Source organism: Pseudomonas sp. PDM15 (assembly GCF_014851565.1).
Taxonomy (GTDB): domain Bacteria; phylum Pseudomonadota; class Gammaproteobacteria; order Pseudomonadales; family Pseudomonadaceae; genus Aquipseudomonas.
Window position 1 is genome coordinate 56,146 of the sequence record NZ_JACVAA010000005.1, and the last position, 57,671, is coordinate 113,816.

Consider the following 57,671-nt stretch of genomic DNA (forward strand, 5'->3'; position numbering starts at 1 on the left):
CCGGCCGTTGCCGCCGGTTTTCATGGCCGGGTGATAGGGATATCCGCAGTTCCGGTGCCCGCCTGGGCGCCGGGGGCAGTCACCCCGAAGAGGCGTATCCCCATGTTCCTGCAGAAATCCCTGCGCGCGCAGATCCTCGCGCTGCTCGGCGGCAGCCTGGCGCTGATCCTGATCACCGCCCTGGCCTGCTTCAGCTTCCTCTCCAACGGCATGCATGACTACCGCGGCCTGCTCGACGGCCCGCTGCAGGCTGCCCGTCTGATCGACTCGGCCAACGTCGAGTTCAAGATCCAGGTGCAGGAATGGAAGAACGTCCTGCTGCGCGGCCAGAGCAGCGAGAACCTGAACAAGTACTGGGGCCAGTTCGAGGCCCAGGAGCGCAAGGTTCAGGACATCCTTGGCGAACTGTCCCAGGAGGCCAGGGACGATGCCGCGCTGAAAGGCCAGGTGGACCGCCTGCGCAGCGAGCACCAGACCCTCGGCGCCAACTACCGCAAGGGGCGCGACGCCTTCGTCGCCGCCGGCGGCGACGCCAAGGCCGGTGATGCGGCGGTCAAGGGCATCGACCGTGCCGCCAGCGAGCAGATGACCGCCCTGGTCGACCAGCTGCGCGAACAGAGCATCCAGCAGGCTGAGCAGATCAACGCCAGCGCCGACCGCACCATCACCCTAGGCACCCTGGTCATGCTCGCCGCCAGCGTGGTGATCGCCCTGTTCAGCCTGTGGCTGGTCAACCGCCACCTGATCATCCCGATCCGCCACCTGATCACCCATGTCGACCAGCTCAGCCATGGCCGCTTCGGGCAGAAGGTGGAAGTGCAGCGCAAGGATGAGCTGGGCATGCTGGCCAGGGCGGCCAACACCCTGCGCGACTTCCTCGCCAGCACCACCGAGAGCCTGCGCCTGAGCAGCGGCAACCTGGACACCGCCAGCGGCGAGCTGAACCAGATCGCCTCGCGCATGACCCTGGGCATCAACGAACAGTTCGAGCGCACCGACCAGGTCGCTACCGCCATGCACGAGATGTCCGCCACCGCCCAGGAAGTGGCGCGCCACGCAGCCGAGGCCGCGCACGCCGCAGACGATGCCGACAGCTCGGCACGCCAGGGCGGCCGGGTGATGGAGTCAACCATCCAGACCATCACCGGCATGCGCGGCGAGATCGCCAACACCGCCGAGGTGATCCGCCGCCTGGAGAGCGACAGCGGGCGCATCGGCAAGGTGCTGGAAGTGATCCGCGGCATCGCCGAGCAGACCAACCTGCTCGCCCTAAATGCCGCCATCGAGGCCGCGCGCGCCGGCGAGCAGGGCCGCGGCTTCGCCGTGGTAGCCGACGAAGTACGTACCCTGGCCCAGCGCACGGCCGAGTCCACCGCCGAGATCAACCAGATCATCGATACCGTACAGACCGGCGCACTCAACGCCGTGCGCGCCATCGAGAGTGGGCAAAGCCGCAGCGAGGAAGGCGTGACCCAGGTGACCGAGGCCGGCGCCATGCTGCAGCGCATCACCGGTGCGGTGGAGGCGATCCGCGACATGAACCGGCAGATCGCCACCGCCGCCGAGGAGCAGACCTCGGTGGCCGAGGACATCTCGCGCAACCTCACCGAGATCACCGCCATCGCCAGCTCCAACCAGGAGAACGTCGAGCGCACCCAGGCCGCCAGCCATACCCTGCGCAGCCTGTCCGGCGAGCTCAGTGAAGTGACCCAGCGCCTAGGCGCCTGAGGCGCGAATCGGTACAGGGACGTACCGATTTCTCGGCCATCTGTGCGGTTTGCGCGACGCCGTGTTGCGCGACAATAGCGGCGCAATCTTTTGCAAACGCCAAGCTTTTGACTTGATGGTCAAGTAGCACTAAGGTGCCACCTTCGCCATTCCAGGCCCTCCCCGCCTCGCCAAGGATTCGGAATATGTTGCTCCGCCGCATGCTCATCATGCTGGGCGTAGTACTCGTCGTGGTGCTCGCCCTCGCCGCCTACAAAGGCTTCTCCATCTACCAGCAGATCCAGATGTTCTCCGGCCCACAGCCGGCCATCAGCGTGTCCGCCGCCGTCTCCGAGGAACGGCCCTGGCAGAGCCGCCTGCCGGCCATCGGCACGCTCAAGGCATTCCAGGGCGTGGACCTGACTTCCGAGGTGCAGGGCACGGTCAAGGAAGTGCTGTTCCAGTCCGGCGAGAAGGTCACGGTCGGCCAGCCGTTGCTGCAGCTGGACAGCGAAGTGGAGCGCGCCATCCTGGCCACCGCCGAAGCGGTGCGCGCCCTGGCTCGCGTCGAGTACGAGCGCGGCAAGAAAATCGCCGGCAAACAGGCTATCTCCAAGAGCGAATTCGACCGCCTCAACGCCGAGCTGCTCAAGGCCGAGGCCAGCGTCTCCCAGCTCAAGGCCGAGCTGGACAAGAAGCGCATCCTCGCGCCGTTCGCCGGCACCATAGGCATTCGCCAGGTGGACACCGGCGCCTACCTGAGCCCGGGCACCCACTTCGCCACCCTGCAGGACCTGTCCAGGCTCTACGTCGACTTCTTCCTGCCCGAGCAGAACTACCCGCAGCTGGCCATCGGCCAACGCGCGCGCCTGTCGGTCGCGGCCTACCCCGGCGAAGTCTTCACAGGCGAAATCAGCGCCCTCAACCCCAAGGTCGAGGAAAACACCCGCAACGTGCAAATCCGCGCCACGCTGCCGAACCCGGACAACAAGCTGCTGCCGGGCATGTTCGCCAACCTCGAGGTGCTGCTGCCGGGCGAGAAGCCCCAGGTAGTGGTGCCGGAAACCGCCATCACCTACACCCTGTACGGCAACTCGGTGTACGTGATCGGCGAGAAGAAGGACGACAAGGGTGCCGTGGAGAAAGACGACAAGGGCCAGGCCCAGCTGGTGGTCGAGCGCCGCTTCGTCGAGACAGGCGAGCGCCGCGATGGCGTGGTGCTGGTGCTCAAGGGCCTGAAGGCCGGCGAGCGCGTGGTCACCGCCGGCCAGCTCAAGCTGGACAACGGCGCCCATGTAACCGTCGTCGATGATCAGTCCCTGACCAAGGACAACCAAGCCAGCGTCGAGAAGTAAGGCTCGACGCCAAGGAAACCGCTATGGCTTTCACAGATCCCTTCATCCGGCGCCCGGTCCTGGCGACCGTGGTCAGCCTGCTGATCATCCTGCTGGGCTTCCAGGCCTTCAGCAAACTGGTGATCCGCCAGTACCCGCAGATGGAAAACGCGCTGATCACGGTGTCCACCGCCTACCCCGGCGCCAATGCCGAGACCATCCAGGGCTACATCACCCAGCCGCTGCAGCAGAGCCTGGCCAGTGCCGAAGGCATCGACTACATGACGTCGTCGAGCCAGCAGAACGTTTCCACCATCTCCATCTACGCCCGTATCGGCGCGGACACCGACCGCCTGTTCACCGAGCTGCTGGCCAAGGCCAACGAGGTCAAGAACCAGCTGCCGCAGGATGCCGAAGACCCGGTGCTGTCCAAGGAAGCGGCCGACGCCTCGGCGCTGATGTACGTCAGCTTCTACAGCGACGAGCTGTCCAACCCGCAGATCACCGACTACCTCTCAAGGGTGATCCAGCCCAAGCTGGCCACCCTGCCGGGCATGGCCGAGGCCGAGATCCTCGGCAACCAGGTGTTCGCCATGCGCCTGTGGCTGGACCCAGTGAAGATGGCCGCCTACGGCATCACCGCGACCGATGTCACCAGTGCCGTGCAGCGTTACAACTTCCTCGCCGCCGCTGGCCAGGTGAAGGGCCAGTACGTGGTCACCAGCATCAACGCCACCACCGACCTGAAGTCGGCCGAGGCCTTCGGCGCCATTCCGGTGAAGACTTCCGGTGACAGCCGCGTGCTGGTACGCGACATCGCCCGGGTGGAGATGGGCGCGGAAAACTACGACTCGATCAGCTCGTTCGACGGCATTCCGTCCGTCTACATTGCCATCAAGGGCACGCCCAGCGCCAACCCGCTGGATGTGATCAAGCACGTGCGTGCCGCCCTGCCGGAGCTGGAGGCGCAGCTGCCGCCGAACCTCAAGGTCTCCATCGCCTACGACGCCACCGAGTTCATCCGTGCCTCCATCTACGAGGTGGTCAAGACCCTGGCCGAGGCGGTGCTGATCGTCGTGGTCGTGGTGTTCCTGTTCCTCGGCGCATTCCGCTCGGTGCTGATCCCGGTGATCACCATCCCGCTGTCGATGATCGGCGTGCTGTTCTTCATGCAGCTGATGGGCTACTCGATCAACCTGCTGACCCTGCTGGCGATGGTCCTGGCCATCGGCCTGGTGGTGGACGATGCCATCGTGGTGGTGGAGAACATCCATCGCCATATAGAGGAGGGCAAGACGCCGTTCGACGCCGCCATCGAGGGTGCCCGCGAGATCGCCGTGCCGGTGATCTCGATGACCATCACCCTGGCCGCGGTGTACGCCCCCATCGGCTTCCTCGAGGGCCTGACCGGCGCCCTATTCAAGGAGTTCGCTCTGACCCTGGCCGGTGCGGTGATCATCTCCGGCGTGGTCGCCCTGACCCTGTCGCCGATGATGTGCTCCAGGCTGCTGCGCCACGAGGAGAACCCCACGGGCCTGGCGCACAAGCTGGACATGGCCTTCGACAAGCTCAAGCGCCGCTACCAGAGGGCTCTGCACGGCACACTCAACACCCGCCCGGTGGTGGTTGTATTCGGCATCATCGTCATGTGCCTGATTCCGGTGCTGCTCAGCTTCAGCAAGAGCGAGCTGGCGCCCGAGGAAGACCAGGGCATCGTGTTCCTGTTCGCCAACGCGCCGCAGCCGACCAACCTGAACTACATGAACGCCTACACCGACCAGTTCGTGAAGATCTTCAAGGAGTTCCCCGAGTACTACTCGTCCTTCCAGATCAACGGCTTCGACGGCGTGCAGTCGGGTATCGGCGGCTTCCTGTTGACCCCCTGGGGCGAGCGCGATCGTACCCAGATGGAGTTGCTGCCGATTGTCCAGGGCCGTCTCAACGACATCCCCGGCCTGCAGATCTTCGGCTTCAACCTGCCGTCCCTGCCCGGTACCGGCGAAGGCCTGCCGTTCCAGTTCGTGATCAACACGCCGAACGACTACGAGTCGTTGCTGCAGGTGGCCGAGAAGGTCAAGCAGGAGGCCATGGCTTCCGGCAAGTTCGCCTTCCTCAACGTCGACCTGGCGTTCGACAAGCCCGAGGTGGTAGTCGATATCGATCGTGCCAAAGCGGCGCAGATGGGCGTGTCCATGCAGGACCTGGGCGCCACCCTGGCCATCCTGCTCGGCGAGGGCGAGGTCAACCGCTTCACCATCGACGGACGCAGCTACAAGGTGATCGCCCAGGTCGAGCGGGCGTACCGCGACAATCCGAGCTGGCTGAGCAACTACCACGTGAAGAGCGAGAGCGGGCAGATGGTGCCGCTGGCCACCCTGATCAAGGTCAGCGACCGTGCGCGGCCGACCAAGCTCAAGCAGTTCCAGCAGCTCAACGCGGCGATCATCGAGGGCGTGCCGATCGTCAGCATGGGCGAGGCGGTGGACACCGTGGCGCAGATCGCGCAGAAGGAGGCGCCGCGCGGCTACACCTTCGACTACGCTGGCGCCTCGCGCCAGTACATCCAGGAAGGCAGCGCGTTGTTCGTCACTTTCGCCCTGGCCCTGGCCATCATCTTCCTGGTGCTGGCGGCGCAGTTCGAGAGCTTCCGCGACCCGCTGGTGATCCTGGTCACCGTGCCGCTGTCGATCTGCGGCGCGCTGATCCCGATCTTCCTCGGTTTCTCGAGTATGAACATCTACACCCAGGTGGGACTGGTGACGCTGATCGGCCTGATTAGCAAGCACGGCATCCTGATCGTCGAGTTCGCCAACCAGTTGCGTCGCGACAACGGCCTGTCGGTGCGCGAGGCGATCGAGGAAGCCGCGTCGATCCGCCTGCGCCCGGTGCTGATGACCACCGCGGCGATGGTGTTCGGCATGGTGCCGCTGATCCTCGCCACCGGCGCCGGTGCGGTGAGCCGCTTCGACATCGGCTTGGTGATCGCCACCGGCATGTCCATCGGCACCCTGTTCACCCTGTTCGTGCTGCCCTGCGTCTACACCCTGCTGGCCAGTCCGGACAAGATGCCGACTGCATCGACCGCGGCGGCTCACTGAGCCACCGCCGGTAAACGAAAAGCCCCGCCTAGGCGGGGCTTTTTTCTGGGCCATCCGAGGCCGCAGCGGGCGAAAGACTTATTGCTCGCCCTTCATCGCATGCGACAGGCCGTACACCAGCAACAGCAGATTGTCGCTATCGGCCTGGACCGCCGCGGACTCTCGATGCCGGGCCGACACCACCGGGCACACCTGATCGGCACAGTTCGCCAGATCGATTACCTGCGGCGCCGGCTCCTGCCAGGCAGCCGCAGCGAAGGCCGTGACGCTCAGGGCACCGACGAGGAACAATCCTCTAGCAATCTCTAATTTCATCTCGATAACCCCTTGATGGCGCTGCCAAACGCCTGAAATCAAAACTAGTTCAGGCCAGTCCTTGGCAACGTCCCAACCGACGAGTGGTTTCTCGGTCTGGGCTATGGCGCCCTTCAGAGCGCCCTGCAGAAGCGAAGTTCCTTCACCCCAGCGGCAACGCCCTGCCCCACTGGCGGCGATAGCCCGACAGGAGCTGCTGCCATTCCGCGTCGCTCCATGACGAATGCCGCCGCAACTGCCGCAGGTCATGCAGCGCTGCGCGCTTGCGACTCAGGCGACGCCGGCTCTTCTCCAGATCGAGCAGCGCCACTTCCACGCCTTCCGCCGTCACCTTGACGAACACATGCTTGGCGTACAGGCAGCCATGCTGCCAGCGGCCGAGGTGCATGCGCGCCAGGGTCGCACCTATTTGTTGCAGCAATACGTCATGCTGCTCGCCGGCACGCTCGCGGCCGCCGGCGGCGTACCAGCTGTCGATGTCGCTGAAGCCATCCAGCGCCTCGCTAACCAGCAGACCGCGCCAGCCCTGCTCTTCCTGATAACTCGCATCACAGTAGATCAGGCGTGGCACGCGCACACCGAGGCGGCTAAGCCCCAGCAGCGCATCACGTTCGCGCAGCACGGTGGGCCGGCCGAACGGGTGGCTCAGGCTACGGCACAGATGCCCCACCTGACGCTTGGCATACAGCAGCTGCCCGTTAGCATCATGCAGGCGCTGCACTCCGCTCTCGCCGCCCCTGCGTCGGTTGGGCTCTTCGACCCATTCTCCCTGCAGCTGCCACCAGTGCTCGAACTGATCGGCGGTGGCGACTGCACATCCGGACACGAACTCGGAAACCATCGACTCTCCAAAAAAACTGCGCGGTTCTTCGACCATAGGTATGCCGAGGTAACAGCGGGTAACGAATCTGCCTCGAATGACCCCATAACGGTAGCCATTTCCGATCTACGGCAAGCGATCGGACGGATATTGCAAAGGGCATACCCATCTGACCAAACCTTCAAGTTGCGCTAGTTCCCAAGCGGACCTGGAACCGACAGCCACTGGGCTCGGCGTCGGACAGCTCGACGCTCCAGCCCTGGCTCTCGCAGATGCGCTGCACCAGCGACAATCCCAGACCGAGCCCCTCGCCCCGCGCCGCTCCGCCACGCACGAAGGGCTGGAACATGGCCTCTCGCTCGGCGGCGGGAATGCCCACGCCGCTGTCCTCGACCAGAAAGCCCTGCTCGCCCAGGCTCAGACCGATGCGCCCCTGCTCGGTGTAGTGCAGCGCATTGCGCAGCAGGTTACCCAGCACCGAACGCAGCAGCGGCGCGTTGTAGCGCTGCTCGCAGACCTGCTCGGCGCAGTAGTCGAACACCAGGCCCTTGGCCTCGATGGCAGGTCGCCACTGGGCGACCAGATCATCGGCCACCTCGCGCAGGGTGGCCTGAGGTATGCCACTGACTTCCTGACGCGAGCGGGCCAGCATCAGGAAGGTCTGCACCAGGCCACGCATCTCCTCGCAGGCGTTGGCGATGCGCCGTACCTGAGCCTTGCCGCGGGCATCCAGGCTCGGGCTCTCCAGCAACAGCTCGCAGGAGCTGGCCAGCACCATCAACGGTGTACGCAGCTCGTGGCTGACGTCGCTGGTGAACAGGCGCTCGCGCATCAGCGCGCGGCGCAGCAGGCCCAGGGTGGTGTCGAAAGAGGCCGCCAGCTGGCCGACCTCGTCGTTGGCGTAGTCGCGCGCCAGCCGCGGCGCCTCGTCCAGCAACTGGTCCGGCGCGCGCACTTGGCGCGACAGGCGCACCACCGGCTCGATCACCTTGCGCGCCAGCAGCCAGCCGAGCAGGCCGGACAATCCCAGACTGATCAGGAAGCCCACCAGCACCACGGCGAATAGCAGCTGCTCGCGCTCCTCGAAGCCGCTCTGGTCCTGGAGCAGCACATAGCGCCGACCATCCACCAGCTGCACGAAGCCGTGGTAGGACGTGCCGTCGCGGTATACCTCGTGAAAGCCGGGCGCCAGGTCCTGCAGCTCTTCCGGCAGGACGAACTCGCCGTGCCCATCACTGAAGAAGAACAGCTGTCCGGGCTCAGGGCGATGACGCCATTCGTCGATGCTTTCCATCTTCAGGAAGCGCCCGAGGTCGCCGCCCAGTTCGCTGGAGATCAGCCGCTCCTCGACCTGGTGCACGGTCTCGACGATGCCGACGGCGAAAGTACCGCCGACCAGCGCCGTCATCAGCACGAAGGCGATGACGATACGGCGTGACAGGCTCTGCCTGAACAGTCCATCCCTAAACGCCATCGCCTGGCTCCGCCAGTCGATATCCGACCCCGTGCACGGTGTGCAGCAGCGCCTTGTCGAAGGGTTTGTCGATCACCTGGCGCAACTGGTGCACGTGGCTGCGCAGGCTGTCGCTGTCCGGGCAGTCGTCGCCCCACAGCGCCTCCTCCAGCACCTCGCGGCGTACCACGTGCGGGCTCTTCTGCATCAGCAAGGCGAGCAGCTTGAGGCCGACCGGGTTGAGCCTGAGTGGCTTGCCGGCGCGGGCGATCTCCAGGGTATCGAGGTCGTAGCTGAGCTCGCCGACCTGTAAAAGGCGCTTGCCGCCACCGAGGCTGCGACGCAGCACCGCCTCGATGCGCGCAGCCAGTTCGGACAGCGCGAAGGGTTTGACCAGGTAATCGTCGGCACCGGCCTGGAAGCCTTGCAGGCGATCGTCCAGCTGGTCGCGGGCGGTCAGCATGATCACCGGCGTGTCGCGCCGCGCCTCCTCGCGCAGGCGACGGCACAGGGTGTAGCCATCAATGCCGGGTAGCATGATGTCCAGCACCAGCAGGTCGTAATGCTCGCTGCTGGCCAGGCGCAGGCCGGACAGCCCGTCCTGGGCGCAGTCCACCGTGTAACCCTTGATCTGCAGGTAGTCGGCCATGTTGGCCAGGATGTCGCGGTTGTCCTCGACCAGGAGGATACGCATGGAAAGAACCCTATTCGTCGCAATGCCGGCAAAGATACCGCGGAACGCTCCGGCGTCCGCCGTCTTTGACGGATTTTTCACCGGCAAGAAAAAGCCCCGCACGGGGCGGGGCTTCTTCGTTGCAGCTCAGGGTGCCGGTCGGCTTACATCATGCCGCCCATGCCACCCATGCCACCCATGTCCGGCATGGCCGGAGCAGCCTTGTCTTCCGGAATGTCGGCGACCATGGCTTCGGTGGTGATCATCAGGCTGCCGATGGAAGCAGCGGCCTGCAGGGCGGAACGGGTGACTTTGGCCGGATCGAGAATACCCATCTCGATCATGTCGCCGTACACGCCGGTAGCAGCGTTGTAGCCGTAGTTGCCGGAACCTTGCTTGACCTTGTCGACCACTACGCTCGGCTCGTCGCCGGCGTTGGCCACGATCTGGCGCAGCGGGGCTTCAACGGCGCGACGCAGCAGGGCGATACCGACGTTCTGGTCGTCGTTGTCGCCTTTCAGGCCTTCGATGGCCAGCAGGGCACGGACCAGGGCCACGCCGCCGCCAGGTACCACGCCTTCTTCGACGGCTGCGCGGGTAGCGTGCAGGGCATCTTCAACGCGGGCCTTCTTCTCTTTCATCTCGACTTCGGTACCGGCACCGACCTTGATCACGGCAACACCGCCGGCCAGCTTGGCCAGACGCTCTTGCAGCTTCTCCTTGTCGTAGTCGGACGTGGTGTCTTCGACCTGCTTGCGGATCTGCGCAACGCGGGCTTCGATGTCAGCCTGCTGGCCGGCACCGTCGATGATGGTGGTGTTTTCCTTGCTCAGCTGAACGCGCTTGGCGTTACCCAGGTGCTCCAGGGTGGCGCTTTCCAGGCTCAGGCCGACTTCTTCGGAAATCACGGTACCACCGGTCAGGATGGCGATGTCCTGCAGCATGGCCTTGCGACGGTCGCCGAAGCCCGGAGCCTTGACGGCTGCGACTTTGACGATGCCACGCATGTTGTTGACGACCAGAGTAGCCAGGGCTTCGCCTTCAACGTCTTCAGCCACGATCAGCAGCGGACGGCCGGACTTGGCAACGGCTTCCAGCACCGGCAGCAGTTCGCGGATGTTGGAGATCTTCTTGTCGACCAGCAGCAGCAGCGGGCCGTCGAGCTCGGCCACCATGGTGTCCGGCTTGTTGATGAAGTACGGGGACAGGTAGCCGCGGTCGAACTGCATGCCTTCTACGACGGACAGTTCGTTTTCCAGGCCGGAGCCTTCTTCAACGGTGATCACGCCTTCTTTACCGACCTTCTCCATGGCTTCGGCAATGATGTTGCCGATGGAGTCGTCGGAGTTGGCGGAGATGGTGCCGACCTGGGCGATGGCCTTGGTGTCGGTGCACGGCTTGGACAGGCTCTTCAGCTCGTTGACGATGGCGATGGTCGCCTTGTCGATACCGCGCTTCAGGTCCATCGGGTTCATGCCGGCGGCAACGGCCTTCAGGCCTTCGCTGACGATGGCCTGGGCCAGAACGGTGGCGGTGGTGGTGCCGTCACCGGCAGCGTCGTTGGCCTTGGAGGCCACGTCTTTCACCAGCTGGGCGCCCATGTTCTCGAACTTGTCCTTCAGCTCGATCTCTTTGGCAACGGACACGCCGTCCTTGGTGATCAGCGGAGCGCCGAAGCTGCGGTCGAGGACCACGTTGCGGCCTTTCGGGCCGAGGGTGGCTTTGACGGCGTCAGCCAGGACGTTGACGCCAACCAGCATTTTCTTGCGAGCGGAATCGCCGAATTTGACTTCTTTAGCAGCCATTTTGCTTGTTCCTCAATTCTGTAGGTTTAGACGGAGAACGTGTCGAATCAGGCTTCGATGACGGCGAGGATTTCGTGCTCACCCATCACCAGCAGGTCTTCGCCATCGACCTTGACGGTGTTGCTGCCGCTGTACGGGCCGAACACCACCTTGTCACCGACCTTGACGGCCAGCGCGCGGACTTCGCCATTGTCCAGAACCTTGCCGGCGCCAACAGCGACGATCACGCCCTGGTTCGGCTTCTCGGCGGCCGAGCCCGGCAGCACGATGCCGCCAGCGGTCTTGGTTTCTTCTTCGCTGCGACGGATGACGACGCGGTCATGCAGAGGACGAAGCTTCATTGTCGATCTCTCCTATTAGTTGTTTTCACTGGCCGGCGACTGCGCCGGCGGGTTTAGGCAAATCCGGCTTGGGGCCGGGCGCGGCACGCCAAAGGCAAGTCGCGGAAGACTGTTCCACCGAAACGGTGGAAACCTTGCGGTGATCGCTAGATAGGGGCGGCGGCAGGCATTTCAAGGGCGACTGTGAATTTTTTTACACAGCCGCCTGCGGTCCGGCGTCAGTCGCGGCGCTGGTATTCGCCTTCGATCACCTGCGGGTGGGTCTGGCCGCTGCGAGCCCGGGCGTCGTCGAAGAACGCGCGCTGGCGCAGTGCCTGCTCCTGGGCGCGACGCTGCAGCTTGCCGATCATCAGGCGGCGGGTGAAGGGAATCAGGCACAGCAGGCCGAACACATCGCTGATGAAGCCCGGCAGCAACAGCAGACCGCCACCGACGGCGATCAGCAGGCCCTCGAACATCTCCTGCTCCGGCATCTCGCCACGCGCCAGCTTCTCGCGGGCCCGCCAGGCGGTAGCCACGCCGGCCACGCGCAGCAGAACGCTGCCAAGCACCGCGGTGCCGATCACCAGCAACAGAGTGGGCAGCACACCGATGGCACTGCCAACCTGGATCAGCACGGCCAGCTCGACGATGGGGAACAGCAGGAACAGAAACAGAAAAGCGCGCATTGCGAATGTCCTTGGCGGAAGAACGGCTTCCGATACCGATGAAGTATGGGGCCTGGCGCTTAATTCAAGCTGAAGCCTGCCGGGCGGTCGGCCAGCTCTCGGCGCGAGCCAGCAGTACCAGGGCCTGGCGCACCGCGCCGGGGTTGTTACAGGATGTTGGAAATGCCAGCCAGTGCAGGCCCTTGCCGATGCGCAGGTGGAAACCTTCGCTGTCGATACCGGCCAGCTGCGCCGTCTCGTGATCCGGCAGGTTGGCCAGCTGCACGTAGTGAGCGATCGCCGAGGCATGGTCGTCGTTCATATGCTCGACCATGCTGCGCTCGGGCTCGCCGGCATGCGGGTTGGCCAGGTTGACTCCCTGCAGCCAGTGGATGGCACCGAAGCCACCGATGAAGCGCCAGCGCACGGGCTCGAGCACCCAGAAGTCGAAGTCGTGGGCGCTGTGATAGTCGCGTGAATCGGGGAAGTAGCGGTAGTAACGCTCGGCGGCGGCCTCGATGGCTGCGGGCTCCTCCAGCTGGCGGGCTTCGGCCAGCAAGGTCAGGCGCCCGGCTGCCTGCACGTCTTCGGCGCCGCGCTCACCGATCAGCAGCGAGCACTTGGCATCCTTCTGCAGATTGTGGGTGTGCTGGGCGATGCGGCTGATCAGAATCAGCGGCCGGCCCTGCTCGTCCAGGCAGTAAGGCACCACCGATCCGAAAGGGAAGCCCGGCATGCTCTTGGAGTGGGTGGAAAGCACCCCGCGGTATTCCTTGAGCAACAATTCTCGGGCATGCTTCTCGGCTGTCATGCTCAATTTATGACTCCTCGCTAAGAATTCGTCGAAAACAAAACGAACAGGCGCCCAGCGCCAGCGGGGCAATCTTCAAGACCTTCGAGGAGCAGTGTTATGGAACTCAAAGACAAAGTCATCATCATCACCGGCGGTTGCCAGGGCCTGGGCCGCGCCATGGGCGAATACCTGGCCGCCAAGGGCGCCAAGCTGGCGCTGGTCGACCTCAACCAGGAGAAACTGGATGACGCCGTGGCCGCCTGTAAGGCAGCAGGTGGTGACGCCCGCGCCTACCTGTGCAACGTGGCCAACGAAGAGCAGGTGACCCACATGGTCGCCCAGGTGGCTGCGGACTTCGGCGCCATCAACGGCCTGGTCAACAACGCCGGCATCCTGCGTGACGGCCTGACCATCAAGGTCAAGGACGGCGAGTTGACCAAGATGAGCCTGGCCCAGTGGCAGTCGGTGATCGACGTCAACCTGACCGGCGTGTTCCTCTGCACCCGCGAAGTGGCAGCCAAGATGATCGAGCTGAAGAACCAGGGCGCGATTGTCAACATCTCCTCCATCTCCCGCGCCGGCAACATGGGCCAGGCCAACTACTCCGCGGCCAAGGCCGGCGTCGCCGCCGACACCGTAGTGTGGGCCAAGGAACTGGCGCGCTACGGCATCCGCGTAGCGGGCGTCGCTCCTGGCTTCATCGAGACCGAGATGACCAGCGGCATGAAACCGGAAGCTCTGGAAAAGATGACCTCCGGCATCCCGCTGCGCCGCATGGGCAAGCCGACCGAGATCGCCCACTCCGTGGCTTACATCATGGAAAACGACTACTACACCGGTCGTATTCTCGAGCTCGACGGCGGTCTGCGCCTCTGATTGGGTTTCGATCTGCTGCGCGTCGGCCAGGCGTTGTTGGAGAAGGCCGCCTAGCCTGACTCTAGCTCGCGAGATTGATCCACCACTCTGTAAAAAGCCCCGCATTGCGGTTTTTTTTGCTTTCTGCGGCTGTTACTTCTTGCGCAGCTTGGCGCAGTGATCCTCCGGCGCATTGGCGGCGGTGTACCAGACATAGTCGGCACTCCCGGCGGCTGGCTCCTTGCCGACTTCGGCGAGGATCAGCACGGCGTTGCCTTCACCCGCGCCGAGGTCGGTTAGGTGCAGCGGTACGCCCAGGTCTTTGCGCACATGGAAGGCACCGGCCAGCAGCATCGCCGGCTTTGGCGCGGCGGCCAGGCGCTCGGCCATGCGCCGGTCGCGCTGCTGCTGCACGGCGAGCATCGCGGGAATCTGGCTGTCCGGCAGCAGGCCGCAGTGGGACTCGCGGATGTCTTCCTGAAGTTTCTCCTGCACCGCCGGCGCGGTGGAAGCCGAACCCCGCAGGGTCGGGCGCGCCTGATAGATCTGCATGATTTCGGCGCGGTCCAGGTTGGCCGACAGCAACGGATAGGGTTGGCGCAGCTCATGCTGCACCAGCGCGCCGTAGAGTCCCCAATCCCAGTTCGGCAGCCAGGCCAGAGCAACGAAGGCGTCGGCCGGCGGCTGGCCGGCGCGGATCTCGGCCTGCACCTGTTCGACCTTGGCCTGCTGGTTGGGGTTGATCATCTCCATCAACACACTGCCCTGCGCACGCTGCGCTGAGAGCTCGCGCGACAGCCACAGCTGCAGGGCATGGTGGTCGGGGTTGTCGTGCTGTTCGCCGACCAGCACGCGCCGCGCCTGGGCCAGGCGCTCGACCAGCTGTTCCGGGCTAATGCGCTCGCCACTGGCCAAATCGACGATCTGCCCCAATTGGGCGTGATCGCGGCCCTCGGGGGCGATGGGCGCGGGGGGCGGCAGCACGCCGCGGGACTGGCAGGCGGCCAGCAGGGACAGACAGCAGAGCAGAACAATACGCATGGGAATTCCTGAAGGGTTCAGCGCGCCACGATCAGCGGATGGCCGCGTTCCGGGTGACGCTGGATCAGTACGTCGAGGCCGAAAACCGCGCGCAGCGGTTCGGCCTGCAGCACCTCGTCTGGGCTGCCGAAGGCATGTGGGCGGCCGTGCTGCAGCAGCAGGATGCGGTCGCAGTAACGGGCGGCCAGGTTGAGGTCGTGCAGGATCACCAGCACCGCCGCGCCCTGGCTGGCGAAGTCACGCACCGCCTGCAGGGTGGTGTGCTGATGCAGCGGGTCAAGGGCCGAAGTCGGCTCGTCGAGCAGCAGCACCTGCCCTTCTCCGCCCGGCCACAGCTGCGCCAGCACCCGCGCCAGGTGCACGCGCTGGCGCTCGCCACCGGACAGGGCCAGGTAGCTACGCCCGCGCAGGTGCTCGGCATCTGCCGCGCGCAGGGCCGCATCGACGATCTCGGCGTCACGTACGCGACCGGTATCGTGCGGCAGGCGCCCCATGGCGACCACATCGGCCACCGGGAAGGCGAAGCTAAGGGTCGAGCTCTGCGGCAGCACCGCCAGACGCCGCGCCCGTTCCTGGCCGGACCACTGGCCGAGCGCCCGCTCATCCAGCTTCACGCTGCCGGTATCTGCCTCCAGCTCGCCACACAGGGCGCCGAGCAGAGTGCTCTTGCCGGCGCCGTTGGGGCCGAGCACACCGAGTACCTCGCCGGGTTGCAGAGCCAGGTCGATGCCTTCCAGCACGGTGGCGCCACCACGGCGCACACTCAACTTCTCCGCGCGCAACATCAGGCCCGCCCCCGCACCAGCAGATAAAGAAAGAACGGCGCGCCGATCAGCGCCGTGACGATGCCGATCGGCAGCTCCGCCGGCGCCAGCACCAGGCGGGCGACCAGGTCGGCCAGCAGCAGCAGGCTGGCACCGGCCAGCAGCGAGGCCGGCAGCAGCACGCGATGATCCGGGCCGACCAGCAGGCGCATCAGGTGCGGCACCACCAGGCCGATGAAGCCGATCAGACCGGCGGCCGCCACGGCGGCGCCGACGCCGAGGGCGGTGCACAGCACCAGCTCCAGCTTGATCCGCTCGACATTGAAGCCCAGGTGGCGCGCCTCCGACTCGCCGAGCAACAGCGCGTTGAGCGCCGAGGCGCGACGCGGCAACCAGATGGCCACGCCGAGGGTCACCAGCAGCAGCGGCCACAGCCGTGGATAACTAGCGCCATTGAGGCTGCCGAGGTTCCAGAAGGTCAGGCTGCGCAACGTGGCGTCGTCGGCCAGGTAGGTGAACAGGCCGACACCGGCACCGGACATGGCCGTCAGCGCCACGCCCGCCAGGAGCATGGTGGCGACGTTGGTCTGCCCATCGCGACGACCGAATCGGTAAACCACCGCAGTCACGATCAGGCCGCCAGTGAAGGCGCAGATTGACAGCAGGTATGGCGCCAGGGCCGGCGGCAGGCCACCAACCATGCTGCCGCCGACGATGGCGATGGCCGCACCCAGCGCCGCGCCGCCAGCGACGCCGACCAGGCCGGGATCGGCCAGCGGGTTGCGGAACAGGCCCTGCATGGCCACGCCGGACAGCGCCAGCACGATACCCACGCACAGCCCCAGCAGGCTGCGCGGCAGGCGGATCTGGCCGAGAATCAGCTCGGCCTGCTGCAGCCCCTCGCCATCGATGGGCAGGCCCATCAGCCGTAGAGCGGCCAGCAGGGTGTCACCCAGCGGCAGGCTCACCGGCCCCAGGGCCAGCGACAACCAGAACGCGAGCAGCAGAAGAACGCCCATTGCCAGCAGCAATGGGCGGGGTCGAAAAACAGGAGTCATCGGTCGAGTCTGGCCGTCAGTGCTTGCTCGGAAGGATAAAAGGCCGCCGACAGCTCGGCCAGTCCTTCAGGCAGACGCGGACCAAGACCACCGACCAGCAGGGTCGGGTCGAGGGTCAGCAGGCGGCCGTCACGCGCGGCGCTGGTCTGCTGCAGCACAGGGTTCTGCTGCAGCAGTGCCTTGCGCGCCTCCTCACCGTGCAGGCTGCGATCAGCGAAGATCACCACCTGCGGGTCCATGGCCAGCAGCGCCTCGTTGGAGATCGGCTTGTAGCCACTGTGCTCGGTACGGCTCTCGCCACCGGCATGCTCGATCAGCCACACCGCCAGGCTGTCCTTGCCCGCCGCCATGACGTTGCTGCCAGCGTGACCGAGCAGCATCAGCACGCGCGGCGGCGTCTGCCGCTTCTGCGCCTGGGCGACCCAGTCCGCCTGACGCTGCAGGTCCTGGCGGTAGGCAGTCATCTGCTCGCGAGCCTGCTCGGGCGTGCCGAGCAGTTCGCCCAGACGCAGCACATTGCGCTCCAGGGTATCCAGGTCGGGCCTGGCGGACAGCGCCTCGATGCGGATGCCGGCGGCCTTGATCTGCGCGATCACCGGCGGCGGGCCCATCTCCTCGCTGCCGATCAGGATGTCCGGGCGCAGCGACAGCACGCCCTCGGCGGACAGCGCGCGCTGGTAGCCGATGCTCGGCAGCTTGCGCAGGGTCTGCGGATGCAGGCTGGTGGTGTCGACACCGACCAGCTTGCCTTCACCGCCCAGACGCACCACCCACTCGCTCAGCGAGCCGCCGGAGCTGACCCAGCGTTGCGGCAGATCGGCCGCCGCGGCGGCATGGCTGAACACCAGGCTGCCGCACAGCAGAAGAACTTTGGACAGGCGCATCTCAAGCCTCCAGGGCGGCGATGGCTTCGGCCAGCTCGCGCCACTCGACCAGCTCCGGCACACCCGGCTTGCGCGCGCCGAACAACTGCACGACCAACTCGCCATCGGCGTCGAAGGCCTCGTAGCTGGTGATGATGCCGTCGCTGCTGGGCTTGCGCACACGCCACAGCTCGACCACGCCCGGGGTTTTCAGGTGCAGGTTGAACTCGGGGTCGAGCACGTTGAACCAGTCACCCATCCAGCGCAGGTTGCTCACGGTACCGGAGTGGATCTGAATGCAATGCTGGTTGCCGACGAAGACCATGATCGGCACCTGGCGGGCGCCGGCCTCTTCCAGCAGCTTGGGCAGCTCGACGGCGGCCAGCGGCTCGGCCCACTCGCGACCGGCCAGGCGCAGGGCCTGGGTACGGGCCACATCGTGGCGCTTGAGCATGGCGAAGAAGTGGTGGGTGTCCTTCAGCTCGGCCCAGTCGGCGCGCAGGGCGGCGGCGTCCACCTCGGCGTCGGCACGCGGGGCCTTGCGCTCGGCCAGCGGCTGCAAGTCCAGTTCGGCGCTCTGCTCGGCGGCGCGGAAGCGCTCGACCAGCGGCGCCCAAGCCGCCTCCTCGCTCTTGGCGGTGAGGTAGACCTTGTGCACGGCGGTGCCCTGGCGATCAAAGATCTGAATGCTGCGCTGCATGCCGCGCTCGGTGTCTTCTGCGACAGCGAAAACGCTGGCCCACTGGGTCATGAACAAGCGCAGGTCGATGTCGGGGGAGACCACCAGGCCCATGGCGCCGTTGGCCATCACCGATACCTCGCGGTAGTAGCCCTTGCGCTCGTGCACGCAATGCTCGTTGCGGGTCAGCGCCATGATGTAGCCCAACTCACCCAGTGCCGGCAGCAGCTCGGCCCACTCGGTGCGCAGGCGCACGGCATCCACGCCCAGGCGGCTGGCAGTCAGCTCGGCCTCGCTGACGCCCAGTTTGGCGGCAGCATCGCGGGCGCGCAGGCCGGACTGTTCGGCGCGCAGGCGCTGCCAGTCCTGGTAAAGCGCGGAGGCATTGGGGGCGGTGATCTGCATGGTCATGGTGCTACCTCATTTCGTTGTTTGGCGAGCGAGCCTCCCCTACCCCGTTGCCGGAATGGGGAGATGGCGGCTCGTTCGAGTCGGCGCAGGCTACTCCATCGAGAATCAAATTCCAATGCTTGTGATAATGATTTGCATTTGAGAAGAAGAATCTATTACCGTGCTGCCCGCCAAATTCACTGGCCACCAAGAGCCACTAGCGGGAGTAATGTCATGTCCACCCCACCCTTCGCCTTGCGCCCATGGATGGCGCTGTTGCTGCTCAGCCCCTCGCTGGCATTCGCACAGGCCACGGACAGCGCCACCGAGCTCGCCCCCACCCAGGTCACCGGCAACGCCGTGCAGGAAGAGCTGCCGACCACCACCAAGACCGACGCCAAGACCCTGGAGCAGCGCCAGATCCGCAGCTTCGACGACCTCGGCCGACGCTCCGAACCCGGCGTGAACTACAGCCGCACCAGCGAGAGCATCAACATCCGCGGCCTGGATCGCGACCGCGTGCTGACCACCATCGACGGCATCCGCGTACCGTGGATGACCGATGGCGCACGTAGCCAGGGCCCGACCGGCGGCGCCCAGGGCGGCCTCGACTCGATCGATTTCAACGGCCTGTCTTCGGTGGACATCGTGCGCGGCGCCAACTCCAGCCTGGTCGGCTCCGGCGCCCTGGGCGGCGCAGTGCAGCTGTTCACTCTCAATCCGGAGGACCTGCTGGGTGAAGGCAAGGACTTCGGCAGCCTGGCCAAGACCGACTACGACAGTGCCGACCACAGCTGGGGACTGAACGGCGCCATCGCCGGCCGCTACCAGGACACCTCCTGGCTGCTGCAAGCCGGCCAGCGTCGCGGCAACGAACTGGAAAGTGGCGGCGACGACAATACCTACGGCACCAGCCGCACCGAGGCCAACCCGGCAGACACCGAGCAGCAGAGCCTGCTGGTCAAGCTGCAACAACGCTTCGATGGCGGCCACAAGGTCGGCTTCACCGGCGAGCTCTTCGAGCGCGAGAACGACATCGACAGCCGCACCAACCAGGGCACTACCTACCTGCTCGGCGAGAACGGCACCGAAGAGAACAACAAGCGCCAGCGCCTGTCCGTCGACTACGCCTTCCAGGCCGAGAACGGCGACGGCCTGATCGACAGCGCCAACGCCATCGCCTACTGGCAGAAGCTGCGCCGCCATGACGACCAGAGTGGCATCCGCACCGTCACCGACGGCCGTGCGGCCATCCCGGACTTCCTGTTCTTCGGCCTGCCGGGCAATCCCTACAAGTACCCGGCCGGCGCGTTCGGCCGCGACAACCAGATCGAGAAGGAGCTGTATGGCGTCTCCGGCGATGTCGGCAAGGCATTCGAGATCGCCGGCCTGCCGAACAGGCTGACGCTGGGCGGCGAGCTGTACCAGATCAACACCGAGCAGGTCTCCGAGGGCTATGACAACTGCCCGGGCTTCACCATCGACCCGAGCCACCCGATGTACATGGGACCGGCCGCCTGCGATTTCCTGCACACCAACCAGGCCGACATGCCCAAGGTCGAAGGCACCCAGTGGGCGCTCTACGCCACCGACGAGATCAGCTTCGCCGATGGCCGCGTCAAGTTGACCCCCGGACTGCGCTACGACCACTACAAGCAGGACCCGAAGGCTACCAGCGACTTCGACAACAACATCAACCCGGCCAACGACCAGACGCTGGAAGCGAGCAAGGACCACAAGCTGTCCGGCAGCCTGCTGGCTACCTGGCAGGTGGCCGACGAAGCCATGCTGTATGCCCAGTGGGCCCAGGGCTTCAAGGCACCGGACGCCACCCAGCTGTACATGAACTACGGCGCCGAAGGCAGCTACCTGCGCCTGGGCAACTCAGACCTCAAACCGGAAGAGAGCACCGGCTACGAGATCGGCGCGCAGCTGGGCAATGAGAAGTTCGGTGGCTTGGTCAGCCTGTTCGACAACCATTACAAGAACTTCATCGACGACGACGTGGTGATGGATGCCGCCGACCTGGCAGCCGTAGGCCTCAGTGCCGCCGACTACCCGATGGGCGTGACCCGCACCGAGAACCGCGCCAAGGTACAGATCTACGGCGCCGAGTTGGCCGCCCACTGGGAGTTAGTACCGCACTGGAAAGTCTGGGGTTCGGTGGCCTGGGCCAATGGCGAAGATCGTGAAACCAACCAGCGCCTCAGCTCTGTGGCCCCGATCACCAGCCTGCTGGGCCTGAGCTACGAGCGCGACCAGTACGGTGCCGATCTGATGCTGCGGGCCGCCGCGGCCCGAGACAAGGTGGAGAACGACAGTGACTTCGAGGCCCCCGGCTATGGCGTGGTCGACATGACCGGCTGGTGGCAACCCGCCGAGCTGAAAGGCATGAAGCTGCAGGCTGGCCTGTTCAACGCCCTCGACAAGAAGTACTGGAACGCGCTGAACGTGCCCACCGGCCCCCTGGTGCAACCGGACGACTACTACAGCGAAGTCGGACGCAACTTCCGCGTCTCCGCTTCCTGGCAGTACTGAGTTCAACTTCGCGCAAGGACGCGCGCCCTACCCCATCGCCACGCCCATGCGGGATAATCCCCGCCTCGGCGTGGAGATTCCCATGATTCATCTGTGCGCCCCGGGTGAGCTGGTCGAAGGCCAGAGCCGGGGCTTTGTCATTCAGGGTCGCAAGTTGCTGGCGGTACGCCGCGACGGCCAGGCCCACGTCTACCTGAACAACTGCCCGCATCGCGACCTGACGCTGGAATGGCGCGCGGACGACTTCCTCGATGCCAGTGGCAGCATGATCCAGTGCGCTCACCATGGCGCGCTGTTCCTGATCGAGAACGGCGAGTGCGTCACCGGCCCCTGCGCCGGGCAGTCACTGCGCAAGGTCGATTGCAGGGAAGACGGCGACGCCATTTGGGTCGAGCCGGCCTAGGCCAATACCTCCAGTCGGCGCAGCAGGCGCACTTCCTCGGGGTCTACCGCGGCGCCATAGGCCAGCACCTCCACACCCGCCGCGCGCGCCTCGCGCAGGCCCGCCGCATAGGCCGGGTCGATCTCCTCGGCGGCGCGCACCGCCTCGATGCCGGACAGGTTCACGCAGTACAGCAGCACCGCCCGCACACCCTGCCTGGCCAGTGCAGCCAGCTCACGCAGGTGCTTGGCGCCACGCTCGGTCACCGCATCGGGGAAGGCAGCCACCGTGGAGTCGGCGAAGCCCAGGGTCACGCTCTTCACCTCAAGGAACAGCGAGCCGGACAGGTAGTCCAGGCGGAAGTCGGCGCGGCTGCCTTCGCTGCCGTAGACCACCTCGCGCTTGAGGCCGGTGAAGCCGGCCAGCTCGCTGATGATGCCGGCGCGCAGAGCCTCTTCGACCAGGGCGTTGGCGCGACCGGTGTTGAGGCAGGCCAGCCGCCCGTGCGGCGTCTCGCCCAGTTCCCAGGTACCCGGCAGCTTGCGCTTGGGGTCGTTGGAACGGCTGAACCAGACACGGCAGCCCTCGCTCAGGCAGTTGAGCATGGAGCCGGTGTTGGGGCAGTGGATGGTCAGCGCCTCGCCGCTGCTCGTCTCGATATCGGCGAGGAAGCGCTTGTAGCGGCGCAGCAGGCGCCCCTCTTCCAGCGGCGGATCAAAGCGCATCGGGATTCCATGTATTCAGGCCGCGGGCGATGCGTTCCACCGCCTGCTGCAGGCGCTCGACATTCTGCGTGTAGGCGAAGCGCACGTGGTGGCCGGCCAGGTGACGGCCGAAGTCCAGGCCCGGAGTGAAGGCCACGTGCTCGGTCTCGATGAAGTGCCGGCAGAAGGCGAAGGCGTCGCCGCCGAAGCTCGAAATATCCGCATATAAATAGAAGGCCCCTTCGGGCTCCACGGCGATGCGGAAGCCCAGCTCGCGCAGGGCCGGCAACAGGTAGTCACGGCGGCGCTGGAACTCGTGGCGGCGCTCCTCGAAGATCGCCAGGGTCGCCGGCTCGAAGCAGGCCAGGGCGGCATGCTGGGCCATGCTTGGCGCGCTGATATAGAGGTTCTGCGCCAGCTTCTCCAGCTCCGGCACCGCGTTGCTCGGCGCCACCAGCCAGCCCAGGCGCCAGCCGGTCATGCCGAAGTACTTGGAGAAGCTGTTGAGGACGAAGGCATCGTCGTCCACCTCCAGCACACTGGCCGCCTCACAGCCGTAGGTCAGGCCGTGGTAGATCTCGTCCACCACCAGATGCCCACCGCGCTGTTTGAGCGTGCTCGCCAGCGCGGCCAGCTCATCCTTGTGCAGCAGGGTGCCGGTGGGGTTGGCCGGCGAGGCGACCAGGGCGCCGACGCTGTCGCCATCCCAGTGCCGCTCCACCAGCTGCGGGGTGAGCTGGTAGCGACTCTCGGGGCCGACCGGCACCAGCTGCGCGGCACCTTCGACCAGACGCAGGAAGTGACGATTGCAGGGGTAGCCGGGGTCGGCCAGCAGCCAGTGCTTGCCCGGATCGACCAAGAGGCTTGCGGCCAGCAGCAGCGCGCCAGAACCGCCGGGAGTAATCAGCACGCGTTCGGGGTCGATATCCACACCATAGCGGCTGGCGTAGAAAGCCGAGATGGCCTGGCGCAACTGCGGGATGCCGCGCGCCGCGGTGTAGCGGGTATGGCCGGCAGCCAACGCGGCCTGGCCGGCGCGCACGATGGGCTCGGCGGTGGTGAAGTCCGGCTCGCCGATCTCCAGATGGATGACGTCATGGCCGGCGGCTTGCAGTTCGTTGGCCCGCGCCAGCAACGCCATGACATGGAAAGGTTCGATGGCGCGACTGCGCGCACTGAAGGGCTGGGCCATTGGCCTTCCTTTATTAAGGAAAAGGGGGGATTCTAACCAACTGCCCACGCTGCCAGTAAGAAGCGTGACAACCGGGAGTAGCTTCGCCGGAATCGATCTGGTAAGTTCGCCCGCTTGCAGCCGCAGGCCCGGTGTCCGAGCCGGCAAAGGAACAGATCCTGCGCAATGGATCAGAGAGAGTGAGAGGCGGTCATCCATGCCCACCAAAGCAAAACAGAACGGCAACCAGCTGATTCGTGGCTTCGAACCCTACAAAGAGAAGAAGGGCGAGGAGTACATGAGCGATCCGATGCGTGCTCACTTCACCAGCATTCTCAACAAGTGGAAGCTGGAGCTGATGCAGGAAGTGGATCGCACCGTGCACCACATGCAGGACGAAGCCGCCAACTTCCCGGACCCGGCCGATCGCGCCAGCCAGGAAGAAGAGTTCAGCCTCGAACTGCGCGCCCGTGATCGCGAGCGCAAGCTGATCAAGAAGATCGACGAGACCCTGCAGCTGATCGAAGACAACGATTACGGCTGGTGTGATTCCTGCGGCGTGGAGATCGGCATCCGCCGCCTCGAAGCCCGCCCGACCGCGACCCTGTGCATCGACTGCAAGACGCTGGCGGAAATCAAGGAAAAGCAGATCGGTTCCTGATTCCGGACGGGGCGCTAAGGCGCCCCGTTGCATTTCCGGCTACCGATAAGCGGGCTGGCGCCGCAAGGCTCCAGCCGATAGCCTCCCGCCCATGAAAGACTCCTCCTATATCGGGCGCTTCGCCCCCACGCCCAGTGGCTACCTGCACTTCGGCTCGCTGGTCGCGGCCCTCGCCTCCTACCTGGACGCACGCAGTGTCGGCGGCCAGTGGCTGCTGCGCATGGAAGACCTCGATCCACCGCGCGAGGTGCCCGGCGCCCAGGACGCGATCCTGCGTAGCCTGGAGCTGTACGGCTTCGAGTGGGACGGCGAACAGGTGCGACAGAGCGAGCGGCACCACGAATACGCCGCGCTGATCGAGCGCCTGTTCAGCCAGGGCCTGGCCTACGCCTGCACCTGCTCACGCAAGCAGCTGGAAGGTTCGGGCGGCATCTACCCCGGCACCTGCCGCAACGCCGGCCATGCCGACTTTGAGTCCGCCATCCGCCTGCGCGTGCCGGAGCTGGAGTACCGCTTCACCGACCGCGTGCAGGGCGAGTTCCGCCAGCACCTGGGCCGTGAGGTCGGCGACTTCGTCATTCGGCGTAAGGATGGCCTGTTCGCCTACCAGCTGGCCGTGGTGCTGGACGATGCCTGGCAGGGCGTGACCGACGTGGTGCGCGGCGCCGACCTGCTCGACTCCACGCCGCGCCAGCTGTACCTGCAGGAGCTGCTCGGCCTGCCACAACCGCGCTACCTGCACGTGCCGCTGATCATCCAGCCGGATGGCCACAAGCTGGGCAAGAGCTACCGCTCGCCACCGCTGCCGGCCGACCAGGCGCCACCACTGCTGACCCGCGCCCTGCGCGCGCTCGGCCAGCAGCCACCGGCCGAGCTGGCCGGTGCCACGCCGCACGAGGTACTGGCCTGGGGCATCGCCCACTGGGACGCCACGCGAATTCCGCGCAGCCGGACCTTGGCGGAAGCCCAGCTACGCTGACTGAACAGGTCAGACGCGTTCACCAATGGGGCCAGCGGCTTCCCCGCCATCGCGCGCTCCCGTACCATCCGGTCATTCCGTACGGACCCGACCTATGTACATCTACCGACTGGTACTGATCCTGGTGGTGGGCATCTACCTGTTCTCCCCCGCCATCATGGACTGGTGGATCGATCCCAATGGCGCCTGGTACAGGCCGTACCTGCTGTGGCTGATCCTCATCGTCGTCACCCTGATACTGCAGAGCCAGCGCGATGCCGACGAGCTTTGAACTCAGCCAGCTGATCCTGATCAGCTCCGCCTACCTGCTGCTGCTATTCGGCGTGGCCTGGGTCAGCGAGAAGGGCCTGATCCCGCGCTGGATCATCCGCCACCCGCTGACCTACACCCTGTCGCTCGGTGTGTACGCCAGCGCCTGGGCCTTCTACGGCACCGTCGGGCTGGCCTACCAGTACGGCTTCGGCTTCCTCGCCAGCTACCTGGGGGTGACCGGCGCCTTCCTCCTGGCCCCGGTGCTGCTCTACCCGATCCTGCGCATCACCCGCACCTATCAGCTGTCGTCGCTGGCCGACCTGTTCGCCTTCCGCTTCCGCAGCACCTGGGCCGGCGTGCTCACCACCCTGTTCATGCTGGTCGGCCTGCTACCGCTGCTGGCATTGCAGATCCAGGCGGTGGCCGACTCCATCGGCATCCTCACCCGCGAGCCGCTGCAGGATCGCTTCGCCCTCGGCTTCTGCGCGCTGATCACCCTGTTCACCATCCTCTTCGGCGCACGCCATATCGCCACCCGCGAAAAGCACGAGGGCCTGGTGTTCGCCATCGCATTCGAATCGGTGGTCAAGCTGGGCGCCCTCGGCGGCATCGGCCTGTACGCCCTGTACGGCGTGTTCGGCGGCCCCGGCGAACTGGAGCAGTGGCTGCTGCAGAACCAGCATGCGCTGACCACCCTGCACACCCCGCTACAGGAAGGCCCCTGGCGCACCTTGCTGCTGGTGTTCTTCGCCTCGGCCATCGTCATGCCGCACATGTACCACATGACCTTCACCGAGAATCTCAACCCACGCGCCATCGTCAGCGCCAGCTGGGGCCTGCCGCTGCTCCTGCTGCTGATGAGCCTGTCGGTACCGCTGATCCTCTGGGCCAGCCTGAAGATCGGCGCCACCACCAACCCGGAATACTTCACCCTGGGTCTGGGCCTGGCCGTCGGCGACCGCAACCTGGCGTTGCTCGCTTATGTCGGCGGCCTGTCCGCCTCCAGTGGCCTGATCATCGTCAGCACCCTGGCGCTGTCGGGCATGGCGCTCAACCACCTGGTGCTGCCGCTGTATCAGCCGCCCGCGGAAGGCAATATCTACCGCTGGCTGAAGTGGACGCGCCGCGCGCTGATCCTCGCCATCATCGCGGCCGCCTACGGCTTCTACCTGTTGCTCGGCGCCGAGCAGGACCTGGCCAACCTCGGCATCGTCGCCTTCGTCGCCACCCTGCAGTTCCTACCGGGTGTGCTCTCGGTACTGTACTGGCCCACCGCCAACCATCGGGGTTTCATCGCCGGCCTGCTGGCCGGCATCGCCGTGTGGACAGTGAGCATGCTGGTGCCGCTGGTCAGCAATCTGCAGGGCGTGCACCTGCCGTGGTTCGACATCGTCTACGTGCTCGACGAGAACAGCTGGCACCTGGCCGCCGTCGGCTCGCTGGCGGCCAACGTGCTGGTGTTCACCCTGGTCTCGCTGTTCACCGAGGGCAGCGACGAGGAGAAGAGCGCCGCCGAAGCCTGCACCGTGGACAACGTGCGCCGCCCACAGCGCCGCGAGCTGCTGGCCGGCTCGCCGCAGGAATTCGCATCCGAGCTGGCCAAACCGCTCGGCGCGGTCACCGCGCAGAAGGAAGTGGAGCGAGCCCTGCGCGACCTGCACCTGCCCTTCGACGAGCGCCGCCCCTACGCCCTGCGCCGCCTGCGCGACCGCCTCGAGGCCAACCTGTCCGGCCTGATGGGCCCGAGCGTGGCCCAGGACATGGTCGAGACCTTCCTGCCCTACAAGTCCGGCAGCGAGGCCTACGTCAGCGAGGACATCCATTTCATCGAGAGCCGCCTGGAGGATTACCAGTCGCGCCTCACCGGCCTGGCCGCCGAGCTGGACGCCCTGCGCCGCTTCCACCGCCAGACCCTGCAGGAACTGCCGATGGGCGTGTGCTCCCTGGCCAAGGACCAGGAGGTGCTGATGTGGAACCGCGCCATGGAGGAGCTGACCGACATCAGCGCGCAACAGGTGGTCGGCTCGCGCCTGCTCAGCCTGGACGAACCCTGGCGCAGCCTGCTCAAGGACTTCATCGAGCAGGGCGAGGAACACCTGCACAAACAGCATTTGGCGCTGGATGGCGAAGTGCGCTGGCTCAACCTGCACAAGGCCGCCATCGACGAGCCGCTGGCCCCGGGCAACAGCGGCCTGGTGTTGCTGGTCGAGGACGTTACCGAGACCCGCGTGCTGGAAGACCAGCTGGTGCACTCCGAGCGCCTGGCCAGCATCGGACGCCTGGCCGCCGGCGTGGCCCACGAGATCGGCAACCCGGTCACCGGCATCGCCTGCCTGGCGCAGAACCTGCGCGAGGAACGCGAGGGCGACGAGGAAGTGGACGAGCTGAGCACGCAGATCCTCGACCAGACCAAGCGCATCTCGCGCATCGTCCAGTCGCTGATGAACTTCGCCCATGCCGGCCAGCAGCAGCGCGCCGAGTATCCGGTGAGCCTGGCCGACGTGGCACAGGACGCCATCGGCCTGCTGTCGCTGAACCGCAACAGCACCGAGGTGCAGTTCTTCAACCTGTGCGATCCCGACCATCTGGCCAAGGGCGACCCGCAGCGCCTGGCCCAGGTGCTGATCAACCTGCTGTCCAATGCCCGCGATGCCTCGCCGGTCGGCGGCGCCATCCGGGTGACCAGCGAGGCCACGGAGCAGAGCGTGGAACTGATAGTCGAAGATGAAGGCACGGGCATTCCGCAGGCGATCATGGACCGCCTGTTCGAGCCCTTCTTCACCACCAAGGATCCGGGCAAGGGCACCGGTTTGGGGCTCGCGCTGGTCTATTCGATCGTGGAAGAGCATTATGGGCAGATCACCATCGACAGCCCGGCCGACCCCGAACGCCAGCGCGGAACTCGATTCCGCGTTACCCTGCCGCGCTATGTCGAAGCGACGTCCGTAGCGACCTGAGTAGTGACCTAGAACCGCCGAGAGCCCGTGAAGCGCCCCGCGCGGATTCGGAGACCGTCGAGAGAGAATCAATGCCCCATATCCTCATCGTCGAAGACGAAACCATCATCCGCTCCGCCCTGCGCCGCCTGCTGGAACGCAACCAGTACCAGGTCAGCGAGGCCGGTTCGGTGCAGGAAGCCCAGGAGCGCTACAGCGTTTCCGGCTTCGATCTGGTGGTCAGCGACCTGCGCCTGCCCGGCGCCCCCGGCACCGAACTGATCAAGCTGGCCGAAGGTACCCCGGTGCTGATCATGACCAGCTACGCCAGCCTGCGCTCGGCGGTGGACTCGATGAAGATGGGCGCGGTGGACTACATCGCCAAGCCCTTCGACCACGACGAAATGCTCCAGGCCGTGGCGCGCATCCTGCGCGATAATCAGGAGGCCCGCCGCAATCCGCCCAGCGAAGCGCCGAGCAAGACCAACGGCAAGGCCAGCAGCGCTGCGGCCGAGGGCGACATCGGAATCATCGGCTCCTGCGCCGCCATGCAGGATCTCTACGGCAAGATCCGCAAGGTTTCCCCCACCGACTCCAATGTACTGATCCAGGGCGAGTCCGGCACCGGCAAGGAGCTGGTCGCCCGCGCCCTGCACAACCTGTCCAAGCGCGCCAAGGCGCCGCTGATCTCGGTGAACTGCGCGGCGATCCCGGAAACCCTGATCGAGTCCGAACTGTTCGGCCACGAGAAAGGCGCCTTCACCGGCGCCAGCGCCGGCCGCGCCGGCCTGGTAGAAGCGGCCGATGGCGGCACCCTGTTCCTCGACGAGATTGGCGAGCTGCCGCTGGAAGCCCAGGCCCGCCTGCTGCGTGTTCTGCAGGAGGGCGAGATCCGCCGGGTCGGCTCGGTGCAATCGCAGAAGGTGGATGTGCGCCTGATCGCCGCCACCCACCGCGACCTGAAGACGCTGGCCAAGACCGGCCAGTTCCGCGAGGACCTCTATTACCGCCTGCACGTCATCGCGCTCAAGCTGCCGCCATTGCGCGAGCGCGGCGCCGACGTGGTGGAAATCGCTCTGGCCTTCCTCGCCCGCCAGTGCGTGCGCATGGGCCGCGAGGGACTGCGCTTCGCTCACGATGCCGAGCAGGCGATCCGCCATTACCCCTGGCCGGGCAACGTGCGCGAGCTGGAGAACGCCATCGAGCGCTCGGTGATCCTCTGCGAGGGCAACGAGATCTCCGCCGAGCTGCTGGGCATCGACATCGAGCTGGACGACCTGAGCGACGATGACTTCGGCGAGCAGTCTATGCCCTCCGGTGCAGTGAATAACCACGAGCCGACCGAAGACCTGTCGCTGGAGGACTACTTCCAGCACTTCGTGCTCGAGCACCAGGACCACATGACCGAGACCGAACTGGCACGCAAGCTGGGCATCAGCCGCAAGTGCTTGTGGGAACGTCGTCAGCGCCTGGGCATTCCGCGGCGCAAGTCCGGCGCCGCGGCAGGCTGAGCCTGCTGCGCGGAGACAGAGCTGCGGGCGGATGGTTCCGCAGCTGTTACCCCGATCAAACATCGCGTAACAAAAGCCGGGTTCATCGGTAACGAGAACCCGGCTTTTTTATGTCTCCTCATTGCCGCCGATATCGCTAACCCCTTGAAAAACAAGGACTCGCAAAAACTGGCACGGCTTCTGCTTTATCTCTGGCACAACAACAATAAAAAACGTTTCAAGCTTCAATAATAAAAACAATACAGAACGACTCCAGCACAACAAAAACAATAACGCGGAGGCGCAGCTAACTGATTCTTTTGGAGAGGATGTGCCTTTGGGGTTCGCCCCACGACCAGGCTGAGAACAACAAAAACTGCACTAAAGCAGAGCCTGTACTGGTTGGGTCACGGAAAGACCACGGCAATATCAGCATCCAAAGCAATCCGTTTGCTCCTGGTACCCAGCTTGGGATACCTAAAACGGGCCTACAACAAAAACAACAGGCCCGACACAATAACAAAAACAAAGCACGCACCTATTTGGGGGGGAGCCTCGGCTCCCCCAGTCGCTTCACCCCTCTCGCCTTCCCCAGCCTGCCTTCTCCACCATTCTTCTTCCCAATGCTAGAATCCGCGCCAATCGTGCGGTTACCGGCATTTCCGGCCGCTTATTCCTGCAAACAGTGCCTCTCATGCTGAAAAAGCTGTTCAAGTCCCTTCGTTCGCCGCTCAAGCGCCAAGCCCGTCCTCGCAGCACGCCTGAAGTGCTCGGCCCCCGCCAGCATTCGCTGCAGCGTGGCCAGTTCAGCCGCAATGCGGTGGGCGTGGTGGATCGTCTGCAGAAGGCCGGCTACCAGGCCTATCTGGTGGGCGGCTGCGTTCGCGACCTGCTGATCGGCGTGCAGCCGAAGGACTTCGACGTGGCCACCAGCGCCACCCCCGAGCAGGTGCGCGCCGAGTTCCGCAATGCACGGGTGATCGGCCGCCGCTTCAAGCTGGCCCATGTGCACTTCGGCCGCGAGATCATCGAAGTGGCCACCTTCCGCAGCAATCACCCGCAGGGCGATGACGAGGAAGACAGCCACCAGTCGGCACGCCACGAGAGCGGCCGCATCCTGCGCGACAACGTCTACGGCACCCTGGAGAGCGACGCCCAGCGCCGCGACTTCACCATCAACGCCCTGTATTTCGACGTCAGCGGCGAGCGCGTGCTGGACTACGCCCACGGCGTGCACGACATCCGCAACCGCCTGATCCGCCTGATCGGCGACCCCGAGCAGCGCTATCTGGAAGACCCGGTGCGCATGCTGCGTGCCGTGCGCTTCGCCGCCAAGCTCGGCTTCGAGATCGAGAAGCACAGCGCCGCGCCGATCCGCCGCCTGGCGCCGATGCTGCGCGACATTCCGGCCGCACGCCTGTTCGAGGAAGTGCTCAAGCTGTTCCTCGCCGGCCGCGCCGAGCGCACCTTTGAGCTGCTGGTCGAGTACGACCTGTTCGCCCCGCTGTTCCCGGCCAGCGCCAAGGCCCTGGAGCGCGACCCGGAGTACGCCGGCGACCTGATCCGTCAGGCCCTGGCCAATACCGACGAGCGCATCGCCCTGGGCAAGCCGGTGACGCCTGCCTTCCTCTTCGCCGCCCTGCTTTGGCCGGCCATTCCGGCCCGCGCGGCGCAACTGCAGGCGCGCGGCATGCCGCCGATCCCGGCCATGCAGGAGGCGGCACACGACCTGATCGTCGAGCAGTGCAAGCGCATCGCCATTCCCAAGCGCTTCACCATCCCGATCCGCGAGATCTGGGACATGCAGGAACGCCTGCCGCGCCGCCAAGGCAAGCGCGCCGACCTGCTGCTGGAGAATCCGCGCTTCCGCGCAGGCTACGACTTCCTGCTCCTGCGCGAAGACGCCGGCGAGCAGACCGATGGCCTCGGCGACTGGTGGACCGACTACCAGGACGCCAGCGACAGCGAGCGCCGCAGCATGATCCGCGAGCTCGGCAATCGCCAGGAAGAAGACGGCGAAGGCGGCGCTCCGGCGCGCAAACGCCGGCGCGGCGGGCGCAACCGTCGCCGCGGACCGCGCAGCGAAGCCCCGGCCGGCGAATAAGTGGAACGGGTCTATATCGGCCTCGGCAGCAACCTGGCCGAGCCGCACCAGCAGCTGCGGGCCGCGCTCGCAGCCGTCGCCGAGCTGCCGCACAGCAATCTGGTCGCCACTTCCTCCTTTTATGCCAGCGACCCGCTGGGTCCCTCGGACCAGCCGCGCTACGTCAATGCCGTGGCCGCGCTGGATACCGAACTGGCACCGCTGCAGCTGCTCGACGCCCTGCAACGCATCGAACTGGAGCAGGGCCGCGTGCGCAAGGCCGAGCGCTGGGGGCCACGCACCCTGGACCTGGACATCCTGCTATTCGGCTCGCGCATCCTCGCCGAGGAGCGCCTGACCGTGCCGCACTACCACATGCATGCGCGCGCCTTCGTCCTCTACCCGCTGGCCGAGATTGCCCCGCAGCTGCAGCTGCCCGACGGGCGCAGCCTGGAGCAGCTGCTGGCCGCCTGCCCCTACGAGGGGCTGGAGCGCCTGTAAGCGCAGCGCCGGTAACGCCGTAACAGCGCGGTAACACCCGTGATTGACTTCACGCCCCCCCATCGGGACTATAGGCGTCCCGTTGCCCCGAGGCGGTGCAGAGAGTGCCGTCCAAGAGGCCCAGAGCAGGCGCCACAAGTGCCGTATCCGGCCCGCTGATGAGGAATCTCCAAATGCCTGATGTAACCGTAAGCACCCTGCTGGGCCTGAAGCAGAAGGGCGAGAAGATCGCCATGCTCACCGCCTACGACGCCACCTTCGCCCAGGCAGCCTGCCAGGCCGGTGTGGAAGTGCTGCTGGTGGGAGACTCCCTGGGTATGGTCCTGCAAGGCCACGACAGCACCCTGCCGGTGTCGCTGGCCGACATGGCCTACCACACCGCCGCAGTGAAGCGCGGCAACCAGGGCGCGCTGATCCTCGCCGACCTGCCGTTCATGGCCTACGCCACCCTGGAACAGACCTTCGCCAGCAGCGCCGCTCTGATGCAGGCCGGCGCCCACATGATCAAGCTGGAAGGCGCGAGCTGGCTGGCCGAGCCGGTCCGCCAGCTGGCCGAGCGCGGCGTGCCGGTGTGTGCCCATCTGGGCCTGACGCCGCAGGCGGTCAACGTATTCGGCGGTTACAAGGTGCAGGGCCGCGGTGATGCCGCAGCGCGCCAGCTGCGCGCCGACGCCATGGCCCTGGAACAGGCCGGTGCCGCCATGCTCCTGCTCGAGTGCGTGCCCAGCGAACTGGCCGCCGAAATCAGCCAGTCGGTGAAGATCCCGGTGATCGGCATCGGCGCAGGCGCAGCCACCGACGGCCAGGTACTGGTGATGCACGACATGCTCGGCCTGTCCCTGACCGGCCGCGCACCGAAGTTCGTGAAGAATTTCATGGAAGGCCAGCCCAGCGTCCAGGCCGCCTTCGCCGCCTATGTACGCGCAGTGAAGGACGTCAGCTTCCCCGCCGAGGAACACGGATTCTCCGCATGAACACCGTCAAGACCGTACTGGAACTGCGCGCCGCCGTGGCGCGCGCGCGTGGCGAGGGCAAGCGCATCGCCTTCGTGCCGACCATGGGCAACCTGCACGAAGGCCACGTGGCCCTGGTGGAGAAGGCCGGCCAGCGCGCCGACTTCGTGGTCGCCAGCATCTTCGTCAACCCGCTGCAGTTCGGCCCTAGCGAAGACCTGGCCAAGTACCCGCGCACCCTGGCCGCCGACCAGGAGAAATTGGTCGCCGCCGGTTGCCACCTACTGTTCCACCCGGACGTTGAGGAGATGTATCCCCACGGCCAGGACGGCCAGACTCGCGTCGGCGTGCCGGGTGTCTCCGAGGGCCTTTGCGGCGCCAGCCGCCCCGGCCACTTCGAGGGCGTGGCCACGGTGGTGACCAAGCTGTTCAATATGGTCCAGCCGGACCTCGCCGTGTTCGGCGAGAAGGACTTCCAGCAACTGGCGGTGATCCGCACCCTGGTGCGCGACCTGAATATGCCGGTGCAGATCATTGGCGAGCCAACCGTGCGCGCCGAGGACGGCCTGGCCCTGTCGTCGCGCAACGGCTACCTGAGCGCCGAGCAGCGCGATGCCGCGCCAGCCCTGTATCGCACCCTGCAGCAGTTGGCCGAGGCCATCCGCGCCGGTGGCCGTGACTTCGCCCAACTGATCGAGCGCGGTCAGGCCAGCCTGGCCAGTGCCGGCTTCCGCCCCGACTACCTGGAGATTCGCGAAGCGCTGAGCCTGCGTCCGGCCCAGGCCGACGACCGCCAACTGGTGATCCTGGGCGCCGCCTTCATGGGCAACACGCGCCTGATCGATAACCTGACGCTCGAGCTGTAACCCGCACATCGCCTGGTCTTGAACCCCCTCGGGGGTTCGGGCACACTCTGCCGCCGCCGTATTCCGAGAGGGAAATAGTCATGCACGCCATCATGCTCAAGGCCAAGCTGCACCGCGCCATCGTCACCCATGCGGTGCTCGACTATGAAGGCTCCTGCGCCATCGACGGCGAGTGGCTGGACCTGTCCGGCATTCGCGAGTACGAGCAGATCCAGATCTACAACATCGACAACGGCGAACGCTTCACCACCTACGCCATCCGCGGCGAGGAAGGCTCGAAGATCATCTCGGTCAACGGCGCTGCCGCGCACAAGGCCGGCGTCGGTCACCGCGTGATCATCTGCGCCTACGCCCACTACAGCGAGGCCGAGCTGGCCAACTTCCAACCCCGCGTGCTGTACATGGGTGCCGATGGCGAACTGAGCCACACCAGCAACGCGATTCCCGTGCAAGTCGCCTGAACGGGTCGCGTCCCGCTACACTCCAAGCCCGGAATCTCCGGGCTTTTTAATGCCCGAAACGCCGCATAACAAGGAAATTGCCACCCATGGCGTACTACCAGCAACCGCTCGACGTCACCACCCTGCCCGCCTGGCAGGCCCTGCGCCAACACCGCCAGGCCATGCAGGACTTCAGCATGCGCGACGCATTCGCCAGCGACGCCAAGCGTTTCGAGCGCTTCTCCATGAGCACCAGCGGTATCTTCCTCGACTATTCGAAGAACCTGCTCAGCGAGGAGACCCGCACGCTGCTGGTCAACCTGGCCAAGGAAGCCGGTCTGCAGGAGGCCATCGAGGCCCTGTTCAACGGCGAACGAGTCAACTCTTCGGAAGATCGCCCGGCCCTGCACACCGCCCTGCGCCGCCCCATCGGCGACTGCGTCATGGTCGACGGCGCCAACGTGATGCCGGACGTGCACCGCGTACTCAACCAGATGACCGACATCGTCGGGCGCATCCACAGCAACCTGTGGCGCGGCTACAGCGAGAAGACCATCACCGACGTGGTCAACATCGGTATCGGCGGCTCCTTCCTCGGCCCGCAACTGGTCTCCGAGGCGCTGCTGCCGTTCACCCAGCACGGCGTGCGCTGCCACTACCTGGCCAACATCGACGGCAGCGAGTTCCATGAACTGGCCGCCAAGCTGAACGCCGAAACCACCCTGTTCATCGTCTCGTCGAAATCCTTCGGCACCCTGGAAACCCTGAAGAACGCCCAGGCCGCCCGCTCCTGGTACCTGGCCCGTGGCGGCACGGAGGAGAAGCTGTACCGTCACTTCATCGCCGTCACCAGTAACAACCAGGCGGCCATCGAGTTCGGCATCCGAGAGAAGAACATCTTCCCGATGTGGGATTGGGTCGGCGGGCGCTACTCGCTGTGGTCGGCCATCGGCCTGCCGATTGCCTTGGCCATCGGCATGTCCAACTTCAAGGAGCTGCTGTCCGGCGCCTACAGCATGGACAACCATTTCCGCAGCACCAGCTTCGACAAGAACATGCCGGTGCTGCTGGCCCTGCTCGGCGTCTGGTACGGCAACTTCTGGGGCGCCCAGAGCCACGCCATCCTGCCGTACGACCACTACCTGCGGAACATCACCAAGCACCTGCAGCAGCTGGACATGGAGTCCAACGGCAAGAGCGTGCGCCAGGACGGCAGCCCGGTGAGCGTCGAGACCGGCCCGGTGATCTGGGGCGGCGTCGGCTGCAACGGCCAGCATGCCTACCACCAGCTGCTGCACCAGGGCACCCCGCTGATTCCGGCCGACTTCATCGTGCCGGTGGTCAGCTACAACCCGGTGGCCGACCATCACCAGTGGCTGTACGCCAACTGCCTGTCGCAGAGCCAGGCGCTGATGCTCGGCAAGTGTCGCAACGAGGCCGAGGCCGAACTGCGCGCCAAGGGCCTGGGCGAGGACGAAGTGCAACGCCTGGCGCCGCACAAGGTGATCCCCGGCAACCGCCCGAGCAACACCCTGGTGCTTGAGCGCATCAGCCCGCGGCGCCTCGGCGCGCTGGTGGCGATGTATGAGCACAAGGTGTTCGTGCAGAGCGTGATCTGGGGAATCAACGCCTTCGACCAGTGGGGCGTGGAGCTGGGCAAGGACCTCGGCAAGGGCGTCTACCAGCGCCTCACCGCCTGGGATGCGGCGCCGGCCGAGGACGCCTCGACCCAGGGCCTGATCGACTTCTTCCGCGGTCGTCACCGCGGCTGAGGCGCGCCGCCAGTCGCCGGGCGCAACGCCCGGCGACCGTTTCTGCCACCGCCAGCCGGCCCTCCCCGCACTGCTATCGTTAGCGCCGCCGGCGCCAGCCCGGAACTGCCTTCCCGGTCGATTGCCGAACCTACAAGGGCGGCCTGCGCGCTCGCGCACACCATGCCTGAACGCCGAGGCTTGAACCGAGCAGATGCTTGGTACACCCTAGCCGGCATCGTGGATCAACAACAAGACAAGGACCCCGCCATGTTCGAAATCAGCCTTCACCCGGTCAAGGATGCGGTTCGCCAGCGTGCGTACCTGGACAACGAGGCCTACCAGCGTCTCTACCGCCAGTCCATCGAGCAGCCGGAAGAGTTCTGGAGCGAGCAGGCCAAGCAGTTCCTGCACTGGTTCAAGCCCTGGGACCAGCTGCATCACAGCGACCTGGCCAAGGGCGAGGCGCAGTGGTTCAAAGGCGGTCAGCTCAACGTCGCCTACAACTGCATCGACCGCCATCTAGAGAAACGCGGCGAACAGATCGCCATCATCTGGGAAGGCGACAACCCGGCCGAGTCGGCGCACATCACCTACAACAAGCTGCACCACAACGTCAGCCGCCTGGCCAACGTGCTCAAGAGCCGCGGCGTGAAGAAGGGCGACCGGGTGTGCATCTACATGCCCATGGTGCCGGAGGCGGCCTACGCCATGCTGGCCTGCACCCGTATTGGCGCCATCCACTCGGTGGTGTTCGGTGGCTTCTCCCCGGACGCCCTGCGCGACCGCATCCTCGATGCAGACTGCCGCACCGTGATCACCGCCGACGAGGGCGTGCGCGGCGGCAAGTACATCCCGCTGAAGAACAACGTCGACAAGGCCCTGCAGAGCTGCCCGAACGTCAGCACCGTGCTGGTGGTCGAGCGCACCCAGGGCGAGATCGCCTGGGTGGAAGGCCGCGACCTCTGGTACCACCAGGCCCTCAAGGAGACCAGCGCCGACTGCCCGGCCGAGCCGATGGACGCCGAAGACCCGCTGTTCATCCTCTACACCTCCGGCAGCACCGGCAAACCCAAGGGCGTGCTGCACAGCACCGGCGGCTACCTGCTGGGCGCGGCGATGACCCACAAGTACGTGTTCGACTACCACGAAGGCGATATCTACTGGTGCACCGCCGATGTCGGCTGGGTCACCGGGCACAGCTACATCGTCTACGGCCCGCTGGCCAACGGCGCCACCACCCTGATGTTCGAGGGCGTGCCGAACTACCCGGACGCCTCGCGCTTCTGGCAGGTGATCGACAAGCACCAGGTGAACATCTTCTACACCGCGCCGACTGCCCTGCGCGCGCTGATGCGCGAGGGCGAGGCTGCCGTGAAGTCCACCGACCGCTCCAGCCTGCGCCTGCTCGGCTCGGTGGGCGAGCCGATCAACCCGGAAGCCTGGGAGTGGTACTACAACGTGGTCGGCGAGCAGCGCTGCCCGATCGTCGACACCTGGTGGCAGACCGAGACCGGCTCGATCCTGATCACCCCGCTGCCCGGCGCAACGGACCTCAAACCCGGCTCCGCCACCCGTCCGTTCTTCGGCGTGCAGCCGGTGCTGCTCGACGAGCAGGGCAAGGAAATCAGCGGCCCCGGCGCCGGCGTGCTGGCGATCAAGGCCAGCTGGCCGAGCCAGATCCGCAGCGTCTACGGCGACCATCAGAGGATGATCGACACCTACTTCAAGCCCTACCCCGGCTACTACTTCACCGGCGACGGCGCGCGCCGTGACGAGGACGGCTACTGGTGGATCACCGGCCGCGTCGACGACGTGATCAACGTCTCCGGCCACCGCATCGGCACCGCCGAGGTGGAAAGTGCCCTGGTGCTGCACGACGCGGTGGCCGAGGCTGCCGTGGTCGGTTACCCGCATGACCTCAAGGGCCAGGGCATCTACGCCTTCGTCACCACCATGAAGGGCCTGGAGCCCTCCGACGAGCTGAAGAAGGATCTGCTGGCCCTGGTCGGCAAGGAGATCGGCAGCTTCGCCAAGCCGGAGATGATCCAGTGGGCGCCGGGCCTGCCCAAGACCCGTTCGGGCAAGATCATGCGGCGCATCCTGCGCAAGATCGCCTGTAACGAGCTGGACAACATGGGCGACACCTCGACCCTGGCCGACCCGTCGGTGGTTGACAGCCTGATCGAGCAGCGCCTGAACCGGTAGAATCGCGGCACACTGTGGGAGCCACCCGGCTCCCGCTCTCCGCTGTCGTAGAGTCGCTCCATGGAATTCCTCCGCCGCCGCATCGAAGCCCAGGTCCTCAGCCTCAGCGGTATCGTTCTCGCCCAGATCGACTTCAGCCAGCCCCAGGGCGACCCCGGCCTGTTCGGCCCCGACGCGGTGTGCTGGCGCGTGCATGGCGACTTCACCAGCATGATGGTTGGCGGCATCAGCGCCCTGCTGCTGCAGGCCCTGCACCCGCTGGCGTTGTCAGGCGTGTGGGACCACTCGAATTTCCGCGAAGACCTGATCGGCCGCCTACGCCGTACCGGCCAATTCATCTCCGGCACTACCTTCGGCTCGCGCCGCGATGCCGAGTGGCTGATCGACAAGGTGCGAACCATTCACCTCAAGGTGGTCGGCACCGCGCCGGACGGCCGCCCCTACGCGGCCAGCGACCCGGCCCTGCTGACCTGGGTACACGTGGCCGAAGTCTCCAGCTTCCTTGCCGCCCACCTGCGCTATTGCAACCCGCAGCTCAGCGAGGTCGACCGGGACCGCTACTACGCCGAGGTGGCGCTGATCGCCGAACGCCTCGGTGCCGAGAACGTGCCACGCTCGCGCGCCGAAGTCGCCGCCTACCTCGATGGCGTGCGCCCGCAGCTGCTGTGTGACGAACGCTCGCGGGAGATCCTGCGCATCCTGCAGGGCGCGCCGGCACCCAGCGCCCTGGCCGTACCAGTGGGCAAGCTACTGATGCAGGCCGGCTTTGACCTGCTGCCGGACTGGGCCCAGGCCATGCTCGACACACCAATCGGCCCGGCCCGCAGCCACGCCATCCGCGCCGGGGTGAACAGCCTGGCTCCGACGCTGCGCTGGGCCGTGCGCGGCGGCGCCGTGCATCGCGCACGCCAGCGCATGGGCCTGCCGCCACGCGACTGAGCGGTCGGCTCCGGCACTGGCCGGGATCGAATCGGCTATGCCACCATAGCGCCCCCGTCGCGCCACCGTGCGCGCACCGATTTCGAGGAGCCCGTCATGCAAGAAGTCGTCATCGTCGCCGCCACCCGCACCGCCATCGGCAGCTTCCAGGGCTCCCTGGCCGGCGTGCCCGCCGTCGACCTGGGCGCTGCGGTGATCAAACGCCTGCTGGAGCAAACCGGCATCAATGGCAGCGAAGTCGACGAGGTGATCCTCGGCCACGTGCTGACCGCCGGCGCCGGGCAGAACACCGCCCGCCAGGCCTCGATCAAGGCCGGCCTGCCTAATGCCGTACCGGCCCTGACCCTGAACAAGGTCTGCGGCTCCGGCCTCAAGGCACTGCATCTGGGCGCCCAGGCGATCCGTTGCGGCGACGCCGAGGTGATCGTCGCCGGCGGCATGGAGAACATGAGCCTGGCGCCCTACGTCATGCCCGCCGCCCGCACCGGCCAGCGCATGGGCCACGGCAAGCTGGTCGACACCATGATCCAGGACGGACTGTGGGATGCCTTCAACGACTACCACATGGGAATCACCGCCGAGAACCTGGTGGACAAATACGCCATCAGCCGCGAGCAGCAGGACGCCTTCGCCGCCGCCTCCCAGCAGAAGGCCGTGGCCGCCATCGAGGCCGGCCGCTTCAATGACGAGATCACCCCGATCCTGATCCCGTCGCGCAAGGGCGACCCGGTCAGCTTCGCCAAGGATGAGCAGCCGCGCGCCGGCACCACCGCAGAAAGCCTGGCCAGCCTCAAACCGGCATTCAAGAAAGACGGCAGCGTCACCGCCGGCAACGCCTCCAGCCTCAACGACGGCGCCGCCGCTGTGCTGCTGATGAGCGCCGACAAAGCCAAGGCCCTGGGCCTGCCGGTGCTGGCCAAGATCGCCGCCTACGCCAACGCCGGCGTCGACCCGGCGATCATGGGCATCGGTCCGGTCTCGGCGACCAAGCGCTGCCTGGAGAAAGCCGGCTGGCAGCTGGCCGACCTCGACCTGATCGAGGCCAACGAGGCCTTCGCCGCCCAGGCCCTGTCGGTGGGCAAGGAGCTGGGCTGGGACGCGGCCAAGGTCAACGTCAATGGCGGCGCCATCGCCCTCGGCCACCCCATCGGCGCCTCCGGCTGCCGCGTGTTGGTGACCCTGCTGCACGAGATGATCAAGCGCGATGCCAAGAAGGGCCTCGCCACCCTGTGCATCGGCGGCGGCCAGGGCGTAGCCCTGGCGATCGAACGCGCCTGATCCGACTCGCGACGAGACCAACGCCGGCCTAGAGCCGGCGTTTTTCTTGGTAAACTGCGCGCCCTCCGTTCCGAGACGCCGCCATGTCCTCTCTCGACCAGGCGCTCTCCGCCGCCCTCGATGCCCGCCAGCCCCTGCTGGCAGAGCTGCACCAGCAGCAGACCGACTGCTACCGGCTGTTCCATGGCAGCCAGGAAGGCGCACCCGGCCTCACCATCGACCGTTACGGCCCGCAACTGATGGTGCAGAGCTTCCATCAGACGCTGGAAAGCGATGCCCTGCTCGCCCTGCACGCAACCATCAACCAGCGCCTCGACCTCGATCTGCAACTGGTCTACAACGACCGCTCCGGCGGCAACTCGCGCGTCGACCGCCGCGACCCGGTGTACCAGGCCACGCCCGAGGCGCTGGAAGACCAGATCGGCCATGAATGGGGACTCAACTACCGGGTACGCGGCCGCCATCCGGGCCAGGACCCGCTGCTGTTCCTCGACCTGCGCAACGCCCGCGGCTGGGTCAAGGCCAACAGCGCCGGCAAGAGCGTGCTCAACTTGTTCGCCTACACCTGCGGCGTCGGCCTGTGCGCCGCGGCCGGTGGCGCGCGCGAAGTGCTCAACCTGGACTTCGCCGAGGGCAACCTGGCGGTGGGCCGCGAGAACGTGGCGCTTAATCCGGGACTGGCGATGGACTTCGTGCAGTCCGACTACTTTCCCGCCATCCGCCAGCTGGCCGGCCTGCCCATTGCCGCCCGTCGCGGGCACAAGCTGCCGAGCTACCCGCGCCTGGAACAGCGCCAGTTCGACCTGGTATTGCTCGACCCGCCGGCCTGGGCCAAGAGCGCATTCGGCACCGTCGACCTGTTGCGCGACTACCAGAGTCTGCTCAAGCCGGCGATCCTCGCCACTGCCGAGGACGGCGTGCTGATCTGCTGCAACAACCTGGCGAAAGTGGCGATGGACGACTGGCGCCCGCAGGTGCTGCGCTGCGCCGAGAAACTCGGTCGCCCGGTGCGCGAATGCGAGCAGATCGTCCCCGCTGCCGACTTCCCCTCGCGCGACGGCCAGCCGCCACTGAAGACCCTGGTGCTGCGCTTCTAAGTCGGTCACAAGGGCACAGTGCTGGCCCACAAAGCGTGACGGCCCATGCCATACTCCTGGCGTCTCAGCCCGGAAGATGTACCGCACCATGCCCAAAGGATTGAAACGCGCCGCCTACGCGCTCGCGATTGCATTCGGCCTGTATAGCCTGCTCGGTTTCCTGATCCTGCCAGGCATTGCGCTGCGGGTGGCCAACCAGCAACTGACCCAGCTGGCCACCGTGCCGGCGCGCCTGGAGCGCATCGAGCTCAACCCCTTCAGCCTGGAGCTGCAGCTCTGGGGCCTGCATATCGGCGAGCCGGCCAAGCCGCAGGTCGCCTTCCAGCGTCTATACGCCAACCTGCAACTGAACAGTCTGTGGAGCGGCGCCCTGCACCTGGCCGACATCGAGCTGGAGAAGGCGCATACCGAGGTGCTGTTCGCCAAGGACGGCAAGCTCAACCTGACCGGCCTGTTCCAGCTGCCGCCCAGCGAAGAGAAACCCGCAACGGAGGAGCCGAGCGAGCCCTTCCCGCTGCGCATCGGTCGCATCGCCCTGATCGAGAACGGCCTGCACTTCGAGGACCTGCGCCCCAGCGAGCCGGTGGAGTTCATCTACGACTCGCTCAATCTGGAGCTTACCAACCTCAGCACCCTGCCCGACGACAACGCCAACATGCAGATGGTCGCCGTCGGCCCGCGCGGCGGGCGCATCGACTGGCAGGGCCAGGTCAGCCTTACCCCGATCACCTCCAAGGGCCAGCTCAAGATCACCGACGGCAAGCTCAAGGGTGTGTGGCCCTATGTGCGCGATGCCGTGCCATTGGTGCTGGAGGACGGCGTGCTCGACCTCAGCGCCGACTACTCGCTGAACCTGGCCGAGGGCACCGAGCTGCAGCTGAGCAACGTCAGTGCGGCGCTCTCCACCTTCGCCATCAAGAGCCCCGAGGACAAGCCGCTGGTGCGCCTGGAACGCCTGGACGTCAGTGAAACCAGCCTGGACCTGGCCAAGCAGCAGGTGGTGATCGGCAAGATCCGCAGCCACAAGCTGGAGACCTGGGCCGCCCGCGAGAAAGACGGCCAGCTGGACTGGCAGAAGCTGTTCGCCAGCCATAGTAAGCCTGCTCCGGCAGCCGCACCTGCTGACTCGCAGCCCCTCGCCGCCGCGCCCGAAGCTCCGGCTCCGGCTCCGGCTCCGGCTCCGAACGAGGTTGGCGCAGGCTCCACTCCCGCAACAGCCGCACCGGATGCTTCTCAACAAACAGCCAGCGCCGCCGCTCCGACAGAGCCGAAAAAACCGGAAGAACCGGCCAAACCCTGGCAGGTGCTGCTGCGCGATGTGCAGCTGCGCGAGTACCAGATCCACCTGGCCGACCGCGCCGCAGGCAGCCAGGAGGTCAAGCTCGACCTGGCCCCGCTCAATCTCGACATCAAGGACTTCGACAGCCTTGGCACCTCGCCCTTCGCCCTCAAGCTCGATACCAGTGTGAACAAGCGCGGCCAGATCCAGGCCGAAGGCCAGGTCCAGCTACAGCCGACCACCGCCAAGCTGCAGCTGGTCACTCGCGATATCGACCTGCGTCTGGCGCAGTCCTACATCAGCCCCTTCGTCCGTCTGGAGCTGCGCAGTGGCCTGCTCGGCAGCGACCTGGCCGTGGACCTGAAGAGTGTCGACCCGCTGGCCTTCAGCATCGGCGGCCGCGCCGAGGTCAACCAGCTGCATACCCTGGATACCCTCAAGGACCGCGACTTCCTCAAATGGCAGCAACTGCTGGTGGAGGGTCTGAACTACCAGCACGAGCAGGGCCTGGTGATCGACAAGATCAACCTGCTGCAACCCTATGCGCGCTTCATCATCAACGAGGACCTGACCACCAACATCAACGATCTGGTCATCGCTCAGCCCGCCGATCCGAATTCCAAGCCGGCGCCGGCCGGCAAGCAACTGCCGATCCGCATCGGCGGGGTGAACATCAAGGAAGGCTCGGCCAACTTCGCCGACTTCAGCCTGACCCCCAACTTCGCCACCGCCATCCAGCAACTCAATGGCCAGATCGGTACGCTGGACAACCAGAGCCCGAAGACCGCCAGCGTCGACATCAAGGGCAAGGTCGACAAGTACGCGCCGGTCACCATCAAGGGCGGGCTGACGCCGTTCGACCCGATGAACAGCCTGGATATCGCCACCAGCTTCAAGAACGTCGAGCTGACCACCCTTACGCCCTACTCCGGCAAGTTTGCCGGCTACCGCATCAAGAAGGGTCGCCTCAACCTGGACCTGCATTACCAGATCGAGAAGGGCCAGCTCAACGCCGAGAACAAGCTGCTGTTGGAAGACCTGCAGCTGGGCGAGAAGGTCGACAGCAAGGACGCCGTGGACCTGCCGATCCGCCTGGCCGTGGCCCTGCTCAAGGACACTAAGGGCAATATCGACATCCAGCTGCCGGTGCAGGGCAACCTCAACGACCCGCAGTTCAGCGTCATGCCCATCGTCTGGCAGACCATGCGTAACCTGGTGCTGCGCGCCGCCCAGGCACCGTTCAAATTCATCGCTGGTCTGGTCGGTGGTGGCGAAGCCGACCTCAGCCAGGTGCAGTTCGCCGCCGGTAGCAGCGAGCTGGATGGCGCCGCGCAAAAATCTCTGGATACCCTGGCTGCCGCGCTCAAGGAGCGCCCGGTGCTGCGCCTGGAGGTCGAGGGCATGAGCGCCGAAGCCAGCGATGGCCCGCTGCTGGCCGTGCAACGCCTGGAGCGCGAGTACCAGAGCACCCAGTACAAGATGCTGCAGCGCAACGGCGATCAGGTACCAGCCGAGCCCGAGCTGCTGGTGGTGGACGAGGACGACAAGGCCGTACTGCTGGAAGGCATCTACCGTACCCGGCTGAAGCAACAGCCGCCCGCAGAATGGAAGGAACTGCCGGACGAAGAACGCACGGCGAAGATGCGCAACGCCGTACTGGAGTCGTGGTCCAAGAGCGAACTGCTGCTGCGCCAACTCGGCCAGGCCCGCGCGGCCAGCATCAAGGATTACCTAGTGGAGCGCGGCGGCCTGGAAGACCAGCGCATCTATCTGCTCGATGTCAGCCTGGCGCAGGGCCAGGCCGGCGGCCAGGTTGCCACGGCGCTGCACTTGGGAAGCTTGTGATGAACCGAAGTCTATTGGCTATTGCGCTGATGCTTTCCTGCGGTTTGGCTGAGGCCGGGACACTGCGCTGTGGCAGCAAGCTGATCAACGAAGGCGACCGTGCCTTCGAGGTCCAGCGCAAGTGCGGAGAGCCGGAGTATCGAGACCTGGTCGGCTATACCGGCGGCAACTACGGCGACCGCGAACTGGTGATCGAAGAGTGGGTGTACGGCCCCACCAATGGCATGCTCAGCATCCTCACCTTCCAGGGCAATCGCCTGGTCCGTATCGAAACCAAGCGCGCAGACTGACAGAAGACAGGCCACCGTGTAGGCTTCCGCCTCTCCACCTACGGCCACTCATCATGCGCCTCAAACAGCTGTTGTCTGCCCTCTGGCTACTGCTGGCCAGCACGGCCGAAGCGGCCTCCACACTGCGCTGCGGCACCCGCTTGATCAGTCTGGACGACTTGGCAGGCGAGGTGGAAGACAAGTGTGGAACCCCAGTCCAGCGCGACTTCCTCGGCTACAAGGAAGTGCTCGATATCTATGGTTACGTCCATGAGGTAGAGATCGAGGAATGGACCTACGGGCCGAAGAACGGCATGTACTACTTCCTGCGTCTGGAAGGCAATCGCGTCACCAAGATCGAAAGCAAACGCGGCAAATGACAGCCCGTTAATCCCTCGGAACAAGGATGCTCGCCATGAAAAAACTGCTCGCCATCACCCTACTCGCCCTGATCACTGCCAGTGCCCAGGCCTCGCTGCGTTGCGAGCACGGCATTGCCGACAGGGGGGATCGCACCTCCGAAGTGCTGGCCAAGTGCGGGGCACCGGCGAGCCAGGCCGTTACCGGCTACATCCTCGACAAGGATGGCCACGAGAAATTTCAGAAGGAAGAGTGGGTCTACGGTCCCAGAAACGGCGGCATGCTGTATTTCCTGCAGTTCGAGGGCGAGCGTCTCGTCCGGATCGACAGCAAACGCAGCAACTGACCCAGACATCCTCCCATGCTGATCATCCCCGCCGAGCACCCGCTGGACTGGAAGCGCCCTCCAGTCATCACCCTGCTGCTGATTCTGCTCAACACCCTGATCTACTTCGCCTACCAGGGCGGAGACGAAGCTCGTCGCGAGGTGGCGGTGCAGACCTACCTCGACGGCGGCCTGCTCGGCCGCGAGCGCGCGCTGTTCCTCGAGGACATCGCCCAACGGGAAAAGCTGGACGACGAGCAGCGTGAATATGTCGACCATATGCGCCGCCAGGAACTGGCAGGGTGGATACTGCACGACCTGCAGTTCGAGCACGCACTACACCAGCGCAGCGACTTCCGCGCCGATCAGGCCTGGCAGGCGGCACGCGCCAGGGCCGAAGAGGCGCGCAACCAGCTCAGTACATTCCGCTTCGGTTTCATTCCGGCGCAGTTCACTGTCGAGGGGCTGTTCGGTGCCATGTTCCTGCATGGCAGCTTCGACCATCTGCTAGGCAACATGCTGTTCCTGTTCATCTTCGGCTTCGCCCTGGAGATCGCCCTTGGGCGCTGGGTCTATCTAGGACTGTACCTGCTCAGCGGCCTCGCCTCCCACCTATTGTGGTGGGCGCTGGACCCGGTGTGGGTCACCGGCGTGGGGGCCTCGGGAGCCATCTCGGGGTTGATGGGCACGTACATCGGCGTATACGGCCTGCGCCGAATCAACTTCTTCTACTGGCTGGGTCCGCTGATTGGCTACTTCAAGGCGCCTGCCCTGTGGATACTGCCGGTCTGGATGGGCAAGGAACTCTACGGCCTGCTGGCGGCAGACGATCACGTCAACTATTACGCCCACCTCGGCGGCCTCGGCGCGGGCTTCCTCGCCGTGTGGCTGGCACGCCTCAGCGGTCGCCTGCAGATGGACGAAGCCTATCTGCTCAAGGAAGACCCGGACGCACCCTTCAAGCGCGAACTGGCGGCCTTGGATCAACTTATCGGCCAGTTCGCCCTGCCACAGGCCGCCATGCGCGGCCCCGATCTGCTGACCCGCTACCCAGGCCGCCTCGCGCTGCTTGAGCGACTCTATGCCGTGGCCTGTGGGCGCCAGGATAAGGCTCTGCTGACCCAGGTATTCAAGCAGCTGTTCGCTCTGCCGGACACGGCAGAAGCCAGACCACTGCTGCTGCGTATGGCCAACGACAGCAGCGAAACGCACCGCCAGTTGCTGGGGCATCCCGCCATACAGTTGCACCTGCTGCAGAAGCTGATCCGCATTGGTGAAGGCCCTCATGGTCTCGCTGCATGGCGGCGGCTCAGCCAGATGCCACAACCACCCCAGCAGCTGCCTCCACTGACGTTGCAGCTGGCCAAACAACTGGGGCAGCGCCGGGATCTGCGAGCGGTAAGCGAGCTGGCCCAGTACCTGCGCAAGGCCTTCCCCGAGGCGGAGCAGACCCAGCAGCTGAGTTTCTATCAACAGAACCTGGCGCGCTGAGCCCATAAAAAAGCCCCGAACTCGGGGCTTTTTTATGGCAAACGGCTGCTACAGCTTACTGCTGAAGTCGCGCACTTCCTGTTGCGCCCGTTCCTTGGTCCAGCCGTAACGCTCCTGCAGCTTGCCTTCCAGATATTCGCTATGACCTTCGACGATATCCAGGTCGTCGTTGGTCAGATTGCCCCAGCGCTCCTGAATACGGCCGGAGAGCTGTTTCCATTTACCTTTGATCACATCGGAGTTCATAGCGTTTCCTCCCAGAGGGCACTGCCGGCCATGCCGGCAGTGTTGCGGGTTATTCGGTGGATTTCAGGCCATCGGCGGAAACGGAAGTTACGCCCTTGATCGCCTTGGCTTTTTCCACCGCCAGATCACGCTCGGCGTCGGTCGGCACGACACCGGAAAGCGAGACCACGCCTTCGTTGGTTTCTACCTTGATATCCAGACCGCTGATGCTGTCGTCGGCCAGGAAGCTGGCTTTCACCTTGCTGGTGATCCAGGTATCGGTAACAGCTTCTTCCGCCTCATTGACGGTTTCACTGGCGGCCATCTGCAGAGGCTCGTCGGCGAAGGCTGCGTTGCTCAGCGGCATGCCGATGACAGCGGCGGTAAGAGCGGCAAGGGTCCACTTGTTGAAAGGCTGTTTCATAGCGATCTACTCCTGATTGCTTCGGAAGTAATCGCAGCCAACTCCTGGCTGCGCTTGCAGGGATAGGTATCGCAAGCGCTATGCCAGCTTTTCCATCAATAAAAATATATTTATTTTCAAACAGTTAAAGCAATTCAAAGCCGAGCGCGGGCATGCAAAATGCCGAAACCCTCCGAATGGACCGTGCAGATTGCAATACCTGACGTCATGCCCGTGCCGCCAATTGAGCAATGATGGCCTCCAGAGCAGCCACCTCTCCCAGCAGGGGGGATTGCGGATAACGGGCACGAATGAAGCCGAGCAGCTTCTGCGCGGGCTCCAGCTGCCCCAACCCCTCGGCAAAGCCGCGAGCGGCCAACAGATACGCCCGTGGAATATGCGGATAGTCGGGGAAACGCTGATGCAAGTTGCGCAGCAGGCTCAGCCCTTCGCGGGTCTTGTGGCGCTGCAGCAGAGCCTCCGCCACACGCTCGCAGACTTGGGCATCGTCCGGCAGATAGTCGGGCTTCAGCTGGCGGGCGTTGAGCAGCGCCGTGGCAGCCTGAGCCGGATTCAGGCGTGCCGCCAGCGGCAGGTAATGCGCCAGGTGGCGCAGACAGCGCTCGCGTGCAGCGAGGCCGAATAGCAGCTGGTGGAAGCGCTCGTTGAGCTTGAGATCATTGGGCGCCACGTCCAGCGCCTTGGCCAGTACCTCCAGGGCATGGCCACTTTGCCCCTCCTTCAATCGCACCTCGGCATCGGCTAGGGCGCGACGGCGACGGTATTCCTCGGCGGGAAAGCCGCTCGGCGCCTCTTCCTCCACCGCCACGTAACCCAGGGCGCCCTGATACTGGAACACGGCGTAACCCATCATGGCGCACATCACCACGCTGAAATAACCGAACAGCAGCGCAGCGACGGGGATCAGCACCACCTCGGGCAAGCCCTTGGACAGCATGTAGATGACCCAGTCCGGGGACTGCCAGAGGATGAACAGAAACACCCAGAGGATGAGATAGCGCCAGCCCATGGCCTGGATCACCGAGCCGACCTGGTCGGGGCTCAGCGCGGCCCCCAGGGTCTTGTCCAGCGCCAAGCGGATCAGGCTGGCCGGGATCAGCAATTGCACGCCCAGGGTAGCCGCCCAGAACAGAGCCTCGCTATCGAAGTCCGCCGCCAGCCAGACCACGGCGAAGGACAGGAAGAAGATCACCAGCACCCGCCAGAACAGGCTGAAGCCCTCGCCGTCGAAGGCACTGAGCAGGGACGGCGCCTCGCGTGTGCCCTGGCTGGCGCTCTCGATCACGCTCTGCAGGTACTTGGTGGCCACGCAGAACAGCGCCAGCCACAGCAGCTTCCAGGCCGGCATGAACAGGCTGGCCAGACATAACGCGGCGGCAAAGGCCAACGGGCCGGGCTGCAGGCCATAGCGGAAAAACGCGGGGATGCGCTGCCAGAACGGCTGCGCGGTGTTGGCCGCCCCCAGGAAGCGCAGCTTGCCACCGCACAGCGCACATTGCGGCTCCAGCTCCGGTGCGTCGGCATTCAGCGGCACGCAGCAGTCGCCATAGTCACGCTGACAGGGTGGGCAATGCCAGGTTGCAGGCTGGGCGGGGTGATAGCGGCAGTGAGTGATTTCCATCGCCAGACGTCCTTGTTGGGTACTGCGGAAAGCGCCATTGTCGGGGCAAAACGCGGGCAAAAAAAGAGGGCCCGCTAGGGGCCCTCCTTGTTACCGCCTGACTTGGACTTAAACGCCCGAAGCCTTGGCAGCGGCAACGTCCTTGATGGACAGCTTGATGCGGCCGCGGTTGTCCACGTCCAGCACCAGCACTTCGACTTCCTGGCCTTCCTTCAGTACGTCGGTGACCTTCTCAACGCGAGCGTCGCTGAGCATGGAGATGTGCACCAGACCGTCCTTGCCCGGCAGGATGTTGACGAAGGCGCCGAAGTCGACGATGCGCTCGACCTTGCCGACGTAGATCTTGCCGATCTCGGCTTCCGCGGTGATGCCCAGCACGCGCTGACGCGCAGCCTCGGCAGCTTCCTTGGTTTCGCCGAAGATCTTGATCGAGCCGTCGTCTTCGATGTCGATCGAGGCCTTGGTCTCTTCGCAGATGCCACGGATGGTGGCGCCGCCCTTGCCGATGACGTCACGGATTTTGTCCTGGTCGATCTTCATCGCGATCATGGTCGGGGCGTTGGCCGACAGCTCGGTGCGCGACTGGGCGATGACCTTGTTCATCTGGCCGAGGATGTTCAGGCGCGCTTCCAGGGCCTGGTTCAGGGCGATCTCCATGATCTCTTCGGTGATGCCCTGGATCTTGATGTCCATCTGCAGTGCGGTCACGCCATTGGCGGTACCGGCCACCTTGAAGTCCATGTCGCCCAGGTGGTCTTCGTCACCGAGGATGTCGGTCAGTACGGCGAACTTGTCGCCTTCCTTGACCAGACCCATGGCGATACCGGCAACCGGGGCCTTCATCGGCACGCCGGCGTCCATCAGCGCCAGGGAAGCGCCGCAGACCGAAGCCATCGAGGACGAACCGTTGGACTCGGTGATTTCCGAGACGATACGGATGGTGTACGGGAACTCGTCGGCAGCCGGCAGCATGGCGGCTACGCCACGACGGGCCAGACGACCGTGGCCAATTTCGCGGCGGCCGGTGGCGCCCATGCGGCCACACTCACCAACCGAGTACGGCGGGAAGTTGTAGTGCAGCATGAAGGGGTCTTTCTTTTCGCCTTCCAGGGTGTCGAGCAGCTGCGCGTCACGGGCAGTACCGAGGGTGGCTACCACCAGGGCCTGGGTTTCGCCACGGGTGAACAGGGCCGAACCGTGGGTCTTGTCGAGTACGCCGACTTCGATGTTCAGGCCACGTACGGTGCGAGTGTCGCGACCGTCGATACGCGGTTTACCGTTGACGATGTTCTCGCGCACGGTGCGGTATTCGATCAGGCCGAAGGCGTCTTTGACTTCGCCGGAGGACGGCTGGCCTTCTTCGCCGGAGAACTTGGCGACGACCTGGTCGCGCAGCTCGTCCAGACGGTTGTAGCGGTCCTGCTTGATGGTGATGGTATAGGCCTGGGAAATGGCTTCGCCGAACTCGGCCTTGATGGCGCTGAGCAGAGCGGTGTTCTCGGCCGGGGCAGTCCAGTTCCAGCGCGGCTTGCCGGTTTCGGCAGCCAGCTCGCCAACGGCCTTGATCACGGCCTGGAACTCGTCATGGGCGAACAGTACGGCGCCCAGCATCTGGTCTTCGGTCAGCTCTTTGGCTTCGGATTCGACCATCAGTACGGCGTCTTTGGTACCGGCCACGACCATGTCCAGGCTGGAAGCCTTGAGCTGCTCGTAGGTCGGGTTCAGCAGGTAGCCGGTTTCCGGGTGGAAGGCGACGCGCGCGGCACCGATCGGGCCGTCGAACGGAATGCCGGAGATGGCCAGGGCGGCCGAGGTGCCGATCATCGCGGCGATGTCCGGATCGGTCTTCTTGCTGGTGGAGACCACGGTGCAGATGACCTGCACTTCGTTGAGGAAGCCTTCCGGGAACAGCGGGCGGATCGGACGGTCGATCAGGCGCGAGGTCAGAGTCTCTTTCTCGGAAGGACGCGCTTCACGCTTGAAGAAGCCACCTGGGATCTTGCCGGCAGCGTAGGTTTTTTCCTGGTAGTGCACGGACAGCGGGAAGAAGCCCTTGCCCGGGTCGGCTTGCTTGGCGCCAACCACGGTGCACAGTACGCTGACATCGTTGTCCACGGTAACCAGGACGGCACCGGAGGCCTGACGGGCAATGCGCCCGGTTTCGAGGGTGACGGTCGACTGACCGAACTGGAACTTTTTAATAACCGGAGTCACGGTATTTTCCTTCTCTTTGTTGCCTTGGGGGAAACTGCTGCAACAGGGGCCTGCTGCCCCTGAAACCTGTTCAGAACTCGGCTCGGTGGAACCGGTTTTTGAACGGGTTTCAAATTCCGTTCTGTAGAAAGCCAGAAGCTGGAAGACCGAAGCCACGGGCCGGTTATCAACCGACCTGCAACCCCGAGCTTCCAGCTTCTCACTTCAGGGGGTACGTCTTAGCGACGCAGACCCAGGCGACCGATCAGGGCGCTGTAACGACTGGTGTCCTTACCCTTCAGGTAGTCCAGCAGCTTGCGGCGCTGGTTAACCATGCGGATCAGGCCACGACGCGAGTGGTGGTCTTTGCCGTTGGCCTTGAAGTGGTCCTGCAGCTTGTTGATGTTGGCGGTCAGCAGGGCAACCTGCACTTCCGGAGAACCGGTATCGCCTTCAGCTTGCTTGTAGTCGTTAACGATCTGGGCTTTTTCTTCAACGCTCAGTGCCATGGTAATGGGCTCCTAGAGTGAACAGGCCGGGAGCGACTCCCGTGTTTTAAATGGAGGAATGACCGCGCCTGTTGACAGCCACCCTCTTGGCCGCGAGGGAACGAGTCCGCCCGCGGTTCCGGTCATTCGACCGAATCAGTTGCCCTGGGCCTGAACCCGAGCTTCTACCGGCATCAAGTAGCGGTAGAGATCAATCGCTTCGGCGCGATGCGCCCGTCTTCGCTCACTTCACCGATACCGATGAAGCGACCATTGTGATCCTGCACCCGGACCATGCCGAACTTCGGCGCTTCCGGAGCGCGTACCGGCTGGCCGTGCAGCCAGTAATAGGCGCTGTGCTCGCTGAACTGCAGCAGGGGCCAGTGCTCCAGGCCGCTGTCCGATGGCAGCAGGAAGCGATCCAGCGCCTCGTTGCCGCCTTCCGCGTGCACCCGTTCCAGCTCTTCCAGTGTCACCGTCTGCGCCAGGCTGAACGGCCCGGCCTGGGTGCGCCGCAACTCGGCGACGTGGGCACCACAGCCCAGCTCGCGACCTAGATCCTCCACCAGGGTACGGATATAGGTGCCTTTGCTGCAGGCCACGGACAGGCGCAACTGCGCATTATCCAGGCCCAGCAAATCCAAGCGCGCGATAGTAACAGATCGCGCCTCGCGCTCCACTACCTCGCCGGCACGCGCCAGCTTGTACAGCGGCTGACCGTCCTTCTTCAGGGCCGAGTACATGGGCGGTATCTGTTTGATTTCACCACGGAAACGCGGCAGCTGCGCCTCCACGTCATCCCGACCGACGGTCACCTCGCGACGCTCGAGCACGTCCCCCTCGGCATCACCGGTGGTGGTGATCACGCCGAGCTGAGCCAGGGTCTCATAGCCCTTGTCGGCATCCAGCAGATACTGGGAGAACTTGGTGGCCTCGCCGAAGCACAGCGGCAGCACGCCGGTGGCCAGCGGATCGAGACTACCGGTGTGACCGGCCTTCTCGGCATTGAGCAACCAGCGCACCTTCTGCAGAGCCTGGTTGGAGCTCATGCCATGCGGCTTGTCCAGGATCAGGATGCCACTGACATTGCGGCGGATACGTTTTACCTGGGCCACGCTCAGTCGTCCTGATGCTTGCTGTCTTCGGACACCGCACGATCGATCAGTGCCGACAGGTGCGTACCACGCGAGATGCTCTCGTCGTAGTGGAAATGCAGCTGCGGCACGCTGCGCAGCTTCATCGCCTTGCCCAGCAGCATGCGCAGGTAACCGGCGGCGTCGTTGAGCACACGCACGTTCTGCTTGATCTTCTCCGCATCGTTCTCGCCCATCACGGTGATGAACACCTTGGCGTGGCCGACATCGCGGCTGACGTCGACGGCGGTGATGGTGACGAAGCCCAGACGCGGGTCCTTGACCTCGCGCGGAATCATCTGCGCCAGTTCGCGCTGGATCTGATCGCCGATACGCTGGGTACGGCTATACACTTTTGCCATTTCTTCCTACCTCACCCGCGACGCTGTCAGCGGGTTCACAAGCGGCAAACGCCCGGCCGCGCTGATGCGGGGCCGGGCGTCCGGTGTTGCGGGCCGTCCCTTACAGGGTACGAGCCACCTGGACCTTCTCGAACACTTCGATCTTGTCCCCGACCTTGACGTCGTTGTAGCTCTTCACGCCGATACCGCACTCCATGCCGTTACGCACTTCGGCGACGTCGTCCTTGAAGCGACGCAGGGATTCCAGCTCGCCTTCGAAGATCACCACGTCTTCGCGCAGTACGCGGATCGGACGGTTGCGATAGACAGTGCCCTCGATGACCATGCAGCCAGCGACAGCGCCGAACTTCGGCGAACGGAACACGTCACGCACTTCGGCGGTGCCCAGAATGTTCTCGCGAACATCGCTGCCGAGCATGCCGGTCAGGGCCTTCTTGACGTCTTCGATGATGTCGTAGATCACGTTGTAGTAACGCATGTCCAGGCCTTCGGCCTCGACGATCTTGCGCGCACCGGCATCGGCACGCACGTTGAAGCCGAACAGCACCGCGTTGGAAGCCAGCGCCAGGTTGGCATCGGACTCGGTGATACCACCGACACCGCCACCGACCACGCGAACCTGGACTTCGTCGTTGCCCAGGCCGCTGAGCGAGCCTTGCAGCGCCTCGAGGGAGCCACGGACATCGGATTTGAGGACGATGTTGAGCGTCTTCTTCTCTTCCTGGCCCATGTTCTCGAAGATGTTTTCCAGCTTGCCAGCGTGAGCACGGGCCAGCTTCACTTCGCGGAACTTGCCCTGACGGAACAGTGCGACTTCGCGGGCCTTCTTCTCGTCGGCAACCACAGTCAGGTCGTCACCGGCATCCGGGGTGCCGTCCAGGCCGAGAATCTCGACCGGAATCGACGGACCGGCTTCCTTGATGGGCTGGCCGTTCTCGTCGAGCATGGCACGTATGCGGCCATAGTTGACGCCGCACAGGACCATGTCGCCCTGGCGCAGGGTACCGTCCTGGACCAGCACGGTGGCTACCGGGCCACGGCCCTTGTCCAGACGGGACTCGACCACCACACCACGGCCGGGAGCCGACGGGGTGGCTTTCAGTTCGAGAACTTCGGCCTGCAGCAGCACGGCTTCGAGCAGCTCATCAACGCCGGTACCGGCCTTGGCCGAAACGCCTACGAACGGAGCATCGCCGCCCCACTCTTCCGGAATCACATCCAGCGCGGCCAGGCCGTTCTTGATGTTGTCCGGGTTGGCATCCGGCTTGTCCATCTTGTTGATGGCAACCACGATCGGCACGCCAGCCGCTTTCGCGTGCTGCACGGCTTCCTGGGTCTGCGGCATCACGCCGTCATCGGCCGCGACGACCAGAATGACGATGTCGGTGGCCTTGGCACCGCGGGCACGCATCGCGGTGAACGCGGCGTGGCCCGGGGTATCGAGGAAGGTGACCATGCCGCGGTCGGTTTCCACGTGGTAGGCGCCGATGTGCTGGGTAATGCCACCGGCTTCGCCAGCAGCTACCTTGGCACGACGGATGTAGTCGAGCAGGGAGGTCTTGCCGTGGTCGACGTGGCCCATCACGGTCACTACCGGCGCACGGGAGAAAGCCTCGCCTTCGAACTTCAGCGACTCGGCCAGTTGCTCTTCGAGCGCGTTTTCGCTGACCAGCTTGACCTTGTGGCCCATTTCCTCGGCGACCAGCTGCGCGGTCTCCTGGTCCAGGATCTGGTTGATGGTCACCGGGGAGCCCATCTTGAACATGAACTTGACCACTTCGGCGCCTTTGACCGACATCTGGGCAGCCAGGTCGCCAACGGTAATGGTCTCGCCGATCGCTACTTCGCGCACAATAGGTCCTGTCGGGCTCTGGAACCCGTGCTGGTTACGCTTCTTCGGCTTCATCCGACCACCGCGACGGCGGTAATCATCGACTTCTTCGTCGGTGCTGCGCGGAGCAACACGCGGAGCCGGCACCTTTTCCTTCTCCTTGACGGAAGGACGGTGCTGGGCATGCTTGCGGTCACGACGCTCGTCGTCGTCGCTGCGTGCCGGCTTGTCTTTCTCGACGCGACGCGGCTCTTCCTTCTTGCGCTCGACAGCAGCAACAGGTTCGGCAGCAGCGGCAGCCACGATCGGAGCAACGTCCACAGGCGCTTCGGCCGCAGTCGGCGCAGCAGCTTCCTGCGGCTTGCTGGCGGCCGCTTCGGCCTGCTTGCGCGCCTCTTCCTCGGCCTTCAGACGCACAGCCTCTTCGGCGGCACGCTGCTCTTCCAGCTCACGCTGCTTCTCGGCTTCGATCTCGGCCGGGCTGCGCTTGACGTAGGTCTTCTTCTTGCGCACTTCCACGCTGATGGTCTTGCTACCGGCAACCTTCAGGGTAGTGGTGGTCTTGCGCTGCAGAGTGATCTTGCGCGGCTCTTCCAGCTTCTCGCCGTGGCTGCCTTTCAGGTACGCCAGCAGAGCCTGCTTCTCGTTGTCAGTTACCACTTGCTCGGCGCTGGTGTGAGGCAAACCTGCCTCACGCATCTGCTGCAGCAGGCGCTCCACTGGTGTATCGACCACTTGGGCCAGTTCTTTCACCGTGACTTGCGTCATGCATTTCTCTCCTCAGGCCGCAACCGCTTACTCGAACCAATGGGCTCGGGCGGCCATGATCAGCTTGCCGGCACGCTCTTCTTGCATGCCGTCGATGTCGAGCAGGTCGTCGATCGACTGCTCGGCCAGGTCTTCGCGGGTAACTACGCCACGCACCGCCAGTTCCTGGGCCAGCGTCTTGTCCATACCTTCCAGGGAAAGCAGGTCTTCGGCGGGCTGGGCATCGGCCAGCTTCTCTTCGTTGGCGATGGCCTTGGTCAGCAGACGGTCCTTGGCACGAGCGCGCAGCTCGTTGACGATGTCCTCGTCGAAACCGTCGATGCTGAGCATCTCTTCCATCGGCACGTAGGCAATCTCTTCCAGGCTGGTGAAGCCTTCCTCGACCAGCACCTGGGCCAGCTCTTCATCGACTTCCAGCTCGTCGACGAAGGCCTGCAGGATGTCGCCGGTCTCGGCCTGCTGCTTGGCCTGGATGTCGGCCTCGGTCATCACGTTCAGGGTCCAGCCGGTCAGCTGGCTGGCCAGACGCACGTTCTGGCCACCACGGCCGATGGCCTGAGCCAGATTGTCTTCACCGACGGCGATGTCCATGGCGTGGGCATCTTCGTCGACGATGATCGCCGCCACTTCGGCCGGGGCCATGGCGTTGATCACGAACTGAGCGACGTTCTCGTCCCACAGCACGATGTCCACGCGCTCGCCGCCGATCTCACCGGAGACGGCCTGGACACGCGAACCGCGCATGCCGATGCAGGCACCCTGCGGGTCGATACGCTTGTCCTTGGAGCGCACGGCGATCTTGGCGCGCGAACCCGGATCACGGGAGGCGGCCATCACCTCGATCAGGCCTTCGGCGATTTCCGGCACTTCGATGGTGAACAGCTCGATCAGCATCTGCGGCGCGGTGCGCGACAGGATCAGCTGAGGACCACGGTTCTCGGTGCGGATTTCCTTGAGCAGGGCACGCATGCGAGCGCCGACGCGGAAGGTTTCACGCGGGATGATGTCTTCGCGGGCCAGTAGCGCTTCGGCGTTGTTGCCGAGATCGACGATCACGCTGTCGCGGGTGACCTTCTTCACGGTACCGGAGATGATTTCGCCAACACGTTCGCGATAGGCGTCGACCACTTGGGCACGCTCGGCCTCGCGCACTTTCTGCACGATGACCTGCTTGGCGGTCTGCGCGGCGATG

The 57,671-nt window shown here is 65.2% G+C and carries 50 protein-coding genes (1 of these 50 running past the window's edge); 26 read left to right on the forward strand and 24 right to left on the reverse strand.

All coding sequences use genetic code 11. The features are described from left to right. The first annotated feature begins 102 nt into the window (after window positions 1-102). The 3 genes from IB232_RS14915 to IB232_RS14925 all read left to right on the forward strand — a co-directional run bounded on the left by IB232_RS14915 (window position 103) and on the right by IB232_RS14925 (window position 6,139). Window positions 103-1,728: a methyl-accepting chemotaxis protein gene (locus IB232_RS14915; protein ID WP_192399410.1), complete on the forward strand. Its 1,626-nt coding sequence runs from the start codon at window positions 103-105 to the stop codon at window positions 1,726-1,728. A gap of 185 nt (window positions 1,729-1,913) precedes the next feature. Next, window positions 1,914-3,062 carry an efflux RND transporter periplasmic adaptor subunit gene (locus IB232_RS14920; RefSeq protein WP_192399411.1) on the forward strand — a complete coding sequence of 383 codons (1,149 nt, stop codon included), beginning with the start codon at window positions 1,914-1,916 and terminating at the stop codon, window positions 3,060-3,062. A gap of 23 nt (window positions 3,063-3,085) precedes the next feature. Continuing rightward, on the forward strand, window positions 3,086-6,139 hold the full coding sequence (locus IB232_RS14925; RefSeq protein WP_192399412.1) for a multidrug efflux RND transporter permease subunit: 3,054 nt from the start codon (window positions 3,086-3,088) through the stop codon (window positions 6,137-6,139). 78 nt (window positions 6,140-6,217) lie between these two features. On the opposite strand, the gene IB232_RS14930 is transcribed toward IB232_RS14925, so the two are convergent. From IB232_RS14930 to IB232_RS14965, 8 genes are all read right to left on the reverse strand, one after another. Then, window positions 6,218-6,454 (reverse strand): hypothetical protein, encoded by a 237-nt coding sequence (locus tag IB232_RS14930; RefSeq protein ID WP_192399413.1) that lies wholly within the window; start codon window positions 6,452-6,454, stop codon window positions 6,218-6,220. Between the two features lie 142 nt (window positions 6,455-6,596). Continuing rightward, window positions 6,597-7,295, reverse strand: coding sequence for a lipopolysaccharide kinase InaA family protein (locus tag IB232_RS14935; protein WP_192399414.1), 699 nt, complete (start codon window positions 7,293-7,295; stop codon window positions 6,597-6,599). Window positions 7,296-7,455: 160 nt separating this feature from the next. Continuing rightward, window positions 7,456-8,748 (reverse strand): sensor histidine kinase, encoded by a 1,293-nt coding sequence (locus IB232_RS14940; RefSeq protein WP_192399415.1) that lies wholly within the window; start codon window positions 8,746-8,748, stop codon window positions 7,456-7,458. After that, the gene (locus IB232_RS14945; RefSeq protein WP_192399416.1) at window positions 8,738-9,421 is read right to left on the reverse strand and encodes a response regulator transcription factor; all 684 of its coding nucleotides are present in this window, start codon (window positions 9,419-9,421) and stop codon (window positions 8,738-8,740) included. The genes IB232_RS14940 and IB232_RS14945 overlap by 11 nt, the downstream gene beginning before the upstream one ends. Before the next feature lie 143 nt (window positions 9,422-9,564). Further along, entirely contained in the window at window positions 9,565-11,205 is a 1,641-nt protein-coding gene (gene groL / locus IB232_RS14950) for a chaperonin GroEL (protein WP_192399417.1), read from the reverse strand. A 47-nt stretch (window positions 11,206-11,252) separates the two neighbouring features. After that, window positions 11,253-11,546: a co-chaperone GroES gene (locus IB232_RS14955; protein ID WP_043308752.1), complete on the reverse strand. Its 294-nt coding sequence runs from the start codon at window positions 11,544-11,546 to the stop codon at window positions 11,253-11,255. A gap of 218 nt (window positions 11,547-11,764) precedes the next feature. Further along, window positions 11,765-12,214 (reverse strand): FxsA family protein, encoded by a 450-nt coding sequence (locus IB232_RS14960; protein ID WP_192399418.1) that lies wholly within the window; start codon window positions 12,212-12,214, stop codon window positions 11,765-11,767. A 64-nt stretch (window positions 12,215-12,278) separates the two neighbouring features. Continuing rightward, window positions 12,279-13,010 carry a HugZ family protein gene (locus tag IB232_RS14965; protein ID WP_192399419.1) on the reverse strand — a complete coding sequence of 244 codons (732 nt, stop codon included), beginning with the start codon at window positions 13,008-13,010 and terminating at the stop codon, window positions 12,279-12,281. Window positions 13,011-13,103: 93 nt separating this feature from the next. On the opposite strand from IB232_RS14965, the gene IB232_RS14970 reads away from it, so the two are divergent. Then, window positions 13,104-13,862, forward strand: coding sequence for an SDR family oxidoreductase (locus IB232_RS14970; RefSeq protein ID WP_192399420.1), 759 nt, complete (start codon window positions 13,104-13,106; stop codon window positions 13,860-13,862). Window positions 13,863-13,994: 132 nt separating this feature from the next. Here IB232_RS14970 and IB232_RS14975 read toward each other — a convergent pair whose 3' ends face one another. Genes IB232_RS14975 through IB232_RS14995 form a run of 5 tightly spaced genes read right to left on the reverse strand, consistent with a single transcriptional unit; the run spans window position 13,995 to window position 18,657 of the window. Continuing rightward, window positions 13,995-14,882 (reverse strand): ChaN family lipoprotein, encoded by an 888-nt coding sequence (locus IB232_RS14975; protein ID WP_192399421.1) that lies wholly within the window; start codon window positions 14,880-14,882, stop codon window positions 13,995-13,997. A gap of 17 nt (window positions 14,883-14,899) precedes the next feature. Next, window positions 14,900-15,667, reverse strand: a complete 768-nt coding sequence (locus tag IB232_RS14980) for a heme ABC transporter ATP-binding protein (protein ID WP_192399422.1) — start codon at window positions 15,665-15,667, stop codon at window positions 14,900-14,902. After that, a complete protein-coding gene (locus IB232_RS14985; protein WP_192399712.1) occupies window positions 15,667-16,650 on the reverse strand; it encodes a FecCD family ABC transporter permease in 984 nt (327 codons plus the stop codon). The genes IB232_RS14980 and IB232_RS14985 overlap by 1 nt, the downstream gene beginning before the upstream one ends. A gap of 50 nt (window positions 16,651-16,700) precedes the next feature. Then, window positions 16,701-17,588 carry a heme/hemin ABC transporter substrate-binding protein gene (locus IB232_RS14990; RefSeq protein ID WP_192399423.1) on the reverse strand — a complete coding sequence of 296 codons (888 nt, stop codon included), beginning with the start codon at window positions 17,586-17,588 and terminating at the stop codon, window positions 16,701-16,703. Window position 17,589: 1 nt separating this feature from the next. Beyond that, a complete protein-coding gene (locus IB232_RS14995) occupies window positions 17,590-18,657 on the reverse strand; it encodes a hemin-degrading factor (RefSeq protein ID WP_192399424.1) in 1,068 nt (355 codons plus the stop codon). 213 nt (window positions 18,658-18,870) lie between these two features. Here IB232_RS14995 and IB232_RS15000 point away from each other — a divergent pair, with 213 nt between their 5' ends. Beyond that, complete coding sequence (locus IB232_RS15000) at window positions 18,871-21,174, forward strand: TonB-dependent hemoglobin/transferrin/lactoferrin family receptor (protein ID WP_192399425.1); 2,304 nt, start codon at window positions 18,871-18,873, stop codon at window positions 21,172-21,174. An 82-nt stretch (window positions 21,175-21,256) separates the two neighbouring features. Next, window positions 21,257-21,577, forward strand: coding sequence for a Rieske (2Fe-2S) protein (locus IB232_RS15005; protein WP_192399426.1), 321 nt, complete (start codon window positions 21,257-21,259; stop codon window positions 21,575-21,577). On the opposite strand, the gene sfsA is transcribed toward IB232_RS15005, so the two are convergent. Next, window positions 21,574-22,281, reverse strand: a complete 708-nt coding sequence (gene sfsA, locus IB232_RS15010) for a DNA/RNA nuclease SfsA (protein ID WP_192399427.1) — start codon at window positions 22,279-22,281, stop codon at window positions 21,574-21,576. The genes IB232_RS15005 and sfsA overlap by 4 nt on opposite strands. Beyond that, a complete protein-coding gene (locus tag IB232_RS15015; RefSeq protein ID WP_192399428.1) occupies window positions 22,271-23,452 on the reverse strand; it encodes a pyridoxal phosphate-dependent aminotransferase in 1,182 nt (393 codons plus the stop codon). The genes sfsA and IB232_RS15015 overlap by 11 nt, the downstream gene beginning before the upstream one ends. A gap of 196 nt (window positions 23,453-23,648) precedes the next feature. On the opposite strand from IB232_RS15015, the gene dksA reads away from it, so the two are divergent. The 20 genes from dksA to IB232_RS15115 all read left to right on the forward strand — a co-directional run bounded on the left by dksA (window position 23,649) and on the right by IB232_RS15115 (window position 47,434). After that, complete coding sequence (gene dksA, locus IB232_RS15020; protein WP_021700399.1) at window positions 23,649-24,092, forward strand: RNA polymerase-binding protein DksA; 444 nt, start codon at window positions 23,649-23,651, stop codon at window positions 24,090-24,092. A gap of 91 nt (window positions 24,093-24,183) precedes the next feature. After that, entirely contained in the window at window positions 24,184-25,071 is an 888-nt protein-coding gene (gluQRS, locus tag IB232_RS15025) for a tRNA glutamyl-Q(34) synthetase GluQRS (RefSeq protein ID WP_192399429.1), read from the forward strand. Between the two features lie 94 nt (window positions 25,072-25,165). Next, window positions 25,166-25,342, forward strand: coding sequence for a hypothetical protein (locus IB232_RS15030; RefSeq protein WP_137971060.1), 177 nt, complete (start codon window positions 25,166-25,168; stop codon window positions 25,340-25,342). Then, window positions 25,326-28,280 (forward strand): sensor histidine kinase, encoded by a 2,955-nt coding sequence (locus tag IB232_RS15035; RefSeq protein ID WP_192399430.1) that lies wholly within the window; start codon window positions 25,326-25,328, stop codon window positions 28,278-28,280. The genes IB232_RS15030 and IB232_RS15035 overlap by 17 nt, the downstream gene beginning before the upstream one ends. Before the next feature lie 71 nt (window positions 28,281-28,351). Then, the gene (locus IB232_RS15040; RefSeq protein WP_192399431.1) at window positions 28,352-29,770 is read left to right on the forward strand and encodes a sigma-54-dependent transcriptional regulator; all 1,419 of its coding nucleotides are present in this window, start codon (window positions 28,352-28,354) and stop codon (window positions 29,768-29,770) included. A gap of 673 nt (window positions 29,771-30,443) precedes the next feature. After that, window positions 30,444-31,853, forward strand: coding sequence for a polynucleotide adenylyltransferase PcnB (locus IB232_RS15045; protein ID WP_192399432.1), 1,410 nt, complete (start codon window positions 30,444-30,446; stop codon window positions 31,851-31,853). Continuing rightward, complete coding sequence (gene folK / locus IB232_RS15050; RefSeq protein ID WP_192399433.1) at window positions 31,854-32,333, forward strand: 2-amino-4-hydroxy-6-hydroxymethyldihydropteridine diphosphokinase; 480 nt, start codon at window positions 31,854-31,856, stop codon at window positions 32,331-32,333. 173 nt (window positions 32,334-32,506) lie between these two features. Then, complete coding sequence (gene panB / locus IB232_RS15055) at window positions 32,507-33,307, forward strand: 3-methyl-2-oxobutanoate hydroxymethyltransferase (RefSeq protein WP_192399434.1); 801 nt, start codon at window positions 32,507-32,509, stop codon at window positions 33,305-33,307. Next, window positions 33,304-34,152 carry a pantoate--beta-alanine ligase gene (gene panC, locus IB232_RS15060; RefSeq protein ID WP_192399435.1) on the forward strand — a complete coding sequence of 283 codons (849 nt, stop codon included), beginning with the start codon at window positions 33,304-33,306 and terminating at the stop codon, window positions 34,150-34,152. Before panB ends, panC begins: the two co-directional genes overlap by 4 nt. Before the next feature lie 80 nt (window positions 34,153-34,232). After that, entirely contained in the window at window positions 34,233-34,613 is a 381-nt protein-coding gene (panD, locus tag IB232_RS15065; RefSeq protein ID WP_137971053.1) for an aspartate 1-decarboxylase, read from the forward strand. 86 nt (window positions 34,614-34,699) lie between these two features. Then, window positions 34,700-36,364, forward strand: a complete 1,665-nt coding sequence (gene pgi, locus IB232_RS15070) for a glucose-6-phosphate isomerase (RefSeq protein ID WP_192399436.1) — start codon at window positions 34,700-34,702, stop codon at window positions 36,362-36,364. Window positions 36,365-36,613: 249 nt separating this feature from the next. Next, window positions 36,614-38,551 (forward strand): acetate--CoA ligase, encoded by a 1,938-nt coding sequence (gene acs, locus IB232_RS15075; RefSeq protein ID WP_192399437.1) that lies wholly within the window; start codon window positions 36,614-36,616, stop codon window positions 38,549-38,551. A gap of 60 nt (window positions 38,552-38,611) precedes the next feature. Next, window positions 38,612-39,490, forward strand: coding sequence for an oxygenase MpaB family protein (locus IB232_RS15080; protein WP_192399438.1), 879 nt, complete (start codon window positions 38,612-38,614; stop codon window positions 39,488-39,490). Between the two features lie 96 nt (window positions 39,491-39,586). After that, entirely contained in the window at window positions 39,587-40,768 is a 1,182-nt protein-coding gene (locus tag IB232_RS15085; RefSeq protein ID WP_192399439.1) for an acetyl-CoA C-acetyltransferase, read from the forward strand. A gap of 83 nt (window positions 40,769-40,851) precedes the next feature. After that, the gene (locus tag IB232_RS15090; RefSeq protein WP_192399440.1) at window positions 40,852-41,865 is read left to right on the forward strand and encodes a class I SAM-dependent rRNA methyltransferase; all 1,014 of its coding nucleotides are present in this window, start codon (window positions 40,852-40,854) and stop codon (window positions 41,863-41,865) included. A gap of 88 nt (window positions 41,866-41,953) precedes the next feature. Beyond that, window positions 41,954-44,989, forward strand: coding sequence for a DUF748 domain-containing protein (locus tag IB232_RS15095; protein WP_192399441.1), 3,036 nt, complete (start codon window positions 41,954-41,956; stop codon window positions 44,987-44,989). Beyond that, the gene (locus IB232_RS15100) at window positions 44,989-45,279 is read left to right on the forward strand and encodes a DUF2845 domain-containing protein (RefSeq protein WP_192399442.1); all 291 of its coding nucleotides are present in this window, start codon (window positions 44,989-44,991) and stop codon (window positions 45,277-45,279) included. The genes IB232_RS15095 and IB232_RS15100 overlap by 1 nt, the downstream gene beginning before the upstream one ends. A gap of 53 nt (window positions 45,280-45,332) precedes the next feature. Further along, window positions 45,333-45,638: a DUF2845 domain-containing protein gene (locus IB232_RS15105; RefSeq protein WP_192399443.1), complete on the forward strand. Its 306-nt coding sequence runs from the start codon at window positions 45,333-45,335 to the stop codon at window positions 45,636-45,638. A 35-nt stretch (window positions 45,639-45,673) separates the two neighbouring features. Beyond that, a complete protein-coding gene (locus IB232_RS15110; protein ID WP_225592337.1) occupies window positions 45,674-45,964 on the forward strand; it encodes a DUF2845 domain-containing protein in 291 nt (96 codons plus the stop codon). Between the two features lie 15 nt (window positions 45,965-45,979). Then, entirely contained in the window at window positions 45,980-47,434 is a 1,455-nt protein-coding gene (locus tag IB232_RS15115) for a rhomboid family intramembrane serine protease (protein ID WP_192399445.1), read from the forward strand. Window positions 47,435-47,482: 48 nt separating this feature from the next. Here the strand turns inward: IB232_RS15115 and IB232_RS15120 are convergent, their stop codons facing one another. The 9 genes from IB232_RS15120 to nusA all read right to left on the reverse strand — a co-directional run. Further along, window positions 47,483-47,680, reverse strand: coding sequence for a CsbD family protein (locus tag IB232_RS15120; RefSeq protein WP_043308795.1), 198 nt, complete (start codon window positions 47,678-47,680; stop codon window positions 47,483-47,485). Between the two features lie 49 nt (window positions 47,681-47,729). After that, a complete protein-coding gene (locus IB232_RS15125) occupies window positions 47,730-48,083 on the reverse strand; it encodes a BON domain-containing protein (RefSeq protein ID WP_192399446.1) in 354 nt (117 codons plus the stop codon). Between the two features lie 205 nt (window positions 48,084-48,288). Then, entirely contained in the window at window positions 48,289-49,704 is a 1,416-nt protein-coding gene (locus IB232_RS15130) for a DUF4013 domain-containing protein (RefSeq protein ID WP_192399447.1), read from the reverse strand. Between the two features lie 108 nt (window positions 49,705-49,812). Next, the gene (pnp, locus tag IB232_RS15135; protein WP_137971040.1) at window positions 49,813-51,918 is read right to left on the reverse strand and encodes a polyribonucleotide nucleotidyltransferase; all 2,106 of its coding nucleotides are present in this window, start codon (window positions 51,916-51,918) and stop codon (window positions 49,813-49,815) included. A 218-nt stretch (window positions 51,919-52,136) separates the two neighbouring features. Continuing rightward, entirely contained in the window at window positions 52,137-52,406 is a 270-nt protein-coding gene (rpsO, locus tag IB232_RS15140) for a 30S ribosomal protein S15 (RefSeq protein ID WP_021700421.1), read from the reverse strand. Between the two features lie 173 nt (window positions 52,407-52,579). Then, a complete protein-coding gene (gene truB / locus IB232_RS15145; RefSeq protein WP_192399448.1) occupies window positions 52,580-53,500 on the reverse strand; it encodes a tRNA pseudouridine(55) synthase TruB in 921 nt (306 codons plus the stop codon). A 2-nt stretch (window positions 53,501-53,502) separates the two neighbouring features. Then, entirely contained in the window at window positions 53,503-53,880 is a 378-nt protein-coding gene (gene rbfA, locus IB232_RS15150) for a 30S ribosome-binding factor RbfA (RefSeq protein WP_137971038.1), read from the reverse strand. Window positions 53,881-53,980: 100 nt separating this feature from the next. After that, on the reverse strand, window positions 53,981-56,479 hold the full coding sequence (gene infB / locus IB232_RS15155; protein ID WP_192399449.1) for a translation initiation factor IF-2: 2,499 nt from the start codon (window positions 56,477-56,479) through the stop codon (window positions 53,981-53,983). 27 nt (window positions 56,480-56,506) lie between these two features. Then, window positions 56,507-57,671, reverse strand: partial view of a transcription termination factor NusA gene (gene nusA / locus IB232_RS15160; RefSeq protein ID WP_192399450.1) — the 3' portion only. The gene runs 317 nt beyond the window's last position; only the last 1,165 of its 1,482 coding nucleotides appear in the window; its start codon lies off the right edge, out of view; its stop codon occupies window positions 56,507-56,509.

Coding starts and splice junctions, on each gene's coding strand:
- IB232_RS14915 (WP_192399410.1), top strand. CDS start 103: ATGTTCCTGCAGAAATCCCTGCGCGCGCAGATCCTCGCGCTGCTCGGC.
- IB232_RS14920 (WP_192399411.1), top strand. CDS start 1,914: ATGTTGCTCCGCCGCATGCTCATCATGCTGGGCGTAGTACTCGTCGTG.
- IB232_RS14925 (WP_192399412.1), top strand. CDS start 3,086: ATGGCTTTCACAGATCCCTTCATCCGGCGCCCGGTCCTGGCGACCGTG.
- IB232_RS14930 (WP_192399413.1), bottom strand. CDS start 6,454: ATGAAATTAGAGATTGCTAGAGGATTGTTCCTCGTCGGTGCCCTGAGC.
- IB232_RS14935 (WP_192399414.1), bottom strand. CDS start 7,295: ATGGTTTCCGAGTTCGTGTCCGGATGTGCAGTCGCCACCGCCGATCAG.
- IB232_RS14940 (WP_192399415.1), bottom strand. CDS start 8,748: ATGGCGTTTAGGGATGGACTGTTCAGGCAGAGCCTGTCACGCCGTATC.
- IB232_RS14945 (WP_192399416.1), bottom strand. CDS start 9,421: ATGCGTATCCTCCTGGTCGAGGACAACCGCGACATCCTGGCCAACATG.
- groL (WP_192399417.1), bottom strand. CDS start 11,205: ATGGCTGCTAAAGAAGTCAAATTCGGCGATTCCGCTCGCAAGAAAATG.
- IB232_RS14955 (WP_043308752.1), bottom strand. CDS start 11,546: ATGAAGCTTCGTCCTCTGCATGACCGCGTCGTCATCCGTCGCAGCGAA.
- IB232_RS14960 (WP_192399418.1), bottom strand. CDS start 12,214: ATGCGCGCTTTTCTGTTTCTGTTCCTGCTGTTCCCCATCGTCGAGCTG.
- IB232_RS14970 (WP_192399420.1), top strand. CDS start 13,104: ATGGAACTCAAAGACAAAGTCATCATCATCACCGGCGGTTGCCAGGGC.
- IB232_RS14975 (WP_192399421.1), bottom strand. CDS start 14,882: ATGCGTATTGTTCTGCTCTGCTGTCTGTCCCTGCTGGCCGCCTGCCAG.
- IB232_RS14980 (WP_192399422.1), bottom strand. CDS start 15,667: ATGTTGCGCGCGGAGAAGTTGAGTGTGCGCCGTGGTGGCGCCACCGTG.
- IB232_RS14990 (WP_192399423.1), bottom strand. CDS start 17,588: ATGCGCCTGTCCAAAGTTCTTCTGCTGTGCGGCAGCCTGGTGTTCAGC.
- IB232_RS14995 (WP_192399424.1), bottom strand. CDS start 18,657: ATGACCATGCAGATCACCGCCCCCAATGCCTCCGCGCTTTACCAGGAC.
- IB232_RS15000 (WP_192399425.1), top strand. CDS start 18,871: ATGTCCACCCCACCCTTCGCCTTGCGCCCATGGATGGCGCTGTTGCTG.
- IB232_RS15005 (WP_192399426.1), top strand. CDS start 21,257: ATGATTCATCTGTGCGCCCCGGGTGAGCTGGTCGAAGGCCAGAGCCGG.
- sfsA (WP_192399427.1), bottom strand. CDS start 22,281: ATGCGCTTTGATCCGCCGCTGGAAGAGGGGCGCCTGCTGCGCCGCTAC.
- IB232_RS15015 (WP_192399428.1), bottom strand. CDS start 23,452: ATGGCCCAGCCCTTCAGTGCGCGCAGTCGCGCCATCGAACCTTTCCAT.
- dksA (WP_021700399.1), top strand. CDS start 23,649: ATGCCCACCAAAGCAAAACAGAACGGCAACCAGCTGATTCGTGGCTTC.
- gluQRS (WP_192399429.1), top strand. CDS start 24,184: ATGAAAGACTCCTCCTATATCGGGCGCTTCGCCCCCACGCCCAGTGGC.
- IB232_RS15030 (WP_137971060.1), top strand. CDS start 25,166: ATGTACATCTACCGACTGGTACTGATCCTGGTGGTGGGCATCTACCTG.
- IB232_RS15035 (WP_192399430.1), top strand. CDS start 25,326: ATGCCGACGAGCTTTGAACTCAGCCAGCTGATCCTGATCAGCTCCGCC.
- IB232_RS15040 (WP_192399431.1), top strand. CDS start 28,352: ATGCCCCATATCCTCATCGTCGAAGACGAAACCATCATCCGCTCCGCC.
- IB232_RS15045 (WP_192399432.1), top strand. CDS start 30,444: ATGCTGAAAAAGCTGTTCAAGTCCCTTCGTTCGCCGCTCAAGCGCCAA.
- panB (WP_192399434.1), top strand. CDS start 32,507: ATGCCTGATGTAACCGTAAGCACCCTGCTGGGCCTGAAGCAGAAGGGC.
- panC (WP_192399435.1), top strand. CDS start 33,304: ATGAACACCGTCAAGACCGTACTGGAACTGCGCGCCGCCGTGGCGCGC.
- panD (WP_137971053.1), top strand. CDS start 34,233: ATGCACGCCATCATGCTCAAGGCCAAGCTGCACCGCGCCATCGTCACC.
- pgi (WP_192399436.1), top strand. CDS start 34,700: ATGGCGTACTACCAGCAACCGCTCGACGTCACCACCCTGCCCGCCTGG.
- acs (WP_192399437.1), top strand. CDS start 36,614: ATGTTCGAAATCAGCCTTCACCCGGTCAAGGATGCGGTTCGCCAGCGT.
- IB232_RS15080 (WP_192399438.1), top strand. CDS start 38,612: ATGGAATTCCTCCGCCGCCGCATCGAAGCCCAGGTCCTCAGCCTCAGC.
- IB232_RS15085 (WP_192399439.1), top strand. CDS start 39,587: ATGCAAGAAGTCGTCATCGTCGCCGCCACCCGCACCGCCATCGGCAGC.
- IB232_RS15090 (WP_192399440.1), top strand. CDS start 40,852: ATGTCCTCTCTCGACCAGGCGCTCTCCGCCGCCCTCGATGCCCGCCAG.
- IB232_RS15095 (WP_192399441.1), top strand. CDS start 41,954: ATGCCCAAAGGATTGAAACGCGCCGCCTACGCGCTCGCGATTGCATTC.
- IB232_RS15100 (WP_192399442.1), top strand. CDS start 44,989: ATGAACCGAAGTCTATTGGCTATTGCGCTGATGCTTTCCTGCGGTTTG.
- IB232_RS15105 (WP_192399443.1), top strand. CDS start 45,333: ATGCGCCTCAAACAGCTGTTGTCTGCCCTCTGGCTACTGCTGGCCAGC.
- IB232_RS15110 (WP_225592337.1), top strand. CDS start 45,674: ATGAAAAAACTGCTCGCCATCACCCTACTCGCCCTGATCACTGCCAGT.
- IB232_RS15115 (WP_192399445.1), top strand. CDS start 45,980: ATGCTGATCATCCCCGCCGAGCACCCGCTGGACTGGAAGCGCCCTCCA.
- IB232_RS15120 (WP_043308795.1), bottom strand. CDS start 47,680: ATGAACTCCGATGTGATCAAAGGTAAATGGAAACAGCTCTCCGGCCGT.
- IB232_RS15125 (WP_192399446.1), bottom strand. CDS start 48,083: ATGAAACAGCCTTTCAACAAGTGGACCCTTGCCGCTCTTACCGCCGCT.
- IB232_RS15130 (WP_192399447.1), bottom strand. CDS start 49,704: ATGGAAATCACTCACTGCCGCTATCACCCCGCCCAGCCTGCAACCTGG.
- rpsO (WP_021700421.1), bottom strand. CDS start 52,406: ATGGCACTGAGCGTTGAAGAAAAAGCCCAGATCGTTAACGACTACAAG.
- rbfA (WP_137971038.1), bottom strand. CDS start 53,880: ATGGCAAAAGTGTATAGCCGTACCCAGCGTATCGGCGATCAGATCCAG.
- infB (WP_192399449.1), bottom strand. CDS start 56,479: ATGACGCAAGTCACGGTGAAAGAACTGGCCCAAGTGGTCGATACACCA.